This is a genomic window from Mesorhizobium sp. M2A.F.Ca.ET.043.05.1.1 (assembly GCF_003952445.1).
In the GTDB taxonomy this organism is placed as follows: Bacteria; Pseudomonadota; Alphaproteobacteria; order Rhizobiales; family Rhizobiaceae; genus Mesorhizobium.
In genome coordinates this window covers 6,417,820-6,471,993 of record NZ_CP034446.1, presented here as the reverse complement: position 1 = coordinate 6,471,993, position 54,174 = coordinate 6,417,820, and the positions used below count along the sequence as shown (strand labels likewise).

General features: G+C 64.4%; 63 protein-coding genes (2 of these 63 cut by a window edge). 39 read left to right on the top strand and 24 right to left on the bottom strand.

Translation table 11 applies throughout. The features are described from left to right. The 3 genes in view from kdpC to EJ069_RS31235 are tightly spaced (at most 51 nt apart) and all read left to right on the top strand, a layout consistent with a single transcriptional unit that may run on beyond the window. Positions 1-399, top strand: partial view of a potassium-transporting ATPase subunit KdpC gene (gene kdpC / locus EJ069_RS31245; protein WP_126064396.1) — the 3' portion only. Its footprint begins 165 nt before the window's first position; the window shows 399 of its 564 coding nt (coding positions 166-564); the start codon falls outside the window, past its left edge; it ends in the stop codon at positions 397-399. A gap of 51 nt (positions 400-450) precedes the next feature. Continuing rightward, positions 451-3,174: a sensor histidine kinase KdpD gene (locus tag EJ069_RS31240; RefSeq protein WP_126064929.1), complete on the top strand. Its 2,724-nt coding sequence runs from the start codon at positions 451-453 to the stop codon at positions 3,172-3,174. After that, a complete protein-coding gene (locus EJ069_RS31235) occupies positions 3,171-3,872 on the top strand; it encodes a response regulator transcription factor (RefSeq protein WP_126064395.1) in 702 nt (233 codons plus the stop codon). Before EJ069_RS31240 ends, EJ069_RS31235 begins: the two co-directional genes overlap by 4 nt. Before the next feature lie 48 nt (positions 3,873-3,920). Here the strand turns inward: EJ069_RS31235 and EJ069_RS31230 are convergent, their stop codons facing one another. Beyond that, complete coding sequence (locus EJ069_RS31230; protein WP_126064394.1) at positions 3,921-4,505, bottom strand: invasion associated locus B family protein; 585 nt, start codon at positions 4,503-4,505, stop codon at positions 3,921-3,923. Positions 4,506-4,620: 115 nt separating this feature from the next. On the opposite strand from EJ069_RS31230, the gene EJ069_RS31225 reads away from it, so the two are divergent. The 9 genes from EJ069_RS31225 (at position 4,621) to EJ069_RS31185 (ending at position 11,054) form a co-directional block, all read left to right on the top strand. Beyond that, positions 4,621-5,013, top strand: a complete 393-nt coding sequence (locus EJ069_RS31225; RefSeq protein ID WP_245456371.1) for a hypothetical protein — start codon at positions 4,621-4,623, stop codon at positions 5,011-5,013. A gap of 248 nt (positions 5,014-5,261) precedes the next feature. Beyond that, entirely contained in the window at positions 5,262-5,729 is a 468-nt protein-coding gene (locus EJ069_RS31220) for an NUDIX hydrolase (protein ID WP_126064927.1), read from the top strand. Positions 5,730-5,869: 140 nt separating this feature from the next. After that, positions 5,870-6,193: a metalloregulator ArsR/SmtB family transcription factor gene (locus EJ069_RS31215; protein ID WP_126064393.1), complete on the top strand. Its 324-nt coding sequence runs from the start codon at positions 5,870-5,872 to the stop codon at positions 6,191-6,193. Continuing rightward, on the top strand, positions 6,190-6,594 hold the full coding sequence (locus tag EJ069_RS31210) for an SRPBCC domain-containing protein (protein ID WP_126064392.1): 405 nt from the start codon (positions 6,190-6,192) through the stop codon (positions 6,592-6,594). The genes EJ069_RS31215 and EJ069_RS31210 overlap by 4 nt, the downstream gene beginning before the upstream one ends. An 87-nt stretch (positions 6,595-6,681) precedes the next feature. Then, positions 6,682-7,074 carry a VOC family protein gene (locus tag EJ069_RS31205; RefSeq protein WP_126064391.1) on the top strand — a complete coding sequence of 131 codons (393 nt, stop codon included), beginning with the start codon at positions 6,682-6,684 and terminating at the stop codon, positions 7,072-7,074. Positions 7,075-7,113: 39 nt separating this feature from the next. Further along, positions 7,114-7,347, top strand: a complete 234-nt coding sequence (locus EJ069_RS31200; RefSeq protein ID WP_126064390.1) for a hypothetical protein — start codon at positions 7,114-7,116, stop codon at positions 7,345-7,347. Beyond that, positions 7,347-7,790, top strand: coding sequence for a DUF1801 domain-containing protein (locus EJ069_RS31195; protein WP_126064389.1), 444 nt, complete (start codon positions 7,347-7,349; stop codon positions 7,788-7,790). The genes EJ069_RS31200 and EJ069_RS31195 overlap by 1 nt, the downstream gene beginning before the upstream one ends. Before the next feature lie 78 nt (positions 7,791-7,868). Further along, entirely contained in the window at positions 7,869-8,267 is a 399-nt protein-coding gene (locus EJ069_RS31190; RefSeq protein ID WP_126064388.1) for a DUF1801 domain-containing protein, read from the top strand. A 300-nt stretch (positions 8,268-8,567) separates the two neighbouring features. Continuing rightward, positions 8,568-11,054, top strand: a complete 2,487-nt coding sequence (locus EJ069_RS31185; protein WP_126064387.1) for an EAL domain-containing protein — start codon at positions 8,568-8,570, stop codon at positions 11,052-11,054. A gap of 1 nt (position 11,055) precedes the next feature. Here EJ069_RS31185 and EJ069_RS31180 read toward each other — a convergent pair whose 3' ends face one another. After that, positions 11,056-11,610 (bottom strand): GNAT family N-acetyltransferase, encoded by a 555-nt coding sequence (locus tag EJ069_RS31180; RefSeq protein ID WP_126064386.1) that lies wholly within the window; start codon positions 11,608-11,610, stop codon positions 11,056-11,058. A gap of 278 nt (positions 11,611-11,888) precedes the next feature. Here EJ069_RS31180 and EJ069_RS31175 point away from each other — a divergent pair, with 278 nt between their 5' ends. Then, a complete protein-coding gene (locus EJ069_RS31175) occupies positions 11,889-12,344 on the top strand; it encodes a DUF2214 family protein (RefSeq protein ID WP_126064385.1) in 456 nt (151 codons plus the stop codon). A 9-nt stretch (positions 12,345-12,353) separates the two neighbouring features. Here the strand turns inward: EJ069_RS31175 and nth are convergent, their stop codons facing one another. Further along, on the bottom strand, positions 12,354-13,160 hold the full coding sequence (nth, locus tag EJ069_RS31170; protein WP_126064384.1) for an endonuclease III: 807 nt from the start codon (positions 13,158-13,160) through the stop codon (positions 12,354-12,356). Positions 13,161-13,183: 23 nt separating this feature from the next. On the opposite strand from nth, the gene EJ069_RS31165 reads away from it, so the two are divergent. The 9 genes from EJ069_RS31165 to EJ069_RS31125 all read left to right on the top strand — a co-directional run bounded on the left by EJ069_RS31165 (position 13,184) and on the right by EJ069_RS31125 (position 20,197). Continuing rightward, positions 13,184-13,678, top strand: coding sequence for a DUF2244 domain-containing protein (locus tag EJ069_RS31165; protein ID WP_126064383.1), 495 nt, complete (start codon positions 13,184-13,186; stop codon positions 13,676-13,678). A 215-nt stretch (positions 13,679-13,893) separates the two neighbouring features. Then, positions 13,894-14,799: a methylated-DNA--[protein]-cysteine S-methyltransferase gene (locus EJ069_RS31160; protein ID WP_042641085.1), complete on the top strand. Its 906-nt coding sequence runs from the start codon at positions 13,894-13,896 to the stop codon at positions 14,797-14,799. 238 nt (positions 14,800-15,037) lie between these two features. Then, positions 15,038-15,508, top strand: a complete 471-nt coding sequence (locus EJ069_RS31155; protein ID WP_126064382.1) for a hypothetical protein — start codon at positions 15,038-15,040, stop codon at positions 15,506-15,508. A 32-nt stretch (positions 15,509-15,540) separates the two neighbouring features. Beyond that, positions 15,541-15,924: a hypothetical protein gene (locus EJ069_RS31150; RefSeq protein ID WP_245430037.1), complete on the top strand. Its 384-nt coding sequence runs from the start codon at positions 15,541-15,543 to the stop codon at positions 15,922-15,924. Continuing rightward, positions 15,891-16,475, top strand: a complete 585-nt coding sequence (locus EJ069_RS31145; RefSeq protein WP_126064381.1) for a hypothetical protein — start codon at positions 15,891-15,893, stop codon at positions 16,473-16,475. Before EJ069_RS31150 ends, EJ069_RS31145 begins: the two co-directional genes overlap by 34 nt. Further along, positions 16,450-16,932 (top strand): hypothetical protein, encoded by a 483-nt coding sequence (locus EJ069_RS31140; protein WP_189476063.1) that lies wholly within the window; start codon positions 16,450-16,452, stop codon positions 16,930-16,932. The genes EJ069_RS31145 and EJ069_RS31140 overlap by 26 nt, the downstream gene beginning before the upstream one ends. A 195-nt stretch (positions 16,933-17,127) precedes the next feature. Beyond that, positions 17,128-18,033, top strand: coding sequence for a ribokinase (locus EJ069_RS31135; protein WP_126064379.1), 906 nt, complete (start codon positions 17,128-17,130; stop codon positions 18,031-18,033). A 2-nt stretch (positions 18,034-18,035) separates the two neighbouring features. Further along, positions 18,036-19,487 (top strand): amidase, encoded by a 1,452-nt coding sequence (locus EJ069_RS31130; protein WP_126064378.1) that lies wholly within the window; start codon positions 18,036-18,038, stop codon positions 19,485-19,487. 95 nt (positions 19,488-19,582) lie between these two features. Further along, positions 19,583-20,197 carry a LysE family translocator gene (locus tag EJ069_RS31125; protein WP_126064377.1) on the top strand — a complete coding sequence of 205 codons (615 nt, stop codon included), beginning with the start codon at positions 19,583-19,585 and terminating at the stop codon, positions 20,195-20,197. A gap of 165 nt (positions 20,198-20,362) precedes the next feature. Here EJ069_RS31125 and EJ069_RS31120 read toward each other — a convergent pair whose 3' ends face one another. Then, positions 20,363-21,304 (bottom strand): nucleoside hydrolase, encoded by a 942-nt coding sequence (locus EJ069_RS31120; protein WP_126064376.1) that lies wholly within the window; start codon positions 21,302-21,304, stop codon positions 20,363-20,365. A 244-nt stretch (positions 21,305-21,548) separates the two neighbouring features. Here EJ069_RS31120 and EJ069_RS31115 point away from each other — a divergent pair, with 244 nt between their 5' ends. After that, positions 21,549-21,974 carry an Hsp20 family protein gene (locus tag EJ069_RS31115; protein WP_042641067.1) on the top strand — a complete coding sequence of 142 codons (426 nt, stop codon included), beginning with the start codon at positions 21,549-21,551 and terminating at the stop codon, positions 21,972-21,974. Positions 21,975-22,037: 63 nt separating this feature from the next. Further along, entirely contained in the window at positions 22,038-22,295 is a 258-nt protein-coding gene (locus EJ069_RS31110; RefSeq protein ID WP_036257920.1) for a DUF1150 family protein, read from the top strand. Between the two features lie 189 nt (positions 22,296-22,484). Here EJ069_RS31110 and ptsN read toward each other — a convergent pair whose 3' ends face one another. From ptsN to lptC, 6 genes are all read right to left on the bottom strand, one after another. Continuing rightward, complete coding sequence (gene ptsN, locus EJ069_RS31105; protein WP_042641064.1) at positions 22,485-22,949, bottom strand: PTS IIA-like nitrogen regulatory protein PtsN; 465 nt, start codon at positions 22,947-22,949, stop codon at positions 22,485-22,487. 61 nt (positions 22,950-23,010) lie between these two features. Beyond that, positions 23,011-23,598, bottom strand: coding sequence for a ribosome-associated translation inhibitor RaiA (gene raiA, locus EJ069_RS31100; protein WP_042641062.1), 588 nt, complete (start codon positions 23,596-23,598; stop codon positions 23,011-23,013). Between the two features lie 304 nt (positions 23,599-23,902). After that, positions 23,903-25,429 carry an RNA polymerase factor sigma-54 gene (gene rpoN, locus EJ069_RS31095; protein WP_126064375.1) on the bottom strand — a complete coding sequence of 509 codons (1,527 nt, stop codon included), beginning with the start codon at positions 25,427-25,429 and terminating at the stop codon, positions 23,903-23,905. A gap of 189 nt (positions 25,430-25,618) precedes the next feature. Continuing rightward, positions 25,619-26,437, bottom strand: a complete 819-nt coding sequence (gene lptB, locus EJ069_RS31090; RefSeq protein ID WP_042641058.1) for an LPS export ABC transporter ATP-binding protein — start codon at positions 26,435-26,437, stop codon at positions 25,619-25,621. Further along, a complete protein-coding gene (locus EJ069_RS31085; protein ID WP_126064374.1) occupies positions 26,437-27,033 on the bottom strand; it encodes an LptA/OstA family protein in 597 nt (198 codons plus the stop codon). The genes lptB and EJ069_RS31085 overlap by 1 nt, the downstream gene beginning before the upstream one ends. Further along, positions 27,020-27,697, bottom strand: coding sequence for an LPS export ABC transporter periplasmic protein LptC (gene lptC / locus EJ069_RS31080; RefSeq protein WP_245456370.1), 678 nt, complete (start codon positions 27,695-27,697; stop codon positions 27,020-27,022). Before lptC ends, EJ069_RS31085 begins: the two co-directional genes overlap by 14 nt. A gap of 330 nt (positions 27,698-28,027) precedes the next feature. Here lptC and sppA point away from each other — a divergent pair, with 330 nt between their 5' ends. The 4 genes from sppA to EJ069_RS31060 all read left to right on the top strand — a co-directional run bounded on the left by sppA (position 28,028) and on the right by EJ069_RS31060 (position 30,779). Further along, complete coding sequence (gene sppA / locus EJ069_RS31075; protein ID WP_126064372.1) at positions 28,028-28,984, top strand: signal peptide peptidase SppA; 957 nt, start codon at positions 28,028-28,030, stop codon at positions 28,982-28,984. 78 nt (positions 28,985-29,062) lie between these two features. Next, positions 29,063-29,347: an integration host factor subunit beta gene (locus EJ069_RS31070; RefSeq protein ID WP_027165368.1), complete on the top strand. Its 285-nt coding sequence runs from the start codon at positions 29,063-29,065 to the stop codon at positions 29,345-29,347. A gap of 118 nt (positions 29,348-29,465) precedes the next feature. Then, a complete protein-coding gene (locus EJ069_RS31065) occupies positions 29,466-29,798 on the top strand; it encodes a DUF1049 domain-containing protein (protein WP_095819479.1) in 333 nt (110 codons plus the stop codon). Between the two features lie 18 nt (positions 29,799-29,816). Next, a complete protein-coding gene (locus tag EJ069_RS31060) occupies positions 29,817-30,779 on the top strand; it encodes an ornithine cyclodeaminase family protein (protein WP_126064371.1) in 963 nt (320 codons plus the stop codon). Here the strand turns inward: EJ069_RS31060 and EJ069_RS31055 are convergent. The 3 genes from EJ069_RS31055 to EJ069_RS31045 all read right to left on the bottom strand — a co-directional run bounded on the left by EJ069_RS31055 (position 30,772) and on the right by EJ069_RS31045 (position 32,367). Next, positions 30,772-31,209: an EVE domain-containing protein gene (locus tag EJ069_RS31055; RefSeq protein ID WP_126064370.1), complete on the bottom strand. Its 438-nt coding sequence runs from the start codon at positions 31,207-31,209 to the stop codon at positions 30,772-30,774. The genes EJ069_RS31060 and EJ069_RS31055 overlap by 8 nt on opposite strands. Then, positions 31,206-31,586, bottom strand: a complete 381-nt coding sequence (locus EJ069_RS31050; RefSeq protein ID WP_126064369.1) for a VOC family protein — start codon at positions 31,584-31,586, stop codon at positions 31,206-31,208. The genes EJ069_RS31055 and EJ069_RS31050 overlap by 4 nt, the downstream gene beginning before the upstream one ends. A gap of 70 nt (positions 31,587-31,656) precedes the next feature. Continuing rightward, complete coding sequence (locus EJ069_RS31045) at positions 31,657-32,367, bottom strand: YafY family protein (RefSeq protein WP_126064368.1); 711 nt, start codon at positions 32,365-32,367, stop codon at positions 31,657-31,659. 101 nt (positions 32,368-32,468) lie between these two features. Between EJ069_RS31045 and EJ069_RS31040 the strand changes: the two genes are divergently transcribed. The 7 genes from EJ069_RS31040 to EJ069_RS31010 all read left to right on the top strand — a co-directional run bounded on the left by EJ069_RS31040 (position 32,469) and on the right by EJ069_RS31010 (position 39,985). Then, on the top strand, positions 32,469-32,954 hold the full coding sequence (locus EJ069_RS31040) for a DUF1772 domain-containing protein (protein WP_126064367.1): 486 nt from the start codon (positions 32,469-32,471) through the stop codon (positions 32,952-32,954). An 88-nt stretch (positions 32,955-33,042) separates the two neighbouring features. Then, a complete protein-coding gene (locus tag EJ069_RS31035) occupies positions 33,043-34,125 on the top strand; it encodes a class I SAM-dependent rRNA methyltransferase (RefSeq protein ID WP_126064366.1) in 1,083 nt (360 codons plus the stop codon). A 1-nt stretch (position 34,126) separates the two neighbouring features. After that, positions 34,127-34,984 carry an RNA methyltransferase gene (locus EJ069_RS31030; protein ID WP_126064365.1) on the top strand — a complete coding sequence of 286 codons (858 nt, stop codon included), beginning with the start codon at positions 34,127-34,129 and terminating at the stop codon, positions 34,982-34,984. A gap of 10 nt (positions 34,985-34,994) precedes the next feature. Further along, positions 34,995-35,483 carry a signal peptidase II gene (gene lspA / locus EJ069_RS31025; protein WP_126064364.1) on the top strand — a complete coding sequence of 163 codons (489 nt, stop codon included), beginning with the start codon at positions 34,995-34,997 and terminating at the stop codon, positions 35,481-35,483. A gap of 54 nt (positions 35,484-35,537) precedes the next feature. Next, entirely contained in the window at positions 35,538-36,527 is a 990-nt protein-coding gene (locus EJ069_RS31020) for an MDR family oxidoreductase (RefSeq protein WP_126064363.1), read from the top strand. Between the two features lie 113 nt (positions 36,528-36,640). Further along, positions 36,641-38,914 carry a PAS domain-containing hybrid sensor histidine kinase/response regulator gene (locus tag EJ069_RS31015; RefSeq protein ID WP_126064362.1) on the top strand — a complete coding sequence of 758 codons (2,274 nt, stop codon included), beginning with the start codon at positions 36,641-36,643 and terminating at the stop codon, positions 38,912-38,914. A gap of 195 nt (positions 38,915-39,109) precedes the next feature. Further along, complete coding sequence (locus EJ069_RS31010) at positions 39,110-39,985, top strand: GNAT family N-acetyltransferase (protein WP_042641035.1); 876 nt, start codon at positions 39,110-39,112, stop codon at positions 39,983-39,985. A gap of 98 nt (positions 39,986-40,083) precedes the next feature. Here EJ069_RS31010 and EJ069_RS31005 read toward each other — a convergent pair whose 3' ends face one another. Together EJ069_RS31005 and grpE are read right to left on the bottom strand one after the other, a co-directional pair. Then, a complete protein-coding gene (locus EJ069_RS31005) occupies positions 40,084-40,716 on the bottom strand; it encodes a trimeric intracellular cation channel family protein (protein WP_126064361.1) in 633 nt (210 codons plus the stop codon). A gap of 102 nt (positions 40,717-40,818) precedes the next feature. After that, positions 40,819-41,451: a nucleotide exchange factor GrpE gene (gene grpE, locus EJ069_RS31000; protein ID WP_126064360.1), complete on the bottom strand. Its 633-nt coding sequence runs from the start codon at positions 41,449-41,451 to the stop codon at positions 40,819-40,821. A gap of 218 nt (positions 41,452-41,669) precedes the next feature. On the opposite strand from grpE, the gene EJ069_RS30995 reads away from it, so the two are divergent. Beyond that, complete coding sequence (locus EJ069_RS30995) at positions 41,670-41,870, top strand: hypothetical protein (RefSeq protein ID WP_042641030.1); 201 nt, start codon at positions 41,670-41,672, stop codon at positions 41,868-41,870. 162 nt (positions 41,871-42,032) lie between these two features. Here the strand turns inward: EJ069_RS30995 and EJ069_RS30990 are convergent, their stop codons facing one another. The 7 genes from EJ069_RS30990 to cysG form a co-directional block, all read right to left on the bottom strand. Further along, the gene (locus EJ069_RS30990; RefSeq protein WP_126064359.1) at positions 42,033-42,653 is read right to left on the bottom strand and encodes a DJ-1/PfpI family protein; all 621 of its coding nucleotides are present in this window, start codon (positions 42,651-42,653) and stop codon (positions 42,033-42,035) included. 192 nt (positions 42,654-42,845) lie between these two features. Next, complete coding sequence (locus EJ069_RS30985) at positions 42,846-44,453, bottom strand: GMC family oxidoreductase N-terminal domain-containing protein (protein WP_126064358.1); 1,608 nt, start codon at positions 44,451-44,453, stop codon at positions 42,846-42,848. 78 nt (positions 44,454-44,531) lie between these two features. Beyond that, complete coding sequence (locus EJ069_RS30980) at positions 44,532-45,065, bottom strand: DUF934 domain-containing protein (RefSeq protein ID WP_126064357.1); 534 nt, start codon at positions 45,063-45,065, stop codon at positions 44,532-44,534. Positions 45,066-45,234: 169 nt separating this feature from the next. After that, on the bottom strand, positions 45,235-45,999 hold the full coding sequence (locus EJ069_RS30970; protein WP_126064356.1) for a phosphoadenylyl-sulfate reductase: 765 nt from the start codon (positions 45,997-45,999) through the stop codon (positions 45,235-45,237). Continuing rightward, positions 45,974-47,644 (bottom strand): nitrite/sulfite reductase, encoded by a 1,671-nt coding sequence (locus EJ069_RS30965; protein ID WP_126064355.1) that lies wholly within the window; start codon positions 47,642-47,644, stop codon positions 45,974-45,976. Before EJ069_RS30965 ends, EJ069_RS30970 begins: the two co-directional genes overlap by 26 nt. A 44-nt stretch (positions 47,645-47,688) precedes the next feature. Further along, positions 47,689-47,991: a DUF2849 domain-containing protein gene (locus EJ069_RS30960; protein ID WP_126064354.1), complete on the bottom strand. Its 303-nt coding sequence runs from the start codon at positions 47,989-47,991 to the stop codon at positions 47,689-47,691. Next, entirely contained in the window at positions 47,988-49,436 is a 1,449-nt protein-coding gene (cysG, locus tag EJ069_RS30955) for a siroheme synthase CysG (protein WP_126064353.1), read from the bottom strand. Before cysG ends, EJ069_RS30960 begins: the two co-directional genes overlap by 4 nt. 418 nt (positions 49,437-49,854) lie before the next feature. On the opposite strand from cysG, the gene EJ069_RS30950 reads away from it, so the two are divergent. Beyond that, positions 49,855-50,295 (top strand): host attachment family protein, encoded by a 441-nt coding sequence (locus tag EJ069_RS30950; protein WP_126064352.1) that lies wholly within the window; start codon positions 49,855-49,857, stop codon positions 50,293-50,295. Between the two features lie 215 nt (positions 50,296-50,510). Then, positions 50,511-52,310, top strand: coding sequence for a YbaL family putative K(+) efflux transporter (gene ybaL, locus EJ069_RS30945; protein ID WP_189476059.1), 1,800 nt, complete (start codon positions 50,511-50,513; stop codon positions 52,308-52,310). A 6-nt stretch (positions 52,311-52,316) separates the two neighbouring features. Here ybaL and EJ069_RS30940 read toward each other — a convergent pair whose 3' ends face one another. Continuing rightward, entirely contained in the window at positions 52,317-53,123 is an 807-nt protein-coding gene (locus tag EJ069_RS30940; protein ID WP_126064351.1) for a helix-turn-helix transcriptional regulator, read from the bottom strand. A gap of 122 nt (positions 53,124-53,245) precedes the next feature. Here EJ069_RS30940 and EJ069_RS30935 point away from each other — a divergent pair, with 122 nt between their 5' ends. Beyond that, positions 53,246-54,163, top strand: a complete 918-nt coding sequence (locus EJ069_RS30935; RefSeq protein ID WP_126064350.1) for a zinc-binding dehydrogenase — start codon at positions 53,246-53,248, stop codon at positions 54,161-54,163. Between the two features lie 10 nt (positions 54,164-54,173). Here EJ069_RS30935 and EJ069_RS30930 read toward each other — a convergent pair whose 3' ends face one another. Further along, position 54,174, bottom strand: partial view of an SDR family oxidoreductase gene (locus tag EJ069_RS30930; protein WP_126064349.1) — a 1-nt sliver only. It continues 749 nt past the right edge of the window; a 1-nt sliver of its 750-nt coding sequence is all that appears in the window; its start codon lies off the right edge, out of view; the stop codon is cut by the window's right edge — 1 of its three bases falls inside, at position 54,174.

The window sequence follows — 54,174 nt, the reverse complement described above, 5'->3', positions numbered from 1 at the left end:
ATCGGCCAGGCCTTCGCCAGCGACCGCTATTTCCACGGCCGGCCCTCGGCGGCCGGTGACGGTTACAACGCCGCCTCCTCCAGCGGCTCCAATCTCGGCCCGACCAATCCCAAGCTCATCGACCGCATCAAGGGCGACGCCGAGAAGCTGAAGGCCGAGAATCCGAACGCGCCGGTGCCGATGGACCTCGTCACGACCTCCGGCAGCGGCCTCGATCCCGACATCAGCCCAGAGGCCGCCTATTTCCAGGTGCCGCGCGTCGCCAAGGCCCGCGGCGTTGACGAGGCCAAGGTCAAGGCGCTCGTCGACGGCCATGTCGAAGCGCGCGAGCTTGGCGTCCTCGGCGAGCCGGTGGTCAATGTGCTGGCGCTGAACCTGGCGCTGGACGAGCTGAAGTGATCCACGCGCCGGGGATCGACACGGTTCCCGGCGCAATCCATGATTGGACTGATGCCCGACGACAGGACCGACTCCGAGAACCGCCCCTCCCCCGACGCGCTGCTGGAGCATGCCGAGCGCGAAGGCCGTGGCCGCCTGCGCATATTTCTCGGCGCGGCACCCGGCGTCGGCAAGACCTACGAGATGCTGATGGCGGGCCGCGCCCGCCGCGCCGACGGCGTCGACGTCGTCATCGGCATCGTCGAGACGCATGGCCGCAAGGAAACCCAGGCCCTGGTCGACGGCTATGAGGTGGTACCGCGCCGTCTGGTCGACTATCGCGGCCAGACGTTGGACGAGATGGACATCGACGCCATCCTGAAGCGCCGCCCCGACCTCGTCCTGGTCGACGAGCTTGCCCACACCAACGCGCCAGGCAGCCGTCATCCCAAGCGCTATCTCGATGTGCAGGAGATCCTGGCGCAAGGCATCGACGTCTACACCACGCTGAACATCCAGCATGTCGAGAGCCTGAACGACGTCGTCGCCCAGATCACCCGCGTCAGGGTGCGCGAGACGGTTCCCGACTCCATCATCGACGAGGCGGACGACATCGAGGTCATCGATCTCACCCCCAACGACCTCATCAAGCGGCTGCATGACGGCAAGGTCTATTTCCCCAACACCGCGCAGCGCGCCATCGAGAACTATTTCTCGCCGGGCAATCTGACGGCGCTGCGCGAGCTGGCGCTGCGCCGCACCGCCCAGCGCGTCGACGAACAGCTGCTCAACCACATGCAGTCGCACGCCATTCCCGGTCCCTGGGCGGCCGGCGAGCGCGTGCTCGTCTGCGTCGACTCGCAACCTGGCGGCGCGGCCCGCATCCGCTATGCGCGCCGGCTCGCCGACCGGCTGCGCGCGCCCTGGACGGCGCTTCACATCGACACGCCGCGTTTGGCCGGCATGTCCGAGGAAGACAAGGATCGCCTGGCCAGGAACCTGCGCCTTGCCGAGCAGCTCGGCGCCGATATCACCACCATTCCCGGCCAGAACGTCGCCCAGGACATCGTGCGCCATGCGACGACGAACAATTTTACCCATATCGTCATCGGCCGGCCTACCCGTTCGCGCTGGCGCGAGCTGATCGAGGGTTCGCTCACCTATGATCTGATCCGCAATGCCGGCGACATCAGCGTCCACGTCATTTCCGGCGCCGAGCGTGATACCGACACGCCCTCGGCGCGGCTCAAGGCCGCGACCGAGCAGAAGCCTTTCCAGATCTGGCCCTATCTGATCTCGACAGTCTACGTCGCCGGCGCGCTGGCCGTCAGCTCGATCCTCGACCAGTTCCTCGATGTCCGCAATCTCGCCAGCGTCCTGCTGCTGGCGGTGCTGACGTCGGCGGTCACCTTCGGGCTCTGGCCGGCGCTCTACGCCTGTTTCCTCTCCGCGCTTGCCTTCAACTTCTTCTTCCTCGAGCCGCGCTACACGCTGACGATCCGGGACCCGGAGAGCATCGTTGCCTTCGCCGTCTTCCTCGTCGTCGCCGTGATCGCCAGCAATCTGACGGCGCGCGTGCAGCGCCAGGCGGTCGCCGCGCGCTCGCGGGCGCGCGCGACCGAGGATATCTATTCCTTTTCCAGGAAGCTCGCCGGCGCCGGCACGCTCGACGACGTGCTGTGGGCCACCGCCTTCCAGATCGCCTCGATGCTGAAGGTCCGGGTCGTGCTGCTTCTGCCGGAAAACGGCACCATCACCGTCAAGGCCGGCTATCCGCCGGACGATACCCTGGCCGAGGCCGATATCGCGGCCGCGCGCTGGGCCTGGGAGCACAACCGCGCCGCCGGCCGCGGCGCCGACACCTTGCCCGGGGCAAAACGCCTCTATCTCCCCTTGCGGACGGGGCGGACCGCGATTGGCGTGGTCGGCCTCGACAACGACAAGCAGGGACCGCTGCTGACGCCCGAGCAGCAACGCCTGCTCGACGCCTTGGTCGACCAGGCAGCGGTGGCCATCGAGCGCGTCCAGCTCGTTGCCGATGTCGACCGCGCCCGGCTTGCGGCTGAAGCGGACCGGTTGCGCTCGGCGCTGCTCACCTCGATCTCGCACGACCTGAAGACGCCGCTCGCCGCGATCATGGGCGCGGCCGGCACGCTGAAGGAATTCGCGCCGGCGCTGCCGGAAATGGATCGCGCGGAGCTTCTGTCGACGGTCGTCAGCGAATCGGAGCGGCTGAACCGCTTCATCGCCAATCTGCTCGACATGACCAGGATCGAATCGGGCGCGATGGAGCCGAATTACGCGCTCCATTATGTCGGCGATGTCGTCGGCTCGGCGCTGAACCGGGCGCAGAAGATCACCGCCGAGCACACAATAGAGACCGACATTCCGGCCGACCTGCCGATGCTGCGGCTCGATCCCGTGCTGTTCGAGCAGGCGCTGTTCAACCTGCTCGACAATGCCGCCAAATACGCCGCGCCCGGCTCGATCATCCGGCTGCAGGCCTGGGTCGACAATGGCGCCATCATCCTGCAGGTGATGGATGAGGGGCCGGGCATCCCGCCGGGCGACCTGGAGCGGATATTCGATACCTTCTACCGCGTGCGCAAACGCGACCAGGTGCGTGCCGGCACGGGTCTCGGCCTGTCGATCAGCCGCGGTTTCATCGAGGCGATGGGCGGCACGATCGCGGCGGCCAACCGCACCGACCGTCCCGGCGCGATCTTCACCATCCGCATGCCGGTGCCGGCTGAGTTGCCGGCGCTCGGCGCGCCGCTTACGGATGATGCGGCATGACAAATCAGACCGTGTCCATATTGGTCGTCGACGACGAGCCGCCGATCCGCAAATTGCTGCGCGTTGGCTTGGGCAGCCAGGGCTATACGGTCTCCGAGGCGCCGAACGCCAAGGCGGCGATCGAGCTCCTGCAGACCGAACGGCCGGACCTGATCCTGCTCGATCTCGGCCTGCCCGGCATGACCGGCCTGGAGCTGCTCGGCAAATGGCGTGGCGAGGGTCTCGACATTCCGGTCGTGATCCTGTCCAGCCGCACCGACGAGGCCGGCATCGTCTCGGCGCTCGAGCTTGGCGCCGACGACTATGTGACCAAGCCCTTCGGCATGAACGAGCTGGTTGCCCGCATCCGCGTGGCGCTGCGCCACAAGTTCCAGCAGCAGGGCGAGAAGCCGGTGTTCCATACCGGCGATCTTTCGGTCGACCTGGTGAAGCGCATCGTCAAGGTCGAGGGCAAGGAAGTGAAGCTGTCGCCCAAGGAATACGACATCCTGCGCATGCTGGTGCAATATGCCGGCAAGGTGCTGACGCACCAGTTCCTGATGAAGCAGATCTGGAACGACTCGACCGACGTGCAATATCTGAGGGTCTATGTCCGCCAGCTGCGGCAGAAGATCGAGAAGACCCCGGACCAGCCGCGCTACATCATCACCGAGACGGGCGTCGGATATCGTTTGCGCGAGGTGGACGGAAACGAATAAGGCGACCGGCTTTCGCCATCGCCTCAAAATGAATCCCCTTGTTGTGGATCAATCCGCCGACAGATCCGCCGTCCGCGCCAGCGCGCTTCCAAAACCGTTGAGCGAGATGGTGAAGGAGATCGGCTGCATGGTGTCCGCCGCCGTGGCGTCGATCTTCAGTGTGGTGGCGCTCTGCAGCAGCGGCGTGGTGTCGGCATCGAACGTCACCGGCACCAGGCAACCCACCGCTTGGCAGGTGTTGAACTGCAGCGTGCCGTCAAGCTTCTTGTCGTCGATCTCGATCGCGACGCCGTTGGCGAGCGCAAGTCCGAAGGGCAGCGCCAGCGTGCCGCTGGCGTCCTGGCCGGTCTTGGTCGTCAATTCGATCGCCAGCAGCCGCTGGCCGCTCTGCTTGTTAAACTGCTGATGCGACAGGCTGCAGACCTTGTTGCTGCCGGTGACCTGGCAGTTCACCGTCCAGTCGCCATGCGTTTCCGAAAGCGCCGACGCGCCACCCGGCAGTTGCGGCTTGGCCGCCGCGCCGGCGGGCTGGGCGGCCACCTTGTCGCCCTTGTTCTGCGCGGCGAATGCCGGCGGACCGACGATGCCGGCGACGGCCAGCATCGCTATGGCAAACTTATACCTGATTTTCATCGAATCCCTCTTTGCCAACCGGCCAGTCGCGTGGACGGGCGGAGCCGCTGTTAGAGCCGCCAGCCGCCGCCGCCGTCAAGTGCAATGCTGAGGCACGGGCCGGATTTTCTTTGGCATGACAATCGATCAGCTGACCATGGCGCCGCCGGTCGAACACCCTATATTAGGTCCAGGTTCTGTTTTTCATGCGGACAAGGTAGCCATGTCGTTCCGCCGCCTATTGACGTTTCTGATTTCAGCTGTCCTGGCGGCCACCGGCTTGCTGGGCATGGCTTCCGGCGTATCGGCCCAGGTCGTCACCCCGACGAATCGCAACGCATTGGTGCAACAGAACCAGCTGCAACAGTTGCAGAACCAATTGCAGCGGCAGCAATACCAGCATCAGCAGCAGATCTATCGTGAGCTCGACCGGCCCACCGCGCGCCAGCCTCAGCCCAACGTGCCGGTATATGATCAGACATGTCGAATGGAAGCGGTCGGCAACACGATTTCGCGGGTTTGCCGCTGACATTTTGTTTTTTTCAGGTTATTAGCCGACTTACTTACCGGCAAAATACCGGATTGCAAGGGCGGTGGTTTTAGAGCAATTCCAGGAAAAGTGTGACACGGTTTTCCGTCAGGAATTGCGTAAAAACAGAAAGATAGAGCGGTTCGCCGTTTCCACGAAACGGTGAGACGCTCTAGGGTTTGCAGGGGGCCAGGTTTTTGCCGCGCCGATAGCGTATGGCAGGGAAGCTGCTCCTACCGGAATTTGGGATGGCAACAACCAAGAAGAAAGCAGTTCGCAAAGCCAAGAAAGGGCAACGGATCCGCCAGGTGGCGGCCATTCCGTTCCGGTTGCGGGAAGACGGTGGCCTCGAAGTGTTGCTCGTCACCTCACGCACCACGCGGCGCTTCATCGTGCCCAAGGGCTGGCCGATGAAAGGCAAGAGCGGACGCAGGGCGGCAACGATCGAAGCCCAGGAAGAGGCCGGTGTTCTCGGCAAGTCGCTGAAGCGGCCTGCCGGTACCTATTCCTATTGGAAACGCATGACCGACGGCTTCATTCGGGTGGACGTTTCGGTCTATCTCCTCCAGGTCACGGAGGAACTTGCCGATTGGCGGGAGGCCGCGAACCGGCAACGCGCTTGGCTGCCGCCGGCAGACGCTGCCCTGCTCATCGACGAGCCTGAGCTTTCGACGCTGCTCCGGGATCTGACCATTCCGGCCGCCGATCCGTCTTAGGCGGATACCTCTTCAGTATCGTTCGGCGCGATGGCGGCATGCCGGTGTGAATCCACCGCTGGGACCGTGCCCATTCGAAGCTTGACTCACACATATCCCGATGGTTATACATCAATCAATAGCCAATGGGTTATTGATTGATGACAACTGCCCATGACATGCTGTTCAGGACGCTTGCCGATCCGACGCGGCGCGCCATCTTCGAACGTCTCTGCCGCCAGGGCGAGCAGACGGTCGGAGCCCTCACCGCGCAGGCAGGCGTGTCGCAGCCGGCGGTGTCGAAGCATCTGGGCGTGCTCAAGGAGGCGGGACTGGTGCGCGACCGCCATGAAGGGCGCCAGACCCATTACAGCGCGCAGATCAAGGCGCTTGCGCCATTGATGGATTGGACGCGCGACATGGCGGGGTTTTGGGAAAGCCGGTTCGACGATCTCGAAGACCTGCTCAAAAGGATGGATCAATGAACGAAGCCGCAACGCGCTCCGTCATCGTCGAGCGCGAGATACCTTTTGCGCCGGAAAAGATTTGGCGTGCTCTCACCCAACCGCATCTCATCGAGGCGTGGCTGATGAAGAACGACTTCAAGCCGGTCCTGGACCATCGCTTCAATCTGAGCGCCGAATGGGGTGGCGTCGACTGCCAGGTGCGGACGGTCGAACCAAACCGGACGCTGTCCTACAGCTGGGACACCAAGGACCTCGAGAGCGTGGTCACCTGGACGCTGACTCCGACGGGCACGGGCACGCGTCTGCGTATGGAGCAGGTCGGCTTCCGCACGGATCAGGAGCCGTATTACCGCGGCGCCACCGTCGGCTGGAAGAGATATCTGGCGACCTTGGAGGAGGTCCTTTCGCGGCTCGACTGAAGGTCGCCGCCAATAGCAGGACTGCTCGGAACAACACACTGTTTGGCGGGGCGGCACACCGCAGGCGTAAGCCATGGAGATATCGAAATGAAGATCAAGTTGACCAGCATCTATGTCGACGACCAGGAGAAGGCCCTCGCCTTCTACACCGGCGTTCTGGGCTTCACCAGGAAGGCGGATTTCACCAACGGTCCATTCCGCTGGCTGACCGTCACCTCGCCCGACGATCCGGATGGCACCGAACTGCAGCTGGCACTCAATGACAATCCGGCGGCAAAGACCTATCAGCAGGCCATCTTCAAGCAGGGCCAGCCGGCGCTGATGCTGTTCAGCGACGACATCAAGGCCGACCACGATCGCATCAAGGCCAAGGGCGGCAGTTTTGCCATGGCGCCGACCGCGGTGACCGGCGCCACCATCGCGCAGCTCAACGACACCTGCGGCAACCTCGTCCAGCTTTCGCAGCTGGCGCGCTGGTAGGCGCCTCGATCCGTCTCGTCATTTGCAAGGGAGGTTAGATTGAACTGGAGCAAGTGGATCAGGCAGCTTCACCGCTGGCTGTCGATCATCTTCACCGTCACCGTCATTGCCAATTTCGCCGCCATGGCCATGGGCCCGCCGCCCGCCTGGATCGTCTATTCGCCGTTGATCCCGCTTTTCCTGCTTTTGTTCAGCGGGCTCTACATGTTCGTGCTGCCCTATGCCGCCAGATGGCGCGAAGAGCCAGCGGGCGAGCGCACGGAATCGGCCTGATGGCGAAGGCGAAATCGAAAGCCGACGCATCTCCGCACGAGAAACCGGTCCTGCTTTCAGGCGGCAATCCGCAGATCGCCAAGGGCCATGGCGACGCTCCCGTGCAGGCCTATATCGCGGCGATGCCGGGCTGGAAGAGCGAGGTCGGGCGCCGGCTCGACCAGCTCATCGTGCAAGCCGTTCCCAACGTGCAGAAGGCCGTCAAGTGGAACTCTCCATTCTACGGTATGGAGGGCGAAGGCTGGTTTCTCGGCATCCATTGCTTCGGCAGATACATCAAGGTGGCGTTCTTCCGCGGCCTGTCGCTGGATCCCGTGCCGCCGGCCGAATCCAAGAGCGGGGACACGCGCTATTTGCATATCCATGAGGACGATCGGCTCGACGAGGAGCAATTCGTCTCCTGGGTGAAACAGGCGAGCCAGCTGCCCGGCGAACGGATGTAAGCGCACGAAGGATCAAGCGCCGTCTCCCCGAAGGGCCACGGCGGCGATCTCATATCCAGCATCGAGGAGAAACCAGACATGCAAAAAGACGGCGAGCAGGACGGCAAGTCTGCGTCCGAGCTGATCGACGGAAGGATCAAGGAACTCGGCGACTGGCGCGGCGAGATGCTTGCCCGGCTCCGCGCCCTGATCCGGCAGGCCGCGCCGGAAGCCGTCGAGACATGGAAATGGCGCGGCGTGCCGGTCTGGGAGGATGCCGGCATCATCTGCACCGGCGAGACCTACAAGGCCGTCGTCAAGCTGACCTTCGCCAGAGGCGCGGCGCTGCCCGACCCCAAGAAGCTCTTCAACTCCAGCCTCGAAGGCAACACCAGGCGCGCAATCGATTTCAAGCAAGGCGACACGATCGACGCCGATGCCCTGAAGGCGCTCGTACGCGAAGCCGTGACCCTCAACAGATCGAAGGCCAAGCGCTGAGAGAGGACTGCGATGTAACGCTTCGGGTTGATGTTGCCGGCTTTTTCTTCCGCGCCCGGCAACGCGGATCGATACTATGCACCAAAATATCGCCATTACGCAGCGTAAGCGTCCTTCTGTTTCTGAGCAATAATTCATGAAACAAATACTGGACAAATTTATTGGCCGTTAAGCCAGGCGCGCTATCTGGATCGATGTCGCCGGCAACCGGGCGACATGCGGGGAAAAATATCGTCTCAACCGACGGATGAGCCAGTCGGACAGACGCCGGGGGAGCAGAACGAGCTCCATGGGAATGGGATGAAGTTCTCGTCGACCGATGCCGGTCCGCGTCTGATAGGGCTGGTCTGGCCCTTCGTCGCGGTAGTCCTGGTCCAGGCGCTGGTCGCAACCCTCAGCCTCCACACATTATCCGCGGTCCGCGCCTATGTCGGCGGCGAAAGTCAATGGTCGAAAGGCCAGAAGCACGCCATCTACTTCCTGAACCTCTATGCCGATACCGGCCAGCAGGAATATTTCAACGAATATCGTCAAGCCATCGCCGTGCCGCTCGCCGATCGCGCCGCGCGGCTGGCGCTCGAACAGGCCGAGCCCGACACGAATGCGGCCCGGCTTGGCTTTCTCGGCGGCAACAACCACCCCGACGATGTTGACGGCCTGATCTGGCTGTTCCGGAATTTCCGCCGCGTCAGCTATCTCGACACCGCGATCCGCCACTGGACGGATGCCGACGAGATGATCCTCGCCATCGAGGGACTTGGCGACGAGATGAATCGAAGGCTGGAAAAAGGGCCGGCAACGCCAGCCGAGATCGGCCTTTGGAAGGCGAAAATCCACCAGCTCGACCACCGGATCGGGCCGCTGGCCAAGGCTTTTTCCGACAGCCTCGGCGAGGGGTCGCGCTTCATCAAGATGGCGCTGACGGCGGCCAATCTCGCCACCGCCGCCCTGCTTATCCTGCTCGTCGTCTGGCGCACGCGCAAGCTGATGATACAGCGCCAGGCGTTTCAGAGCGCCCTCAACGCCGAGCGCGAGCGTGCCCAGATCACGCTGGCCTCGATCGGCCAGGCCGTCATCAGCACCGATGCCGAGGGGCGGCTTGACTATCTGAATGCCGGCGCGGAGCGGCTGCTTGCCTGCTCGCTGGCCGCAGCCAGGGGCAGGCCCATCGCCTCGTTGTTCCGGCTTGTCGACAAGGACAGCGGCGTCGAGGAGACCGATCTGATCGCGCGCCTGCTGGCAGGCGAGCCACGCCGCTCCAATGTGCGCCCGCAGCTCCTGGAGCGTCCCGACAGCTCGGTCGTGCCGGTGGCGCTGAATGGCGCGCCGCTGATCGTCTTGGGCCAGATCCTCGGCTGTGTCCTGGCCCTGCACGACATGACGCGCGAGCAGGATTATATCGAGCGCCTGTCGTGGCAGGCATCGCATGATGCGCTGACCGGTCTCGTCAACCGCCGCGACTTCGAGAACCGGCTGGCGGGCGCGATCTCCGAAGCGCCGGAAAGGTCGCGCAGGCATGCGCTGATGTATCTCGACCTCGACCAGTTCAAGCTGGTCAACGACACATGCGGCCATGCCGCCGGCGACCAGCTGCTGCGCCAGATTTCGGTGCTGCTCGCCAACGAGCTGCCGCCCGGCGACATCCTGGCCAGGCTGGGCGGCGACGAGTTCGGCGTGCTGCTCTTCGATTGCGATGCCGACTGTGCCGCCGCAACCGCCGAACGGCTGCGCGCCACGGTCCAGGACCTGCATTTCTCCTGGGACGGGCGTCCCTTCAACATCAGCGTCAGCATCGGCATGGTCGAGGTCGCCAATGTCGGCATGACGTTGGAGGAGGTGCTGCGCGCAGCCGACGTCGCCTGCTACATGGCGAAGGAAAAGGGCCGCAACCGCATCCATTTCCACAGCGAGGGCGACACCGCGCTGCGCGAGCGCTTCGGCGAGATGGCCTGGGTGCAGCGTCTGAATGCCGCGCTGGATCAGGACCGCTTCAGGCTGCATGCGCAGGAGATCGCGCCCCTGCGCGACGAGATCCCGGAGCAGGGCGCGCATATCGAAATCCTGCTCAGGCTGACCGACGAGGACGGCAGCTTCGTCACGCCGCAGAGCTTCATCCCGGCGGCGGAGCGCTACGGATTGATGCCGGCGATCGACCGATGGGTGGTGCGCAACACCTTCGCCACCTTGGCGGCCAGGCGCGCCGACCCGCACGCGACGCCGATATCCACCTGCGCGATCAATCTCTCCGGCGCCACCTTCGGCGACGAGACGTTCCTCGGCTTCATGCGCGAGCAGTTCGCCGCGCACGCCATCCTCCCCGAAACGATCTGTCTGGAGATCACCGAGACCAGCGCCATTGCCAATCTTTCCGAAGCCATGCGCTTCATCGCCGATCTGCGCGGGCTTGGCTGCCGCTTCGCGCTCGACGATTTCGGCTCCGGCATGTCGTCCTTCGCCTATCTGAAGCATTTGCCGGTCGACTACCTCAAGATCGACGGCAGCTTCGTCAAGGACATGCTCGACGACCGCATCGACCGCGCGATGGTCGAGATGATCCATCACATCGGCAAGGTGACGGGAAAACGCACCATCGCCGAATTCGTCGAAAGCGAAGGCATCATCGACGCCTTGAAAGCGATCGGCGTCGACTATGCGCAGGGCTATGCGATTGCGCGGCCCCAGCCATTCGACGCAACCACGGTGCTGCGCGGCAACCGCAGCGAGCGCGATGCAACGACGGATGGATGGGAGACTTTGGCGCGGACGCTGCGCCGCAAAGCGGGCTAATCTAGGCGACAATTCCTCCGGCCCGCCGTTCCAGCAGGATCGTCGGCTTCTCGTGATAGGTGGTCCGCAGAATCTCTCCATAACCGTTCTTTTCGGCGACCTTCAGCGAAGCGCCGTTTTCCGGATCGATGATGCAGACGGTTCTCGCTTGTCCCAACGCCTTGTCGCTCCAGGCGACGATCCGCCCGACAACCTCGCTCGCAAGCCCCCGGCCATGCGCCTCCGAAGCCAGGGCCCACCCGGCTTCCGGCACGCCTTCGATCGAAGGTTCGATCTCGCGCTTCAAGTCATGGAAGCCGGCCTCGCCGATGAAGCGCCCCGTCGCCTTGTCCTCGATCGCCCAGAAGCCGTAGCCGATCAGCGACCACAGGCCGGCATGGCGCAGGAAGCGCATCCAGCTTTCCTCGCGCGTGCGCGGCTTGCCGCCGATGAAACGGGTCACCGCAGGTTCCGCCCATATGGCGGCATACGTCTCGAAATCGCCCAGACGATGGGGCCGCAGGATAGTCCGCGCCGTCTCGAGGATCGGCACGCCAGCTTCCGTCTTGATGCTCATGGCACTCCTCTCGTTGAGACGGCAGCGCTTAGTGTGTTTCACCGTTTCGCGAGACGGTGAAACACACTAACTCTTTGTTTTCACGCAATTCCGGACGGAAAACCGCTCACACTTTTCCTGGAATTGCTCTAGCAAACCGGCGTCCCCCGGCAAGGGCCAGGATTGGCCAGCATCATCCTCCAGCGCAACGATTTCGCTGTCTGGGAATCCTGACCGATGATGCTACTGTTCGGACACAGCATCCAGCCGCGGCGCGGCCGCCAGGCGCAGGGAAGAACATGGACACTACTGACCTTGTATTGGCCATTCTCCATCACCTGCTGGTGTTCTCGCTGGCCGGCATCATCGGCGCCGAGTTCGTGCTGGTGCGCGGCGATCTGGGCGCGGCGGCGCTGAAGCGCCTTGCCGGCATCGACCGCCATTACGGCATCATCGCCGCGCTGATCGTCATCGTCGGCGTCTGCCGGGTGTTCTTCGGCCTGAAGGGTTGGGAGTTCTACGTTTACAATTGGGTGTTCTGGGCAAAGATGGCAGCCTTCGCCATCGTCGGCCTGCTGTCGATCGTGCCGACCATGCGCTTCCTCGCCTGGAATAGGCAGGCGAACGGCAATCCGTCTTTCGCCGTGCCGGCGGCAGAACTCGCCTCGGTGAAGAACTATGTCCGCGCCGAAGGCTTCATCTTCCTGCTCATTCCTGTCTTTGCCGCGGCCATGGCGCGCGGCTACGGCTATTAGAGCACGGCCCTAGGCCTCGGCCGGAAACGTCCCATCCAGCGGCGCGATCGGCACCAGTGGGGCGGGTATGTCGGTAGTCTTTTCCTTCGACTTGCAGATATCGGCGATGATGCAGACCGGGCAATCGGGCTTGCGCGCCTTGCAGACATAGCGGCCATGCAGGATCAGCCAGTGATGCGCGTGGCGCATATATTCGGCCGGGATGACCTTGAGCAGCCCCTGCTCGACCTGTTCCGGCGTCTTGCCGGGCGCCAGCCCGATCCGGTTGCCGATGCGGAAGATATGCGTGTCGACCGCCATCGTGTGCTGGCCGAAGGCGACGTTGAGCACGACATTGGCGGTCTTGCGCCCGACGCCCGGCAGCTTCACCAGCTCGTCGCGATCCTGCGGCACCTGGCCCGCATAGTTTTCGATCAGCGCCTTCGACAGCGCGATCACGTTCTTCGCTTTGTTCCGCCACAGGCCGATGGTGCGGATGTAGTCGCCGACCTTGGCCTCGCCCAGCGCCAGCATCCTGGCTGGCGTGTCGGCAGCCGCGAACAATGCCTTGGTCGCCTTGTTGACGCCTGCGTCAGTCGCCTGCGCCGACAGCACCACCGCGACCAGCAGGGTGAAGGCGTTGACATAGTCGAGCTCGCCTTTCGGCTCAGGCCGCTGCACGGAAAAGCGCCGGAAGATCTCATGCACCTCGGCGGCACTGTAGAGGGACCGGGAAGCGGCTTTTCGCGGCCGTGTACCAGTCGCCCGGCCGCCGCCGGCAGGGGCGGGTTGAGGCTTTTTGACAGCGATGGATTTTTTGGACTTGGGAGGCGCCATGTCCCTTCCTATAATATTCCGTCATGAGCGACACAAACGCGTCATTCGAAGCCGACCAGCCATTTTTCCAGGCCTTGCTGACGCCGCACCGCTCGCTCGGCCGCACCGGTTTCCTGATCCTGATGGGGGCGCTTGTCTTCGGCTGGGCGGTCACCGGCGCCTTTTTCCTGGCGCATGGCGCCTGGCCGGTGTTCGGCTTCTTCGGCCTCGATGTGATCGCCGTCTATATCGCTTTCCGCGCCAACTATCGCGCCGCGCGCGCCCGCGAGGAAATCACCGTGTCGCGCACCAGCCTCGACATCCGCAAGACAGCACCTTCCGGCCGCTCTGAAGCGCATCATTTCAACCCGTTCTGGACCCGGTTCTCGATCGCCCGCCACAGCGAAATCGGCATCACCAGGATGGCCGTCGAAGCGCAGGGCAAGAGCGTGGCGATCGGCGGCTTCCTCAATCCCGACGACCGCGAGAGCTTCGCCACCGCCTTTTCACGCGCGCTGGCAACCGCCAAGACGCGCTGACGCCCAGGCAAATCTGAACCGGTAGCGCAGCAACCTGCCGACCTTGCGCATGGCGGGGATAAGCCTCCAGAGGCCGACGAACAAGCGCGCGGACCAGCTAAGCCGCGCCCCTTGCTGCGGCTTGTAGGACGGTCCGGTACCGACGGCAGGAAGGCAAGTTTCGGGTGGTTGCAAAGCTCCGGAGGACCGATATTCGCGGCCAAGGAGATATTGCCATGAACGCGCAGATGACCATGAATACGCAGATGAAGCCGATCGCGATCCTTGAGAACGACATCACCCCGGAAGGCAGCGACTATGACGTCGTGCGCCGCGCCATCGAGAAGATCAGCCTCGATTATCGCGACCAGCCTTCGCTGGAGGTGCTGGCCGAGGAAGTCGGCGAGACGCCGACCGGCCTGCAGAAGCTGTTCACCCGCTGGGCCGGCCTGTCGCCGAAAGCCTTTCTGCAGGCGGTGACGCTGGACCACGCGCGCAGGCTGCTCGATTCCGGCATGCCGCTGCTGGAGACCTCGTTCGAGCTCGGCATGTCCGGCCCCGGCCGGCTGCACGACCTCTTCGTCACCCACGAGGCGATGTCGCCCGGCGACTACAAGACGCGGGGCGCGGGCCTCACCATCCGCTACGGTTATCACATCTCGCCTTTCGGCATCGCGCTGATCATGGTCACTGACCGCGGCCTCGCCGGCCTCGCCTTCTGCGATGCCGGCGGCGAGCGGGCTGCCTTCGCCGACATGTCCGGCCGCTGGCCGAACGCGACTTATGTCGAGGACATGTCGGCCACCCAGGCTTACGCCGCGCGGGTCTTCGACCCGACGAAGTGGCGCGCCGACCAGCCGCTGCGCGTGGTGATGATCGGCACCGATTTCCAGCTGCGGGTCTGGGAAGCCTTGCTGCGCATCCCGATGGGCAGGGCCTGCACCTATTCCTCGATCGCGGCTAGTATCGGCGCGCCAAGCGCCAGCCGGGCCGTCGGCGCGGCCGTGGGCGCCAACCCGATGTCCTTCGTGGTGCCCTGCCATCGGGCGCTGGGCAAGTCGGGCGCACTCACCGGCTATCACTGGGGTCTGACACGCAAACGCGCCATCCTCGGCTGGGAAGCGGGGCAAGTGGGCTCCTGAAACAATCGATTTTTTGGTGGACCGTTGCGAAAAACCGCATATCGTAATATAAATCGGTACATCCTAAATAAACCGATCGACATATTTGCAAAATACAACCGGTGACAACCTGCGGTTGGCGCCGGTTTTCCTTTAAGTTGCTTCCCGACGTTATTTCACTTAACGCTAAATTAACCACGATAAAGGGAAGATGACCCGACGTTGAGCCGGCACCATCCGGCTCGAAGGAGGGGTCCCAATGAAATTCGCTCGCGCCGCAATGGCAGCAGGCCTGCTGGCCGCCTGCGCCGGCCAGACGGCATCGGCCGCCACCGGAAACGTGCTTTTCAACGGCACGATCACCGCGACCTGCACCATCACGATCAACTCCAACGGCACGATGACCGTGAGCAGCAATCTTCAGTCGCTGAGCTCACACAATGCCGGCGGCTCGGCAGGCAGCGCTCAGGTCGACACGACGGGCGGCGTCTCGCTCAGCGTGGACCCGGTAACCACGACCACCGTGCCGGCATCCGACACGACGGCGACGACATGGACTCCGACCTTCGCCACTTCAGGCGCGCAGACGATTGCCGAAACCGGCACCGCGACCGCGCTGACGGTGCCCGGCACATCGACGGTGGCGGTCAATCTCGCCGGCACCAAGAGCGGCACGAACCGGTTCTCCGCCGGCAATTACCAGGCAACGGTGACGTTGCGCTGCGAATAGCTCTCACGCGAAAGGAGCGGTCCTTGAGAAGAATTGCAATCCTGGCGGCGGGCCTGATCGCCGCGCTGTCTCCCGTAGCGGCGACCGGCCAGTCGATGACGCCGATGCGGGGCGAGGTGCGGTCCTTCACCGATGCCTTTGCCGTCCGCGTCTTTCCGGGCAACCCGTATAACCAGCGCATCCGGGTCGAGGTCCATGTCTACGACCAGGATTTCCAGCCCGTCGCGGCCAGGATCACGCCGAGCGCCTTCCTTCTGGCCGGCCAGGCGTCGCGCCCTGTCCTGGTGGTCGTCCCGTTCGACGGCGCGAACGAGCGTAAAGTGCGTATCTGTACCGAGAGTATCCCCTTTCCAAGCGAGCAGACCCAGATAAGGGCACAGATATGCGGAAAGTTCTTCGGGCATCGCAGGTTCTGACCTTTTCCTTGCTGCCCGCCCTGGCTGTCGTCAGTCGGGGACTTGCCGAGGATATCCTGAACCTGAATCAGAACCAGACCGGTTTCAGCCTGCCCGGCGTCACCTTGCCCCAGGGGCAGGACGAGGTTCATGCCAGCGACGGCACGACCTGCCGCTCGGCCGTTTCCGGCAGCGGCGCCTATCTCGACCTCGGCGTCATCCACGGCAACAACTCCAGTAACCAGGCTAACAGCGACCTCGCTACATATGGCCGCGTGGTGATTCCGATCGGGCGGACGCCTAAACGCGTCGATTGCAGCCGCCTCTACGAGCTGGAAGTCGAGCGCCTGCAGCTTGAACTGAAGCTGCTCAAAATGGGCCTCGGCGCCGACGGCCAGACGACGGGAAGTGTGCCCGCCTCGCCACCCCAGGGCGCTGCGCCCCAGGCCAGCGCGACGCAAGCCAACGAGGGCCAAGCCAACGTGGCTCAAGTCAAATCAGTGGGATGGGCCAATGAAGGCTGGACCATCAGAGGCACGACCGGCAATGCGAAGAAAAAGAAGCGGAAATAGAAGCGCGCTGTTAGCGCTGGCGGCGCTTGCCGGTCTCTGCCTTCCGGCGCAGGCGGCGATCATCGGCACCTGCACGATCATGATCGGCGCCTCGGGGACGATGAAATCGAACCCCGCCATCAACATCTTAGGCTCCAAGCAGGCAGGCGGGTCGAGCGCCGGCGCCACCATCACGGCGAACTCGACGCTGTGTTCCATCCTAAACCTGCTGGACTGCTATACCGTTTCCGCGCCGGCGCCGATCGCCTTCACCTCGGCACCGAGCGGCGGCGACACCAATGTCACCTTCGCCACCGTCTTCCGCCTCGACGGCTCAGGCGTGGACATACCGGGCAGCTCGCCGCAGCGGGTGACCAACGGCACCCACACCATCCAGGTCGATCTCACCGCTACCAAGTCGCCCGGCATCTTCCCGGCAGGCAACTATCAGGGCACGGTCACAGTGCGCTGCGAATGATGACTGTGGGCCAAGAGCCCGCGCAACCGACATGATCTGGCAACCGGCGGGCTTTGCGGCTAGCTTCGCGCCCAGCTCGCAATTCCAGGACTAGCGCTTCGCCGCCCATTTCGCCAGGAATTGCGAAAAGCAGAATCTTGGAGCAGGTCCGCCTTTCAAGCACGGGCCGGGCCGCTTCAACGGGAGGCAGTTTTTGTGATTATCATTGTCGGCTCGATCAACCTCGATCTCATTGCCAATGTCGACCGCCTGCCGGAACCCGGCGAGACGGTGCGCGGCTCGAGCTTCGCCACCGCCCCCGGCGGCAAGGGCGCCAACCAGGCACTGGCCGCGGCGCGCGCGGGTGCCCAGGTACGCATGGTGGGCGCGGTCGGCAAGGATAGTTTCGCCGCCGACGCGCTCGCCCTTCTCAAGGCCGGCAATGTCGATCTCTCCGGTGTCGGCCAAAGCTTCGCCTCGACCGGCACCGCCTTGATCCTGGTCGGCGCCGACGGCGAAAACGTCATCGCCGTCGTGCCGGGCGCCAATGATTCGGTGGTGCCGGGCGATGTCGCCAAGGCCTATCTCAAAAAGGGCGATGTCGTGCTCCTGCAGCACGAGATCCCGCTGCAGACGGTCGAGGCCGCGCTCGACGCGGCGCGCGCGGCGGGCGCCGTCAGCGTGCTCAACACCGCCCCCTTCCGTGCCGAAGCAGCCGGTTTCCTCGGCAGGGCGGACTATGCGGTCGCCAACGAGACCGAATTCGATCTCTACGGCGAGGCGCTGTCGCTTTCCGGGCGCGACCGCCCTGCCCGCATGCGCGACTATGCCCAAAAAACCGGCCGCGCCATCGTCGTCACGCTCGGCGGCGACGGCGTGCTGGCCGCCACGCCCGATGATTTCCTCACCGTTCCGGCGCTCAAGATCACGCCGGTCGACACGGTCGGCGCCGGCGACACCTTCTGCGGCTATTTCGGCGCCGGCCTGTCGTCCGGCCTGTCGCTCGAACAGGCGCTTACTCGCGCCGCCGCGGCCGGCTCGCTCGCCTGCCTGAAGCCCGGCGCGCAGCCGGCGATCCCGCTCGGCAAGGATGTCGACGCTGCCTTGGCGGGAACGCGTTAAGCATGCGTCCCGTCACCAAGCACGCCCTGCCGCCGGCCGGCGATATCTGCCGTCTCTCCGCCGTCGAGCTCGCCGACAGGATCAGGCAACGGCAATTGTCGGTGTGTGAAGTCGTCAGCGCTTTCCTTGACCGCATCGAGGCCGTCAACCCGCTGGTCAATGCGATCGTCTCGCCGCGCGAGCGCGCCGACATCCTGGCCGAGGCCGACAACGCCGATGCTCATCTGGCCCGCGGCGGCGAGGCCGGATCGCTGTTCGGCCTGCCGATCGCCATCAAAGACCTCGCCCTGACCAAGGGGCTCAGAACCACGTTCGGCTCGCCGATCTTCGCCGATTTCATCCCTGACACGGACGACTTCTTCGTCGAGCGCATCCGAAAGACCGGCGCCATCATCATCGGCAAGACCAATGTTCCGGAATTCGGCCTTGGCTCCAACACCTACAATCCGGTCTTCGGGCCGACGCTCAACGCCTTCGACCCGGCGCTGACCGCCGGCGGCTCGAGCGGCGGCACGGCGGTGGCACTGGCGCTCGACATGCTGCCGGTCGCCGACGGCAGCGACTTCGGCGGCTCGCTGCGCAATCCGGCCGCCTACAACAATGTCTACGGCTTCCGTCCCTCGCAGGGGCTTGTGCCCGCCGGCCCCGACATCGACGTCTTCTATTCGCAAATGGGCGTCGAGGGACCGATGGGCCGCAGCGTGCGCGACATCGCGCTGCTGCTCGACGAACAGGCGGGCTACCATCCGCAGGCACCCTTGTCCTATGCCAAGGAGGGCTCGTTCCTCGACGGCTTAGGGACGAAAGCCTCCGGCGGCCGCGTCGCCTGGCTGGGCGATCTCGGCGGCCATCTGCCGACGGAACCGGGCGTGCTCGACCTCTGCGAGACCGCGCTTGCCCGCTTTGCGGACGCGTCGTTCCCCAGCGAAGCGCTGGTGCCGGATGTCGATTTCGAGGCGTTGTGGCAGGCTTTCGTCACCCTGCGCCAGGCAAACAGCGGCTGCGGGCTGAAAGCGCATTACGATGACCCGGAAAAGCGCAGGCTTCTGAAGCCTGAGGCCGTCTGGGAAGTGGAACAGGCGATACGCCTTACCGCGCCGCAGATCCACGCCGCCAGCGTCCAGCGCACCGCGTGGCATCGCACGCTGCTTTCGCTGTTCGAGCGCTTCGACCTCATCGCGCTCCCGACCGCGCAGGTCTTCCCGTTCGACGTAACCACCCACTGGCCGCGCGAGGTCGCGGGGCGGACCATGGACAGCTATCATCGGTGGATGCAGGTCTCCGCCTTTGCAACGCTGGGCGGCTGCCCGGCGCTCAACGTGCCGGCCGGCTTCGACGCAAAGGGCCGGCCGATGGGCATGCAATTGATCGGTCGCCCGCGCGGCGACCTCGCCGTGCTCAAGGCCGGCGCCGCCTACGAGGCGACGCTGCCCTGGCCGGTGGGGGCCGCGTGACGGGCCGCCCTGCCCGGTCAGCTTGCGCCAACGCCAATCCCGTGCATTGATCGCGCTCCGCCCAAATCGGCGCCGTCCTGTTCGAGGCAAGAATCATGTCGCTGGAACTCTACGCAACCTATGTCGTCGCCTGCATCGTCATCATCCTGGTGCCGGGCCCGACCGTCACACTGATCATCGCCAACAGCATCCGCCACGGCTCGCGCGCGGGCTTGGCCAATGTCGCCGGCACGCAGGCCGGGCTCGCCATCATGATCGCGATCGTCGGCATCGGCCTCAATACGCTGATCGCCGGCATGGGCCACTGGTTCGAATGGGTGCGGCTGATCGGCGCCGCCTACCTGATCTGGATGGGCATCCAGATGTTTCGCGCAAAAGGCGCGCTGAACCCGGACGGGTCGGCGAAGAAGCCGCGCGGCGGCTTTTTCCTGCAAGGCTTTCTCGTGGCGGTCAGCAATCCGAAGACCTTGGTGTTCTTCGGCGCCTTCTTCCCGCAGTTCATCGCGCCGCAGGGCAATTACACGCTGCAGATCGTGGTCATGGGCCTGACGGCGATGATCTTCGCCGCCATGTCGGACTCGACCTACGCCCTTGCCGCCGGCCGCGCAGGACGCCTGCTGTCGGCCAGCCGCGTCAGGCTGATGTCACGCATCAGCGGCAGTTTTCTCGTTGGCGGTGGCCTCTGGCTGGCGTTTTCGAAGGCGAAGTAACAGTCTTCCCCTTCTCCCCTTGTGGGAGAAGGTGGATCGGCGCGCAGCGCCGAGACGGATGAGGGGTGTTCCAGCGGAGTGAGGCGTGGGCTTTCCCTGGAGCACCCCTCATCCGACCTCGCTTCGCGAGGCCACCTTCCCCCACAAGGGGGGAAGGAAGAGGTGCTACAACCGCCCCAGCCGCTCCACCAACAGCGCGAAGAAGCCGTCATGATCGATGTCGCGCATCACGGTGGCATTCTTTTCCCGCTTGGTGACACCCCACCAGTCGATCACCGTCATGCCCATGGTGAGTTCCGACGCGGTCTCCACGCTGACATTGCAGCGGCGGCCTTTGAACAGTTCCGGCTTCAGGAGATAGGCGATCACGCACGGATCGTGCAGCGGCCCGCCATCGGTGCCGTATTTCTCCTCGTCATAGCGTTCGAAGAACTCCAGCATCTCGGCGGTCGCGGTGCCGACCTTGGTGCCGAGCTGGCGGAAAGCCTGTATGCGCTTTGACGAGGTCAGCGCCTTGTGGGTGACGTCGAGCGGCATCATCACGATCGGGATGCCTGATTTGAACACCAGATCGGCGGCCTGCGGGTCCACATAGATGTTGAATTCGGCGGCCGGGGTGACATTGCCGCCCTCGAAGAAGCCACCGCCCATCAGGACGATTTCCTTGATGCGGGGCGCGATCCTGGGCTCGCGGATCAGCGCCAGCGCGATGTTGGTGAGCGGTCCGAGCGGGCACAGCGTGATCGTGCCGCTTTCCTCGCGCATCAGCGTCTCGACGATGAAATCGACGGCGTACTGTTCCTGCAACGGCATGGTGGGCTCAGGCAGCTGCGGGCCATTGAGGCCCGTTTTGCCATGCACTTCCTCGGCGGTGACCAACTCGCGCGTCAGCGGGCGGATGGCGCCGGCATAGACCTTGATGTCGGGTCGGCCGGCCAATTCGCAGATCTTGCGGGCATTGTTCTGGGTCAGCTTTAGCGGCACGTTGCCGGCAACGGCGGTGATGCCGACGATCTCCAGCTCGGAGCTGCCGAGCGCCAGCAATATGGCGACGGCATCGTCCTGGCCGGGATCCGTGTCGATGATGATCTTTCTGGACTGGGGCATTTCAATTCCTTTTTGGGGAGTCTTTTTGGGCGGGGTTTCGAGCATGATCCCGAAAAAGTGGGAACCGGTCTTCGGACGAGATCATGCTCCAACGAACAGCTGAAACAGGATGGCGGTTCAACGAAACGTCATCCTGATTTCAGTGGCTTGAACTTGATCGCGCGGCGGACCATATCAAGACCATCGGGAAAAATGCCATCCGGGTTTTTCCAGTTTGTGTCGCTCTTCAGAGGACAGTGTAACAATGAGTCGAATGACGCCCTTCTCCAGCCCGCTTCTTCTGGGCTTCGATGCCATGGAAAAGACGCTGGAGCGTCTGGCGAAGACCGGCGACAGCTATCCGCCGTACAACATCGAACGCCTCAGCGCCGCTGACGGCAAGGCCGAAAGGCTGCGCATCACATTGGCCGTTGCCGGTTTCGCCGAGAGCGATCTCGATGTCACCACGGAGGAAAACCAGCTGATCGTGCGCGGTCGCCAGACCGACGACACCGAGCGCGAATTCCTGCACCGCGGCATCGCCGCGCGCCAGTTCCAGCGCTGTTTCGTGCTGGCCGACGGCATGCGGGTGATAGCGGCCGAGTTGAAGAACGGCCTGCTGTCGATCGATCTCGATCGGCCGGAGGCCGAGCGGCTGGTACGGAAAATAAACATATCGGTGAAAGACTGACCTTCGCCGATGGCTCTATGCGAGGCGGCCAATCCTGGCGTCCTCGCGCCAAGGAGGCTTGAAATGACCAGAACTGACGAAACGATCACCATGACCAGCGGCGAACTCGCCCATCTCGGCGAAGGCTCTGTCGCTTATCTGCGGAAAGTGTCGAGCGACGACCTGCGCGGCCGCTTCCCCGGCCTCGGCGAAATCGCCCCCGGCCTGGAGCTGTGGGCGCTGTTTGCCGCCAACGGCCAGCCGATCCTGCTTTCCGATGCCCGTGACCGGGCGCTGGCGGGTGCGTTGGAGAACGACCTGACCACTGTCGCCATCCACTAACGCATGTCTCCCGAAAGTGGGGACCGGTTTCGGGATAAAGACATGCGTAAAATCAAAACCTAAAGCGCATGGAGTGAATCTGAAAGATCGCGACGCGCTTTAGGGCGATTGCTGGCAGTCCGAAATGGAAAGGGCCGCTCTCGGCGGCCCCTCTAGGGTTTAATCCCAAAACTAGATCTATCCCAAACTTCAGGCCGCGTGCGAAGCCTGCGTGTCGGACAGCAGGGCGTGGATCGCCACTGCGTCGCGCGTACCCCTGATCTTGGCCACCGTGTCGGCATCGCGCAGCACGCGCGCGATGCGCGACAGCGCCTTGAGATGGTCGGCGCCGGCGCCTTCGGGCGCCAGCAGCAGAAAGACGAGGTCGACCGGCTGGTCGTCCAATGCCTCGAAATCGACCGGCGTTTCCAGCCGCGCGAAGACGCCGGCGATCCGCTTCACGCCGGCGAGCTTGCCGTGCGGAATGGCGATGCCGTTGCCGACGCCGGTCGATCCCAGCCGCTCGCGCTGCAGGATGGTGTCGAACACCTCCCGTTCCGGGATTCCCGAAATCGCCGCCGCCCTCTCCGACAGCAATTGCAGAAGCTGCTTTTTGGAATTCGCCTTCAACGCCGGCATGATCGCCGGGACGCTGATGAGATCGCTGAGATCCATGCTTGAAAAATCCCTTGCTCGCCTGCCGCGCCAGTCGTCGCCCCCTCGCGCGGCCGGCTTTTTATGCCTGTGCGACTTTGGTCGTCGACGGATCGATCCAGCCGATATTGCCATCCGGCCGGCGGTAGACGATGTTGAGATGGTCGGTCCCGGCATTGCGGAACAGGAATACCGGGCTGTCGCTGTTGTCGAGCTCGATGACAGCCGACGCCACCGACATGGTCCGCAGCGTCATGCTTGATTCGGCGACGATGGCCGGAGCGAAGTCCTCCGGAATGTCTTCCTCATCATCTGTGAGGGGAGCCATCACCGTGTAGGCGATGTCGGTCGGCTCTTCGCCATTGCCGTTCCCCGTATTGCGCGATTTCAGCCGGCGCTTGTAGCGGCGCAGCCGCGTCTCCAGGCGATCGGCCGCCGCCTCGAAGGCAAGCGTCGGGTCTTGGGCATCGCCGGTCGCCTGCAGCGAGGCGCCGGAATCGAGCCGGACCATGCAGTCGGCGGAGAAACGCGACCCCGATTTGATGACCGTGACATGTCCTGAAAAACCCCGATCGAAATATTTCTCGATCGCCTCGCCGACCCGGTCGTTGATGCGCGTGCGGAACGCATCGCCGATGTCCATGTGTTTTCCCGAAATGCGTAGATTCATCTGAAAACTGACCTTCCTTGCCCAGGCTTCAAACTGGTCCCGAGTTTATACCCGTGGTGCGCGCGCACAAGCTTCGCAGCGGCATGCGCGCCGATTTTAGACCCGAACTTTCCGGTTGATCACAAGTCGCCTTCTTGGCCGTCCATGGCCTTGTCTGACGGACCCATTTGCAAGCTGGCATTACCGCCCTGCTCATGCGGGCGGGCTTCTAGACACTTCATTGCGGCTTGTCAATCAAGCTTGGGGATTGCCGGAAATCATCGGGCTTCGGGGTCGGGCCGGCATCGCGCGAATACCGGCGGGCCTACCGGCCGGCGTTCGCGAGCGCCCGCTTCTCCCGCCGCCTTTGCACAGACGACGGGATATTCATGCCTTCGCGGTATTTCGCAACGGTGCGGCGCGCGATATCGACACCACTTTCCTTGAGCATGTCGACGATGGCGTCGTCGGAAAGCACGTCGGCAGGCTTTTCCTCGTCGATCATCTGCTTGATGCGGTCGCGCACGGCCTCGGACGAGTGCGCTTCGCCGCCTTCGGCCGAGGCGATCGACGCTGTGAAGAAATAGCGCAGCTCGAAAACCCCGCGCGGCGTCAGCATGTATTTGTTGGCGGTGACGCGACTGACGGTCGATTCATGCATGCCGATGGCGTCGGCTACCGTGCGCAGGTTGAGCGGCTTGAGGTGGCGCACGCCATGGACGAGGAAGGCGTCCTGCTGCCGCACGATCTCCGAGGCCACCTTGAGAATGGTCTTGGCCCGCTGGTCGAGGCTGCGCGTCAGCCAGTTGGCGTTCTGCAGGCATTCGGCGAGAAAATCCTTTTCCGCCTGGTCCTTGGCGTGGCTCGAGACACGGGCGAAGTAGACATTGTCCACCAGCACGCGCGGCAGCGTGTCGGCATTGAGCTCGACTGCCCAGCTGCCGTCATTGGCCGCGCGGACCTCGACATCGGCGACGATCGCGTCGCTTGCGCCGCCCGAAAACGCCAGGCCGGGGCGCGGATCGAGCGCGCGGATCTCGGCAAGCATGTCGAGGAGATCCTCCTCGTCGACGCCGCAGATGCGTTTCAGCGTCTGGAAATCGCGCCGCGCCAGAAGCTCGAGATTGGCGATCAGCGCTTTCATTGCCGGATCGAGCCTGTCGCGCGCCTGAAGCTGCAGCGACAGGCACTCGGCAAGGTCGCGCGCGAAGAGCCCTGGCGGCTCGAAGCTCTGGCAGACGCCAAGCACACGCGCCACCGCCGCTTCATCCGTGCCGACCCGGACCGCGATCTCCATCAGGTCCGTGCGCAGATAACCGGCCTCGTCGAGCCCGTCGGCAAGCTCGCCCGCGATGAGACGGTCGCCGGGGCTCAGCGAAGCAAGCGCGATCTGCTCGCCGACATGTTCGCGCAATGTGACCGCGGCCGCGGCCATGTCGCCGACGTCGAAGCCCTCGGATGAGGCCGTGCCGGCGCTGCCCGCGGCCGACTTCCACTGCGCCGTGAGATCCGGCCCCAGCCGCTCGCTGGTGCCGGGATCGTCGGGAAACAGATTCTCCAGGGAGGAGTCGAGCTTTTGCGAGATCGCTTCCGCGCTCCACTCCGTCTCGCCCTCGAACCAGTCGCCGGCGCTATCCCGCTCCGGCGCGGCCTCGCTTTTCTGGGCCTGGTCGCTGGCGGCGTCGTCCTGCGGTTCGGCCCGCTCCAGGAGAGGGTTGCGCTCGATCTCATCGTCGATGAAGCGTTCGAGCTCGACATGGGTGAGCTGCAGCAGTCGGATCGACTGCATCAGCTGCGGCGTCATCACCAGCGACTGGGATTGTCTGAGCTGCAGTTTGGCTGCCAGCGCCATGGTGGGATTCAAACGCCTCGTCTACGCGTCGCACTCTTGCTTTCCGGTCGGGCATAGAAACTGGCCCGGCTTTTGCTTGTCAAGGAAAACGCTAGCAGGATCGGCTTACCGGAGCGTTATTGGGCCGAAAAATCGCGACAGACCAGTCGAAATTCGCTCAAATTCACTCTGGAGAAAGGTATTTCACGCTCAGAGCGTGAAACCCTCGCCGAGATAGAGACGCCGCACATCGGCGTTGGCGACGATTTCGTCGGCCCGGCCATGCGTCAGCACCTGGCCGGCATGGATGATATAGGCGCGATCGATCAGGCCGAGCGTCTCGCGCACATTGTGGTCGGTGATCAAGACGCCGATGCCGCGCGCCGTGAGGTGACGCACGAGCTGCTGAATGTCGGCGACGGCAATCGGGTCGATGCCGGCGAAGGGCTCGTCGAGCAGCATATAGGCAGGCCGCGTCGCCAGGGCCCGCGCGATTTCAAGGCGACGCCGTTCGCCGCCCGACAGCGACATCGAGGGCGCCTTGCGCAGATGGCTGATGTGGAATTCCTCGAGCAGCTCGTCGAGGTTGCGTTCGCGCACCTTGCGATCTTTTTCGACCACTTCCAGCACGGCGCGGATATTCTGCTCGACGTTCAGCCCGCGGAAGATCGACGCTTCCTGCGGCAGATAGCCGATACCAAGGCGGGCGCGCCGGTACATCGGCATCGACGTGACATCGAAGCCGTCGATCTCGATGGAGCCCTCATCGACGGGGACAAGGCCGGTGACCATGTAGAAACAGGTGGTCTTGCCGGCGCCGTTGGGGCCAAGCAGGCCGACGGCCTCGCCCGCGCGCACACCCAGCGTCACACCGCTCACCACCTTGCGGCCCTTGTAGCTTTTGGTCAGGCCCTTGGCGATCAGGGTGCCCTTGAACTTCGCCTTGTCGGTGCCGACCGTCGCCGGAGCAGCCGGCTTTGCGGCCGCCCGTCCCGGAAGACGGGCAAGCAGCGAGGATACGCCGGCCATTACTTGCTCGACGCTCCCTGCTGGGCCGTGCCCTGCTTCTGGGGCGTGAACGACATCATCACGCGGCCACCGCAGCCGTCGACATTGGCAAGGCCGCTCTTCATCTGCACGGTGAGCTTGCAGCCCTTGAGGACGTTGTCGCCCTGCGACAGCACCACTTCCTTGCCCTTGAGCGTGAGCACCTGCGTCTTCATGTCGAACGTGCCGCTGTCGCCGGTGGCGACCTGATCGTTCGATTTGACGTAGACCTTGTTCTCGACCTCCAGGTGGTCGATGTTGGCGGCACCCGTCATCGCCGACGCGCCGGCCGCGGCGCTTTTGCCGGCATTGGCATCCTTAACATAGTAGACCGTCATCTTGCCGGCCTTGAGCAGCGTCGGCCCCTGATTGACGGTGACATTGCCGCTGAATATGGCCATGCTCTCGGCCTGCCGGACCTCCAGCTTGTCGCTTTCGATCTGGATCGGCTGGTCGCCGGACAGCTTGAGCCCGGACATCTGGCTGGTCGCGCTCGACTGCGCGAAGGAATGCGCCGTCCCCAGAAACAGCAATGCGGAGGCAGCGCCCAGAGCCCACGCGGATTTACTGCGACGCATTCTGTTCTCCACTGTTTACCCCTGCCGCCTTCAGTGCAGTCGGATCGATGTTGACGCGAACCCGGTTCTCGAAGACCACGAGCCTGCCATTGTCCTCGACCGACATCGAGTCCGCGGTGATGCGCGACCCGCCGCGGCTGACGTCGACCGGATTGCTCGTCTTCATAGAGCCTTTGCCCATGTCTAGGAAGATCGATTTGAATTTCGCCGCAAGACCGTCCGTCGTCGTCACGCTGACGTCACTGGTGAGATCCATCGTATTGGCGTCGCGATTGTAGATACCGTGCTCGGCATCGACCGACACGATATTGTCGGTGGCGACGGGCAGCTTGGCGTTGATGCCTTCGAGATCGATCACGGCCTGCTGGCCGACATCCTGCGTCGCCCTAGTCGCCGTCAGTGAATAGGGCAGCTTCTGCTTGGTGAAGCCGTTGAGCTTCGGATTGGCCATCACCAGCTTGCCGTTCGAAAACGCCGTGCCGTCGGCCTGCACGGAAATGGAGATTGGCGCTTTGAGGTAGGAATAGACCGGAAAGGCGATCGCAATGGCGGCCGCGAGCAGCGGCACCGCGAATTTCAGCACGCGCACGCGGCGCGAGTGCCGTTGCGCGCGGTTGAACGCCTCGCCGCGCGTGCCGTCTTGGATCGCGGGAGCCGGTGCCACAGCGGCATCGCTCGTTTCGTCAGATCGCGCCAACATGACTTTTCTAATGGACCTTTGTCCGCCCAAACATCCGCCTATAGGTGGTATGCCGGCACCTACACGCAAGCACAAGGGGACGAAAACTGCAAAAATGTGACGGCTGCCGCCCACAAAACTGGGAGGAGTTCGGGGAGACGGCCCGCACTTCATAGCAGATACAGAAGGGGACTGGGTTAATTTTTCGTGAGGTCGCCATCAACGCCGAGCTCGAAGCCGGCGTTCAGGAAACGGTAGCCGTGTGCCGAGGCTTGCTTTAAAAGCTTGCTTTCCCACCGACCCATGAGGCTGACGATGGCAATGAGAGCCGACGACCTGATCGACCGCCGCCGCTTGCGCCGCAAGCTGACTTTCTGGCGCGTGGCCGCTTTTGTGGTTCTGGCGGCAGCGGTGATCGCCTTCTCGGCATGGGTCTATGACGACAATTTCACCGGCCAGGCGGTCCCCCATATCGCCAAGGTGAAGATCGAAGGCACCATCACCGAGGACGAGGAACTGCTCAAAAGGCTGGAAGCGATCCGCAAGTCTGCGGAGGTGAAGGGCGTCATCCTGTCGATCGATTCGCCCGGAGGCACCACGGTCGGCGGCGAGTCGACATTCGAAGCCGTGCGCAAGCTTGCCGGCGACAAGCCCGTGGTGGCCGAGGTCGGCACGCTGGCGGCATCGGCCGGCTATATGATCGCAAGTGCAGCCGACCACATCGTTGCCCGCAAGACCTCGATTGTCGGCTCGATCGGCGTGCTGATCCAATATCCTGACGTCAGCGGTCTCATGGACAAGCTCGGCATCAAGCTGGAGGAAGTGAAATCCTCACCGCTCAAGGCTTCGCCCTCGCCCTTCAAGCCGACCAATGATGATGAGCGCGCTATGGTGCGCAAGCTGATCCTCGACAGTTATGACTGGTTCGTCGGCATCGTCGCGGACCGCCGCAAGATGACGCATGAGCAAGCACTGGCGCTGGCCGACGGTTCGATCTTCACCGGCCGCCAGGCCTTGGCCAACCATCTGGTCGACGCCGTCGGCGGCGAGCAGGAGGCGATCGACTGGCTGGCGACGAAAGGCGTGGATGCCAAGCTCAAGGTCGTCGAGTGGAAGGACAAGGACAGGCGTGGCGGCTTCCTATTCTCGCAGTCGATGGCGAAACTGGCCGCGAAGGCGCTTGGCCTGCCGGATGCCGGCGGTGATATCATTCACGAGCTCGGCGCCGACCGCTTGTTTCTTGACGGTCTCGTTTCGGTCTGGCACCCTTGACATGCCGTTGGCGCGAGCCAAAAAAGCAATAAAAATCATCCTGATAATCGTCTGCAGTGGTTTTACGGGGAACGTTCCATGATCAAATCCGAGCTTGTGCAGATCATTGCTGCACGCAACCCGCACCTTTTCCTGCGCGACGTCGAAAACATCGTCGGTGCGATCTTTGACGAAATCACCGACGCGCTTGCCGAGGGCAACCGGGTCGAATTGCGCGGTTTCGGCGCCTTTTCGGTGAAAAACCGTCCCGCCCGCACCGGCCGCAACCCGCGCACCGGCGAGTCCGTCGAGGTCGAGGAAAAGTGGGTGCCGTTCTTCAAGACCGGCAAGGAGTTGCGCGAAAGGCTGAACGGCGGCAAATAGTCGCCGCGCCGGCGGGTCGAGACGGCATCTTGGCGCTTAAAGCATGTCTCCCGAAAGTGGAGGCCGGTTTCGGGGCAAAGACATGCGCGCTTAGGAAGCTTCTCTATACGGAGATCTGATGTTCAATCGCTTCATCCTCGTCGTGGTCTTCGTGCCGCTGGCCATCATCCTGATCGCGCTCGCCGTCGCCAATCGCGGCGCCGTCGCCTTCACGCTCGATCCGTTCCATCCCGGCAATCCCGCGCTGACGCTGAACCTGCCGCTTTTCATCTTCCTGTTCCTGGCCCTGGCCATCGGCATGGTCGTCGGCAGCATGGCGACCTGGGTGAAGCAGGGCCGCTACCGCAAGCTCGCGCGCCAGCGCGGCCTGGAGGCTGAAAACCTACGCCAGGCGGTGAGCCGCGCGCCGGCCGCGCCGAATGGACCGGCGCTGCCCAAGCCGACCAATTAAAGCAATCCGGAGCCTTCGATGCTGACCATTTCGGCCGCCGAGGTCGACCGCGCGCTGACCTTTCCCGGCCTGGTCGAGACATTGCGCACCGCTTTCCGCGAGGGCGCCGTGCAGCCGGTTCGTCACCATCATGGCGTCGAGCGGCCGGATGGTGCGGCCTCGACCCTGCTGTTGATGCCGGCCTGGACCGACTTCAACGCCGCAGGCACCTCGGCGGGAGGTCATATCGGCGTCAAGATCGTCACCGTTTCGCCGGACAACAACGCAAAAGGCAAGCCGGCGGTGATGGGCCTCTATCTTTTGCTCGACGGCGTCACCGGCGAGCCGCAGGCGATGATCGACGGCCAGCGGCTGACGCAGTGGCGCACGACCTGCGCCTCCGCGCTCGCCGCTTCCTATCTCGCCCGCAAGGATGCCTCGCGGCTCCTGGTCATCGGCGCCGGCGCGCTGTCGCCGTTCCTAGCCAAGGCGCATTCGGCGGTCAGGCCGATCACCTCAATCCGCATCTGGAACCGCACGCCGGCCAATGCCGAAAAGGTGGCCTCGGCCTTGCGCGCCGAAGGCCTTCCAGCAAATGCGGCCGGCGATCTCGACGCGGAGCTTGCCGAGGCCGACATCGTCGCATCGGCGACCATCTCCAACACGCCGCTGGTCAAGGGCGCGCTGCTGAAGCCGGGCGCCCATGTCGATCTGGTCGGCGGCTTCACGCCCGACATGCGCGAGGCCGACGACGATGCCATTTCGCGCGCCCGCGTCTATGTCGACACCCGCGCCGGCGCCACCAAGGAGGCCGGGGACATCGTCCAGCCTCTGGCCTCGGGCGTGCTGAAACCGGAAGCGATCATCGCCGATCTGCATGATCTCGCACGCGGCGAGAAACAGGGCCGGCAAACCGACAGCGAGATCACGCTGTTCAAGTCGGTCGGCGCGGCCCTTGAAGACCTCGCCGCCGGCATCGCCGTCTACAAGGCGCTCAAGTAGCAGCGCTCTCCAGCCTGGCTCCCATCGCTTCGCCGATCAACCGGAAATCACGCTCGCCGATCTCGAACAGGCCGAAGCGCAGCTGGTAGCCCCAGTTCGGCTTGCCCGCGGTGAAGTCGAGCCTGGCCAGCAGCGGCTTGATCGGCGCTTCCTCCGCATCGCACCAGTCGACATCGCGCCGCGCTGGCGTGAAACCACCGCCCATGACGCCCTCATAGACGTCCCCTTGCCGCACGGTGCCGATCGCCGTGAAGGATTGCAGTCCATCCTTCTCGCCGAGCACAGTGCTCGGCGAGTAGTAGACGATGCCGTCACCCGGCTTGACGCGGCGCAGTGGCGCCGCCTTGCCGTGGTTGACCTGCATGAAGCCATCCTTGCGACCGATCCGCACATGCTCGGCCGATGCGACGGCGATCCAGAAGGCGCTCATCCTTGCGCTCCCTCGAACGGCCAGTAGACGCGCAGGCGATGATTGTCTGGATCGAGCGCGACGAAGGTGCGGCCGAAGTCCAGATCGGTCGGCGCCTGCAGGATGTTCAGTCCGCGACCCGACCAATCGATATGCGTGGCATCGACCGCAGCAGCGCTCTCGACCGCCAGCACCAGTTCACCGCCACCGCCCGCAACCGCCGTCGCAGGCTCGACTGTGTGGCGCGACCAGAGGCCGAGCTTGAAACCCTTGTCGAGCACGAACATCACGAAGGTCGGCGAGGACTCGACCGGCTCGCACCCGAGCAGCGAAGCGTAGAACGCACCGCTCTTTTCCGGGCTGTCGACATAGAGGATGACGAAATTAGGCGTGGTCATATCTGATCTCCAAAGTGTCTGGACCTTCGGGACCATATGCGGACCTACTGTCAGATTCTGGCAGCAGCGATCAGGCGGAATCGTCCTTCCTGGCGTTTGAGCGGGGCGCGTCCAGCGTCGCCCGCCACTCCTTCAGCATCGCCTGGCGGCGGCGTGGGTAACGGATGCCGGTCGCAGTCAGGTCGGACATCCGGTCGGCGCGGAAATGGCGGAAATCCTGGCGCGTTTCGCACCACGCCGCCATCACTCGCACCTTGTCGAAGAATGCGAGCGCGAAGGGCCAGACCAGCCGCTCGGAGGCCGCACCCTCGGCGTCGCGATAGAGGAAGCCCAGCTTGCGTTCCTCGCGGATCGCCTGCCGCACAACGCCGAGGTCGATCGCTTCGAGGTTGTCCGAGCGCGGCCCGACAAGCAGCGTCGTGGCATCGAGATCCTCGCGCAGATCATCCGGCAGCACCGCCGCGATCTTGGCCAGCGCATCGGTCGCGGCGGCGGCCAGCCTCTTGTCCGGCTGCTTCGCCACCCAGCGCGAGCCGAGCACGATCGCCTCGATCTCCTCGTCTGAGAACATCAGCGGCGGCAGCATGAAGCCTGGCTTCAGCACATAGCCAAGCCCCGCCTCGCCTTTGATCGGCGCGCCCTGCCCCTGCAGCGTCACGATATCGCGATAGAGCGTGCGGATCGACACGCCCATCTCGTCCGCAAGCGTGCGGCCGCTCACCGGCCGGCGGTGGCGGCGCAGGATCTGGATAAGGTCGAGCAGGCGTTCAGAACGGGACATGACTGGCTAACCGATGCGCCGGACAATAGGGCTGGCCCCGACATCACGGCAAGCCGGCCCCTCCAAGGGAACGCCTGCCGGCCGCGGCCGTTGTGCCGATCATGGAGATGCGCGGGTTCCTGTTGTTCTGGTCTGTGCTGACCGCTTTCGTCGCGGCTCTCAGCCTCGGGCCGTCCTTTGCCCATGTGCTGGAATCGCTGCCCCGGCTGACGAAATGGTCGCCGGCGCTTTGGCGCGAGGCGACGGTCTTCAACGGCCAATTCGTGCTTTTTGCCGTCATCGGAGCACCGCTCGATATCGCCGCGATCCTCTGCCCGGCGCTCCTCGCCTGGATGCTGCGCGGCCAGGCGGGCGCGTTCTGGTTCGTGGTTGCCGCCACTCTGCTCTACGCCGTTTCGCTGGCGCTCTGGTTCGGTCTCGTCAAGCCGGCCAACGACGTTCTCGCGACCTGGGCGCCCGGACCGATCCCGGAAAATTTCGAGTCCGTCCGGCTGCGTTGGGAAACCGGCCACATGGCAGTCACCGCGGCGAAGGCCCTTGGCTTCATTTCGCTTTGTTTCGGCCTGCTCCGCGTACGGCATGGTTGATGGTCTCACCAATGGATGAGCCAGGCTTTGTTGCGCCGGGGGGCTTAGCTGTGGCAGAAGCGGGCCGAACCGCCGGAGATGATCCTACTTGAAATCTTTTCGCGACAAACGCCGCGATAACCGACCGCAGCACGCGAGGCCGGAACAGGTCCGTCCGCGCGACGCGTTTGCGGCTGGACGGCAGCAGGCCGCACCCGCCGAGCGCCGAGAAACGAGACCGGCTGACCGGCAAGAAGCCAAACCGGCGCCGCGCGTGCTTGCGCGCCGCGAGGGCTCCTTGCCCGCCGAGCGCCTGCCGCTGATCCTCGAAGTCGCGCCCAACGCCGACTACGCGCTGCTGGACAGCGGCGCGGGCGAAAAGCTCGAGCAATATGGCCCCTATCGCATCGTGCGGCCTGAGGGTCAGGCGATCTGGCAGCGAGCCCTTTCGGCGAAGGAATGGGAGCGCGCCGACGCCATCTTCACCGGCGACACCGATGAGGAAGGCATCGGCCGCTGGCGCTTTCCGAAGACGCCACTCGGCGAGACCTGGCCGATGAAGCATGACGGCATCGACTATCTCGGCCGCTTCACCTCGTTTCGCCATGTCGGCGTCTTTCCGGAACAGGCTTCGCATTGGGACCATATGGCGGGGCTGATCGCGGCGGCGAAGCGGCCGGTCAAGGTACTGAACCTCTTCGGCTATACGGGGCTTGCCTCGCTGGTGGCCGCCCGCGCGGGTGCCGAGGTCACTCATGTCGACGCCTCGAAGAAGGCGATCGGCTGGGCGCGCGAGAACCAGGAGATGGCCGGGCTTGGCGACAAGCCGATCCGCTGGATCGTCGAGGACGCAGTGAAATTCGCCGAGCGCGAGGAGCGCCGCGGCAGCCGCTACGACATCGTGCTGTTCGACCCGCCCGCCTATGGCCGCGGCCCCAAGGGCGAGGTCTGGCAATTGTTCGAGGACCTCCCGGGCCTTACCGACCTCTGCCGCTCGATCCTGACGCCGAAGCCGCTGGCCGTCGTCCTCACCGCCTATTCGATCCGCGCCTCCTTTTTCGCCATCCATGCGCTGATGCGCGATACCTTCGCCGGCATGGGCGGCACGGTCGAATCCGGCGAATTGATCATTCGCGAGAAATCCGCCGGCCGCGCGCTGTCGACCTCGCTGTTCTCGCGCTGGGTGGCTTGAAATGAACGCACATGACGGCGCTCGCCCTGTCGGGCAGGTCAAGGAAGTCACCAGCCTTGCCAATCCGCTGGTCAAGGACATCAAGGCGCTGGCGCTGAAGAAGTTCCGCGATCAGCAGAACGCCTTCATGGCCGAGGGCCTGAAGCTGGTCATCGACGCCCTCGACCTCGGCTGGTCGATAAGGACCCTGGTCTTCGCCAAGGCCGGACGGGGCAACGCCGCCGTCGAAAAGGTCGCCGCGCGGACCGTCGCCGCCGGCGGCACGGTGCTGGAGGTTTCCGAAAAGGTGCTTGCGGCCATCACCCGGCGTGAAAATCCGCAAATGGCGGTCGGCGTCTTCGCCCAGCAGACCGTGCCGCTGAAGGATATCCGCGCCAGGGACGGCGATGTCTGGGTGGCGCTCGACCGTGTCCGCGACCCCGGTAATCTCGGCACCGTGATCCGCACCATCGACGCCGTCGGCGCCAAGGGCGTCATCCTGGTCGGCGACACCACCGATCCGTTCTCGCTGGAGACGGTGCGCGCCACCATGGGCTCGATCTTTGCCGTGCCGGTCGCGAGAGCAACCGAGCAGGCTTTCCTCGCCTGGCGACGCGATTTTTCGGGACTGGTCGTTGGAACGCACCTCAAGGGCGCCGTCGACTATCGGTCCGTCGATTTTTCCAGAGGGCCGGTTCTGCTGCTGATGGGCAACGAGCAGCAGGGGCTGCCCGACAGCCTCGCCGAGAGCTGCGACCGGCTGCTCCGGATCCCCCAGGCCGGCCGCGCCGATTCGCTCAACCTGGCGGTCGCCACGGGGGTGATGCTGTTCGAGATAAGGCGCGGCGCGTTGAAGCTCGACACGACCGAGACGCGATGAGGACTGATAAGTGAGATCCTGGTCCCCTTATGCCCTGCTGGTCGTCATCGCCATTGCGCTCGACCAGTGGATCAAGCAGTTGGTCGAGAACGGTCTCGCCTTTCAGGAGAAGGTCGATCTCCTGCCCTTCCTGGCGCTGTTCCGCACCTACAATACCGGCATCGCCTTCTCGATGTTCCAGTCCTTCGGCGATACCGGCCTTGTGGTGATCGCCGTGCTGGTCGTCGCCTTCGTGCTCTATCTCGCCACGCGCACCCCGGCCGGCCATGTCGTCGCCCGCATCGGCTTTGCGCTCATCATCGGCGGCGCGCTCGGCAACCTCATCGATCGCGCTGTTTTCGGGCACGTCATCGACTACATCCTGTTCCACACGCCCGTCTGGTCCTTCGCGGTGTTCAATCTCGCCGACGCCTTCATTTCGGTCGGCGCGGCGCTGGTGGTCTTCGACGAGCTGATCGGCTGGGGCCGCGAAGCCAAGCCGCAGGACCCCGGCAATTGACCTCGCGCGGTTGAAGCCGCAGAGTTCTAGCCAGCCAGAACCGAGGAGAAAACCGTGACCGACACCTTCAAAGCCATCCTCGTTTCGCGCGATGCCGAGAAGAAGCAGTCCGTCGATGTCGTCGATCTTACCGAGGCCGACCTGATGGAAGGCGACGTCACCGTGGCCGTCGAGGCGACGACGGTGAACTACAAGGACGGGCTCGCCATCACCGGCAAGGCGCCGGTTGTGCGCCGCTGGCCGCTGGTTCCGGGCATCGATTTCGCCGGCACGGTGCTCTCCTCCACCCATGCCGACTGGCGCAAGGGCGACAAGGTGATCCTGAACGGCTGGGGCGTCGGCGAGACGCATTACGGCGCCTATGCCGGCCGGGCCCGCGTCAAGGGCGACTGGCTGGTGCCGCTGCCCGAGGGCATGAGCGCACATGACGCGATGGCCGTCGGCACGGCCGGCTACACGGCCATGCTCTCCGTCATGGCGCTGGAGCGGCATGGCATCGTGCCGGACCGCGGTCCGGTGGTGGTGACGGGCGCGGCCGGCGGCGTCGGCTCGGTCGCCATCTCGATCCTTTCCAGTCTGGGCTACCATGTCATCGCTTCGACCGGCCGCAGCGCCGAAAGCCCCTATCTGATCGACCTCGGCGCGGCCGAGGTGATCTCGCGCGAGGAGCTCAGCCAGCCGGCGAAGCCGCTCGCCAAGGAGCGCTGGGCGGGCGGCGTCGATTCGGTCGGCAGCCATACCTTGGCCAATGTCCTGTCGATGACCTCCTATGGCGGCGCGATCGCCGCCTGCGGCCTGGCCGGCGGCATGGACCTGCCGGGAAGCGTCGCGCCCTTCATCCTGCGCGGCGTCTCGCTGCTGGGCATCGATTCTGTGATGGCGCCGAAGCCGGTACGCCTGGAGGCATGGCGCCGCATCGGCGCCGACCTTGACTTGAAGAAGCTGTCGACATTGTCGCGCACCATCGGTTTCGACGGCATTGTCGCCGCCGCGCGCGACATCGTCGAAGGCAAGATCAGGGGCCGCGTCGTCGTGGACATGTAGCCGGAGGTCACGGTTCCGCACTGCGCCAGCAGCGCGGCCGGAATCCGTGCAATCGCTAAAATTCGAACGATCCGCCCCAATCTTCCATAATTTCTGTCTGGCATGGTCCGCGCATGGTCGCGGACTCCCACATCAGGCAGGACAGCAAAGCCGCGGGCGCTGACAGGCCCGACGCGCCGAAGCGGCAGGTGCTCGTCGCGCCGCCGCTGGCTCCCGACTTGCCTGCCGCCAGCCACGAAGGCCTGCCCTTCCTGACGATCGTCGCCATCGTCGTCCTGGCCGGGCTGGCGCATCTCACCGGGGCGCCGATCATCGTCACCGTCGGACTCGCCGCCGTGGCCTTCGCCGGACTTGCCATGCATCTGCGCAACCGCCGCGACGAGCGGCGCACCGCGGCGCTTCTCGACGAGACCGCAGCCCGCAGCCGCGCCGAGATCGAGACCCTCGCCGATCGCATGTGGGAGATGCAGGAGAGCGAGGAGCGCTTCCGCGGCCTGATCGACGCGCTCGGCGACCTCGTCGTCCATCGCGATCGCGACGGCCATATCGTCTATGCCAACAGCGTCTTTGCCTCGCTTGTCGAGGTCGACCCTCGCAATCTCGCCGGCAAGACCCTGTCGGAGCTTGGCATCGACGTCGGCATCGTTCCCGACGCCGCCTTCTCCGACCATGAATGCCTGAGCTCCACCGATGTCGCGATCCGCACGCCGAATGGGCCGCGCTGGTTCTCCTGGATCGAATTGTCGGTGCGCGACAAGGATACCGGCGCCGTCTCGCACCGGGCGATCGCGCGCGACATCACCGCCCGCAAGCGCGCCGAATCCTCGCTGATCACCGCGCGCGAGCGGGCCGAATATGCGAGCCAGGCCAAGTCGCGCTTCCTCGCCACCGTCAGCCACGAGATCCGCACGCCGATGAACGGTATCATGGGCATGGCGAAGCTGCTTGCCGACACCGACCTGTCGCCGGAACAGCGCACGTATGTCGGCGCTGTTTCGACCTCGGCCAGCGCGTTGCTCGCGCTTATCGAGGACCTGCTCGACTATTCCAAGATCGAGGCTGGCCGCTTCGAGCCCGAGCCCCAGCCGACTTCGCTGCGCGAAATTGCCGACAACATCATCGAGCTTCTGGCCGCGAAGGCCTTCGCCAAGAATATCGGCCTCGGCTGCCATGTCGAACCCGATGTACCGCAGATGATCACCGCAGACCCCGGCCGCCTGCGCCAGGTGCTGCTCAACCTCATCGGCAATGCGGTGAAGTTCACCGACACGGGCGGCGTGCTGCTCACCGTGGCGCGCGCCCGCACCGAAACCAGCGACTGCATCTGCTTCACCATTGCCGACACGGGCCCCGGACTGCGTGAAGAGGACATGGAGCGCATCTTCGAAGAGTTCGAGCAATCCGACGGCACCTCGACCAGGGTGCATGGCGGCGCCGGCCTTGGCCTTGCCATCTCGAAGCGGCTGGTGACGGCGATGGGCGGCACGATCTCCGTTTCGAGCCGGCTCGGCGAAGGCTCGGAATTCATCCTCGAGATCCCGGCCGTCGCCGCGACCGAGCCGCCGCCGCACCGGCACAACATCCTCGCCGACCGGCGGGCGGTGATCGTTTCGAAGAACGCCATCGAGGCCGATGCCATCGCCCGCGCCATCAGGGCCTATGGCGGCATCGTCGAGGTTGCGGCGACGCCAGGCCAGGCCGCTCCATTCGCTGCCGGCTGCAACGTGCTGCTGGTCGACGCCGCGCTCGAGAACAGCGACGGCAGGTTGCTCAAGCGGTTGCGCGACTCAGGCTTCGCCGATTGTGAAGCCATCACCCTGATCGCGCCGACGGACCGGGGCATGCTCGGCGAATTCCGCGCCAGCGGCTACGCCACCTTCCTCGCGAGGCCCGTGCGCGGCGAGACCCTTTTGCGGGTGCTGTTGACCAGCCATGGCTCCGCGCTCACCCAGCCGCGGCCGGCGCCGCGCGGCGCCGCCTCGGTGCGCAAGCGCGACCAGGGCCTGTCTGTGCTGATCGCCGAGGACAATGACATCAACGCCATGCTCGCCCGCGCCACGCTGCTCAAGGCAGGGCATCGCGTCAAGGTTGTTGGCAACGGCAAGGCCGCGGTCGATGCCGTCACCGACGCCGGCCTCAAGTTCCGCTTCGATGTGGTGCTGATGGACCTGCACATGCCTGTCATGGACGGCCTGGATGCGATCGCCGCCATCCGCCGCCATGAAGAGTCGCTCGCCATGCCGCCGATCCCGATCATGGTGCTTTCGGCCGACAGCCAGGAAAAGACCCGGCATGCCGTGCTTGCCCATGGCGCCAGCGGCTTCGTTACCAAGCCGCTCGACCCGGACGCGCTCGTCCGGGCGGTTGAGGGCCAGGTCGCCGCCTGACGAAATTTTGAACCCTTGAAAGCCATGCATCGCCTGGCTTTCGCGACCGTAAGATAGCCGGTTGAGGGTATTGTCCAGCCGACAAAGTATTGCCCGCTACGTCGTATCACGGTAGTGTCACAATCCTGTTGCACCTACACCGTATCCCCGTGCCAAGAGGGATGGCTCGAAGGAGAATCACTCGTGCATACAGTCATGCCTGAATGTGACACTCGGCCGAATGCCGGCGGCGCCCTGCTCGCTGCCCGCACTGCCGACGCCGTCGCAAGCGGCGCTCCGCTGGGCCGGATCGGCAACCTCGAGGTGCGGCTCGCCCGCAACGAGGCTGAGATCGCCGCCGCCCAGGAAGTCCGCTATCGGGTATTTTATGACGAGCTTGGCGCGAGGAAGGACCTGTTCCAGGCGCAGGACCGGCGCGATGCCGACCGTTTCGACCCGCTCTGCGATCACCTTCTCGTGTTGGACACGTCCCTTCCCGGCCCCGAGCACCGCCGCATCGTCGGCACCTATCGCCTGTTGCGGCAGGAGATCGCCGCGACCGCCGGCGGGTTCTATTCCGAGGGCGAGTTCGAGCTCACCAAGCTGATCGCGCGCCACCCCGGCCAGCGCTTCCTCGAGCTCGGCCGCTCCTGCGTTCTCCCCGAATACCGCTCCAAGCGCACCATCGAGGCGCTGTGGCAAGGCATCTGGGCTTACATCAACCATTACGGCATCGGCGTGATGACCGGCTGCGCCTCCTTCCACGGCATCGTGCCGGCGGCGCATGCCGAGGCGCTGACCTATCTTGCCCATCATTGCCGCACCAACTCCGCCTGGGATGTCCGCGCGGTACCGGGGCGCTACTGCTCGATGGACCTGATGCCGATCGAGGCGGTGAACACCAAGGCGGCGATCGCCGCCATGCCGCCGCTGGTCAAGGGTTATCTGCGCGTCGGTGCCCGCATCGGCGACGGCTGCGTGATCGACCACGAATTCTCGACCGTCGACGTCTTCGTCGTCATGCCGGTCAAGGAGATCGGCGCCCGCTATGTCAACTATTATGGCGGCGAAGGGCAGCGCTTCGCGGCATAGCGAATAGCGAATAGCGAATAGCGAATAGCGAATAGCGAATAGCGAATAGAACGCTATCTCGGGTAATCTCTACTCGCTACTCCCTATTCGCTACTCCCTCACGGAATGTCTTCCGGCCTTCGCCCCGGCCGACTCCGATAGGCCGCAAACGACCAGCCGAATTTAAGCGCCCCGCCGCGCACCACGAACGCGCCGGCGAAGCCGAGCAGGCTGGACGCCAGCGCCGGCAGGCCGGCAAGATCGCCAAGGGTGAAGATGGCGGCGCCGGCCAGGGCAGCCGTGACATAGATTTCAGGCCTCAGCAGCACCGAAGGCTCGCCGGCCAGCAGGTCGCGCAAGATGCCGCCGGAGGTTGCCGTCAGCACGCCCGTGATGACCGACACGACAGGCGAACCGGTGATCGCCAGCCCCTTGGCTGCGCCCATCACCGAGAACGCGGCAAGCCCGATGGCATCGAGCCAGAGCAGCAGCTTGTAGCGGGATTCGAAGCGGTGGGCGCTGAAGAAGACCAGCACCGCGACGACCGCGCAGATCAGCACATAGCCGCTGTTGGCGACCCAGAATACGGGCAGGTTGAGGATGACGTCGCGCAGCGTGCCGCCGCCGATGCCAGTGATGCTGGCCAGGAACAGGAAGCCGATGATGTCGAGCTGCTTGCGCGATGCGGCAAGCGCGCCCGTCGCCGCGAAGACGGCGACGCCGGCATAGTCGAGCAAGGCGATGGGGTTCATGAGTGAGCGAGTAGTGAGTAGCGAATAGTGAGTAGGGAAATAGCACGAAGCCTCAGACGATTATCAGTCCCCTACTCACTACTCCCTATTCGCTACTGGCTATCAAGCATCCTTCTCGGCCTGCTCGTTCACCGGGCCGGGCTCGACCTTTGCCTCGGCGGCCGTCTTCGGGCCACCCTTGGCGACGCCGACCATCGCCGGCCGCAACACGCGCTCGCCGATCGAATAGCCGGGCTGCACCACCTGGACGACGGTGCCGGCCGGGACCTCCGGATTGGGCACTTCGAACATCGCCTGGTGGAAGTTCGGATCGAACTTCTCGCCTTCGGGGGCGAGTTTCTTCACGCCGTGGCGCTCCAGCGCCGAAAGCATGGCGCGTTCGGTGAGGTCGACACCCTCGATAAGCGCCTTGAAGCCGGCATCGCCGGAGGCCTTGGCCTCAGCCGGAATGGCATCGAGCGCGCGGCGCAGATTGTCCGATACAGACAGCATGTCGCGCGCGAAATTGGCCACCGCGTAAGTGCGCGCGTCATGCACGTCGCGCGCGGTGCGCCGCCGCAAATTCTCCATTTCGGCCGCGACGCGCAACGCGCGGTCCTTCAGTTCCTCGTTTTCCTTCAGCAGCCGCACGAGCGCTTCATAGTCGCCGTCGACGCCACCTTCCGCACGCTCGCCGGAAGCCTGGGTGGCTTCCATATCTTCGGGCGTGCGTTCGTCTTTTGCCTGGTCGCTCATCGCCGTTTCCCGTCATTCGGATTGGTCTGGATTTGCGCCCGATATCGAGGTTTGGAGGCCAAAAATCAAGGGGTAAGCGCTCGCGGCGGATGTCGAGCCATCATTCCAAATTAATTCAAATTTTACCGTATCACGCGGCTTTGCTTGCCCTCGAATGCCGTTGCGGGAACCATAAACGGGCTGGAGGAGTTTCGAAGCCGACACAGGATTTTGGGACGATGAACGGCAACAACGGCAACCGGCGCGCCGAATTGGCCAACGATATCAGGCGGCAGGCAGGCAGCGAAGCGACAAAGCGCTTTCTGCGCACCTTGCCGGCATTTCGCCTGGAAAAAGAGGTGCCTCGGCGGCTGAGCGACCTGCTTGACCGCCTGGACGCCGCGGATGCCAGGAAAGCCGGCGGCGAGCGGCGTCGATAGCCGCGCGCCGCGGTTAGAGCAATTCCGGGGAAAGTGTGTAGCGGTTTTCCGTCCGGAATTGCGCAAACATGTCTCCCGAAAGTGGGAATCGGTTTCGGGACAAAGACATGCATAAAATCGACCTAAAGCGTATGGAGCGAATCTGAAAGATCGCGACGCGCTTTAGGCCGCCTTTCGGTCGTCGCGCGTCAGCGCTTCGCCGTGGCGGATCTCGGTGCCGAGCACCTTCAGGCATTCCCGCATGAAAGCGGCAAGGCCCGGCCAGCCTTTCGCTGACACCAGATTGCCGTCGACATGCGCGCCGGTCGGCGCGACGTCGACATAGATGCCGCCGGCTAGCGTCACTTCCGGCTCGCAATACTGCAGCGCCGCCACTTTCTTGCCGCGCACCACGCCGTCGACCGCGATCAGGATCTGCACGCCGTGGCAGATGGTGAAGATCGGCTTGCCGGTCTCATGGAAATGCCTGACCAGCGCCTGCACGCGCTTGTCGATGCGGATATATTCCGGTCCGCGCCCGCCTGCGGCGTAAACCGCGTCATAGTCGGCCGGATTCACCTCGGCGAAGGTCTTGTTGAGGATGTAGTCGTGGCCGAGCTTTTCGGTATAGGTCTGGTGGCCTTCGAAGTCGTGCAACGAGGTCTTGAGCACGTCGCCCGCCTTCTTGTCCGGGCACACGACATGGACGGTGTGACCGACCGCATGCATGGCCTGTTCAAAGACGAAAATCTCGTATTCCTCGCTGAACTCGCCAACGAGCATCAATATCTTCTTGCCGGCCATGCCGTTCCTCCCTTAGCTGGCTATTTATTTCGGGGTGCAAAATAATAACCCTATCCTAAGGTGAGGACGGCAAAAGGGGAAGTGCAAATCGCCGAATTGGTCTGACCAGATGGATTCGATCCTATCGGCAGGCATACCAAGGCGACATCGCCGCAACAGAACCGAAGACGTTGGTCCGACCAAGACCGACGATCAGACCGCAGCCCGGATCATATCCGCGGCCTTCTCGGCAATCATGATCGTCGGCGCATTGGTATTGCCGCCGATCAGGGTCGGCATCACCGAGGCATCGACGACGCGCAACCCTTCCAGCCCGCGCACCTTGAGCTGCGGGTCGACCACGGCCATGTCGTCGACGCCCATCTTGCAGGTGCCGGCCGGGTGGTAGATCGTGTCGGCGCGCGCCCTGATATGCGCCATGAGCTCGGCGTCGCTGGACGCGCCGGCGGTGTAGATTTCCCTGGCGCGATATTTTGCCAGCGCCGGCGCCTCCAATATGGCGCGCATCATTCGCACGCCCTTGAGCAGAAGCTCGCCGTCGCGCTCGTCCTCGAGGAAACGCGGATCGATGCGCGGCGGCGCCAGCGGATCGGCGCTGTTCAAACCCACCTCGCCGCGCGAATGCGGCCGAAGCACACAGACATGGCAGGAAAACCCATAACCCATATGCAGCTTGCGGCCGTGGTCGTCGACGATGGCGATACAGAAATGCAATTGCAGGTCGGGCCGCTCGATCGCCGGGTCTGATTTCAGGAAAGCGCCGCCTTCGGCATAAGGCGTGGCGATCATGCCGGTTCCGTCCTTGCGCCAGCGCAGCATGTGCTTGATCAGGCCCGGCATGCCGCTGAGGCCGATGCCCATCAAATCGGTCTGTCTGGACTTCCAGGCGAGGATGAAATCGAGATGATCCTGCAGGTTCCTGCCGACGCCCGGCAATTCGTGGACAAGCGGAATGCCGTGCGCCGCGAGCTCGACCGCTGGTCCGATGCCCGAGAGCAGGAGCAGCTGCGGCGAACCGAACGCCCCGCCGCAAAGAATGACTTCGCGTCTGGCTTCCGCCACGGCCTCGCTCTTGCCGCTGCGGTAGCGCACGCCAGTGGCGCGCCTGCCGTTGAGCACCACGCCCGTCGCATGCGCGCCGGTGACCACGGTGAGGTTCGGCCGGTTCATCGCCGGATGCAGATAGGCCGCCGCCGCCGAGCAGCGCTCGCCATTGCGGCGCTCGCCCCAGAACTGCGTCACCTGATAGAGGCCGGCCCCTTCCTGCTCCGGCCCGTTGAAATCGTCGTTCAGCCTGATCTGGTTCTCGCCGCAGGCCTCGACGAAGGCCCTGGAGATCGCGCGCGGCTCCTGCTGCTCGCAGACCCTCAGCGGCCCGTCGCCGCCATGCAGCGCGTCAGCCCCGCGCTGGTTGCCTTCGGCGCGCCGGAAATAGGGCAGCACCTCGTCCCACGACCAGCCGTCGCAACCAAGCTCGGCCCATTCGTCATAGTCACGGCGATTGCCCCGCGTGTAGAGCATGGCGTTGATGGCGCTCGAGCCACCCAGGCCCTTCCCGCGCGGCTGATAGCCCCTTCGGCCGTTGAGACCTTCCTGCGGTACTGTCTGGAAGGCCCAGTTGTTGATCTTCGGCCTGCCGGGCAGCAGAGCGATGATGCCGGCCGGCGCGCGGATCAAGAGGTCCTTGCCCGCGCCTCCCGCCTCGAGCAGGCAGACCGTCTTCGATGGGTCCTCGGAAAGTCTCGCGGCCAGCGTCGAGCCGGCGGAGCCGCCGCCGGCAATCACATAGTCGTAGCGCATGGTTCCCTCCCGGCGGATCTTTCCGTCCGTTCCCTTGAGAGAATGCCTGCTGAAGCGCCTTGTAAAGATGCCGCTGCGTTAGCTGGGACGCTTGCGCCGCCAGGAATATTTCGGGCCCTTGGGCTCAGGCTCCACGGCCGGCTGATAATAGACTGGCAGGCCGCCGGTCCGTCCTTCCTCCAGCCGCTTCAGCAGCACCGGGTTGGAGACCTCGAACTCGTCGAAGCCGAGCCGCAGCATATGCGGCAGCTGGTCGACCAGCACCTGGCCAGTGGCGCGCACCGCGCCCGTGAAATGATGCCGCGCGCGCAGCAACTCGCCCTTGGAAAAGGAGCGGCCGTCATTGAAGGCCGGGAAGGCGAGCGCCACCAGTGACAGCTGATCCAGCAGGCCGGTTATCTTGTCGAGTTCGTCGCCGGGCTGCAGCAGCACGCCGAGGCGTTCCTTGGCTGACTTGCGGATTTCTTCATCGAGTTCGAGAAAAGCCTGCAGCGGCAGGATGAAGCGGCCATTGCCGGCCAGCGCTTCGGCGCTTTCGGCGTGCGTCCACTCGTCCTCGCGAAAACCGTTCGGGGTCCAGAGGCGGGTCCCCGCCGTCGTCGATCCAGTCATCAAAAATCCTAAAGTCCCAAAGATTCGAAGGATATGTCGAGATTCAGGTCAGGCCGAGCCGAAAATGGTGGCTTCCGAGAACCAGAGCGGAGCGTACTTGAAGTACGTGAGCACCGGAAGCGCAGGAAGTTGCCATTTGCAGGCCGGCCTCACCTGAATATCGCGTATCCTAAAGAGAGGCGTCGGTCAGCGACTTCTCCAGTCCGGAGAGGTGGATACCGCACTCGGTCTTGGCGTGCCCGGCCCAGCGGCCGCTGCGTGCGTCCTCGCCGGGCTGCACTGGCTGTGTGCACGGGAAGCAGCCGATCGAGAGATAGCCATAGGCGACCAACGGATTTTCGCGCAGCGCATGCGCGCGCATATAGTCGGCCTGATCCGACGTCGTCCAATGCGCGAGCGGATTGATGCGGATGCGCGAGCCGACCGCCTCGAAGACGGGCAACGCCGCCCGCGTGGAGGCCTGGAAGCGCTTGCGCCCGGTGAACCAGGCCCGGAACGGCTCGACGCCGCGCGCCAGCGGCTCCACCTTGCGCACATTGCAGCAGGCGTCCGTGTCGGTCTCGTTGAGCTGGCCGGTCGCATCGACGCGTTCGAGCGCCGCCTCGTCCGGCTTGATCACCCTTACATCCGTCAGGCCGAAATCGGCGACCAGCGCGTCGCGATAGCCGAGCGTCTCCTCGAAATGCTTGCCGGTGTCGAGGAAGATCACCGGCAGCGTGCGGTCGATCTCCGAGATCATGTGCAGCAGCACCGCCGAATCCGCGCCGAAGGACGAGACCGCCGCGACCTCGCCGCGGAAGGATTCGCGCGCCGCGCGCTCGATGATCTCGATCGGCTTCAGATGGCCGAGCAGCGCGTCGAGCCCGGCCGCTTCGGCGGCGATGCCGGCCTCGACGTCGACAATACGGTCAAGCGGCCTTGGTTTCGCCAGCATAGAGCGCCTCCTTGAACGGCGCGGGACCGACTCGGCGGTAGGCGTCGATAAAACGTTCATCGGGACTGAGCCGAAGGCCGAGATAGGTGTCGACGATCTGCTCGATGGCATCGGTGATCTCTTCCGATGAGAAGCCGCGGCCGATGATCTCGCCCACGGAGGTGTTCTCGTCGGCCGAGCCGCCGAGCGTCACCTGGTAGAGCTCGGAGCCTTTCTTCTCGACGCCGAGGATGCCGATATGGCCGACATGGTGGTGGCCGCAGGCATTGATGCAGCCGGAGATCTTCAGCTTCAATTCGCCGATCTCGCGCTGCCGCTCCAGAGAGGCGAAGCGCTGCGAGATTTCCTGCGCGATCGGGATCGAGCGCGCCGTGGCCAGCGCGCAATAATCCAGGCCCGGGCAGGAGATGATGTCGCTGATCAGGTTGGAATTGGCGGTCGCGAGACCGATCTCGACCAGCGCATCATAGACCGCCTTGAGGTCGGCGCGTGCCACATGCGGCAGGATCAGGTTCTGCTCGTGGCTGACGCGCAACTCGTCGAAGGCATATTTCTCGGCAATGTCGGCCACCGCCTCCATCTGGCTGTCGCTGGCGTCGCCGGGCACCTCGCCGATGCCCTTGAGCGAGATGGTGACCGCCGCATAGTCGGGATGGCGATGCGTCACGACATTCTGGTCGAGCCATTCCGAGAAGCTCTTGGAATCAAGCCGCGCCTGCTTCACCGCATCGTCGCCCTCAGGCCGGGCGGTCAGCGCCGGCGGCGCGAAATAGGCGTTGATGGCCTGAATGTCGGCCTCCGGCAGCTTCAGCTCGGCGTCCTTGAGCTCCTGCCATTCTGCTTCGATCTGGCGGGTGATCTCCTCCACGCCGGTTTCGTGCACCAAGATCTTGATGCGCGCCTTGTACTTGTTGTCGCGGCGGCCGTAGAGGTTGTAAACGCGCAGGATCGCCGTGCAGTAGGACAGAAGATCGGCTTCCGGCAGGAAATCGCGGATCTTCTTAGCCACCATCGGCGTGCGGCCCTGGCCGCCTCCGACATAGACCGCGAACCCAAGCTCGCCGGCCGCGTTCTTCTTCAAATGCAGGCCGATGTCATGCGTCTGGATGGCAGCGCGGTCGCGCTCCGCACCCGTCACCGCAATTTTGAACTTGCGCGGCAGGAACGAGAATTCCGGATGCACCGAGGACCATTGGCGCAGGATTTCCGCATAGGGACGCGGATCGGCCACCTCGTCGGCGGCGGCGCCCGCGAAATGATCGGCGGTGACGTTGCGGATGCAATTGCCGCTTGTCTGGATCGCATGCATCTCGACGCTCGCGAGATCAGCCAGGATCGCCGGGATATCCGACAGGGCCGGCCAGTTGAACTGGATGTTCTGGCGCGTGGTGAAGTGGCCGTAGCCCTTGTCGTATTTGCGCGCAATATGGCCGAGCATGCGCAACTGCTTGCTGTTCAGCGTGCCATAGGGCACGGCGATGCGCAGCATATAGGCGTGCAGCTGCAGATAGACGCCGTTCATCAGCCTGAGCGGCCGGAACTGGTCCTCAGTGATCTCGCCGGCAAGCCGGCGCTGCACCTGGTCGCTGAACTCGGCAACACGGGCATGAACAAAATCCTGGTCGAACTCGTCGTAACGGTACATGCTTCGTCTTTCCGGGCGCGTCCGCCCGCTGCTTTCTAAAAAACCTAGGCCCCGATGGCTTCCGGGGCCGCCTGCTTGCCGAGATCGGTGCGGATGGTCGGGCCAGCGGCGCGGATCTTTTCGCGCAGCCGCACCGGCTCGGCCAAACCGTCGATGACTTCGACGTCGATCAGATTGACGTCGACCACCTCATTGTTGGCGGCGGCCGAGGCGCCGATCGCTTCCAGCCGGTCCTCCGCCGCCTTGTCATGCGCGATATCCGCATGGCCGACCGTCTCCGCCCAGCCGCCATCGGCGTACCAGACGGCGATGCCGTCGGAGAGCCTGTTCGCGGTTAGAACCTTCATGGCTGAACTCCTTCGGCGACGGCTGAAGCCGCGCCCTCATGTCTATGTGCCGCGAGCGGCTCTGATCGTTCGAAATTGGCGCCGGCGACCGCATCGCCGATGATCGTCATGACCGGACCGGTGAGGTCGGCGCGCTCTTCCAGCGACGGCAGGTCGGCGAGCGTGCCGTGAAAGCGGCGCCGGGTGCCGAGGCTGGCATTCTCGACCACCGCGACGGCCGTGTCCGGCGACAGCCCCGCCTCGATCAGCCGTCCAGCGACTTCCGCCGCGACCGAACGGCCCATATAGACGGCGACGGTCGCGCCGGAGATGGCGAGCTTGGCCCAGTCCGGCAGCGAGTTGCCCTTGAGGTCGTGGCCGGTGGTGAACACCATCGAGGATGAAACACCGCGCAAGGTCAGCGGCAGTTCGAAATCGGCGGCGGCGGCAAAGGCGGCGGTAACGCCCGGAACCACCTCATAGGCAATGCCGGCATCACGCAGCGCAGCCATCTCTTCCCCGGCACGGCCGAACACCAGCGGATCGCCGGACTTCAGCCGCACCACGCGCTTGCCGGCACGGCCTAGTTCGATGAGCAGCGCGTTGATCTCTTCCTGGCTCTTGGAGTGGCACCCCTTGCGCTTGCCGACCGGCAGGCGCTCGGCATCGCGGCGCCCCATCGCGACGATCGCCTCCGGCACCAGCGCATCATAGACGATGGCATCGGCTTCCATCAGCAGGCGGTGGGCACGCAAAGTCAAAAGGTCCTCCGCGCCCGGACCGGCGCCGACCAGCGCGATATGGCCCGCGGCCGATGCATCCGCGCTCAGAAGTTCGAGCGCCGCGCCATGCGCTTGGGCGTGGTCACCGGCTTCGATGGCCTTGGCCGGCACGCCGGCGAAGAAATCGCTCCAGAAGCGGCGACGGCGATTGCCCTTCGGTAGTTTCTCCGCGGCGGCGCGGAACGACGCGGCAAGCGCCGCCAGCCGGCCGAGCGAAGGCGACAGCATGCGGTCGATGCGGACACGCAGCATCTGGGCCAGAACCGGTCCGGCGCCCTCGGTGCCGATGGCAATCGCAACCGGCGCGCGGTTGACCAGCGCCGGAGTGAAGAAATCGCACACGTCCGGCTGGTCTACCGCATTGACCGGAATGCCCAACCGGCGCGCATCCTCGGCGACGCGGCGGTCGAGCGCCTTGTCGCCACTGGCTGCGAACACCAAGACGGCATCCTGAAGATGCGCGGCCTCATAGGCGGCATCGACGTGAACGGCACCGGAAGCCGCGATAAAGGCAAGCAGGTCGGGATCGGCGTCGTCGGCAATGATGCACAGCGCCGCGCTCGACTGGGCGAGCAGCCGGGCCTTGGCAAGCGCCTCCTCGCGATTGCCGATTATGGCCACGGCTTCGCCGTCGATCCGCATGAAGACCGGGAAGGCATTGAGTTTGACGTTGGCTGGCGACATGGCGACGAGCAATATTGAAACAGTTTGGCAGTTTTACGCGGGCTGGCCGAAAATCAGAAGGCAAGCACTCGCGCGTCGCCGAACGGCAGGCAATCGCTTTTTCGCAGCCGCAAAAGGCCGGAGAAAAAAATTCTACTTTTTAGTGGAGGCGGGCAGATCGCCTCAAGAGAGCGCCTTGATACGCCGTAACTTTTAGCGCCGGACCTGGAAAGTGGCAAAACAGTTTTTTCTAAATTCTACTAAGTTAGTAGATTAAAGCCGACCTCACCGGACCGGCGCTCAGCCCCAATCTGAGGCGAACGATCGAGGCATCGCCATCAAGCGGAACAATCCTGCTTCGCGGCTCGTTTGGCTAGCAATCCATTCTGTCGATCCTGGGCTCGACCGGTCGGCAACCCGCAAGCAACGGAGGAACGCCATGAACATCAAGCTGAAGCACGGATTGTGGGTCGTCGTGGCCGATGGTGAAAAGGCGCTTTTCCTGCGCAACCAGGGCGACAACAAGTTCCCGAACCTGGAGGTGGTGCAGGAGATGGAGCAGGAGAACCCCGCGACGCGTGAGCAGGGTACGGACAAGCCGGGCCGCCAGAGCAACGAGGGCCCCCGCAGCGCCGTCGAGGAAACCGATTGGCACCGCCTCGGCAAGGAACGTTTCGCTGTCGAGATTGCCGACCGGCTCTACAAGCTCGCGCATAGCGGCGCGTTCGACGCGGTCGTGCTGATCGCGCCGCCGCAGGTGCTTGGCGAGATGCGCCAGAAACTGCACAAGGAAGTTAGCGAGAAGGTGCAGGCGGAAATCCCAAAGACGCTCACCAATCACACCATTCCCGAGATCGAGACCCTGCTGCAGGCGGCATAAAGCGGCGGAAGGAAAGCAGCTTCGGGCCGAATTGGGTCTCGAGGCCGCCCCTTTGGCAGCGCGGGCTGATTTTACGCGGCGCGCCCTTCTTCAGCGTCGATTTCTGCGCGACGGCGGTTGCATCACCGCCGCTCCGTCCACCATATTGTCGAAGGCGACGGCCTCGGCGGGCGCCCATCCGAAATCGTGAATTTTCGAAAGGCGCGCAAAAGACAATGCCGCATGACACGCCCCTTATCGCCACCATCGTTGCCGGTCTGGGGCTGGCTTTCGTCTTCGGGGCTTTAGCCAACCGTTTCCGCATCCCGCCGCTTGTCGGTTATCTTGTCGCCGGCGTCCTTGTCGGGCCGAACACGCCCGGCTTTGTCGCCGACGCAAGCCTTGCCAACGAGCTCGCGGAAATCGGCGTCATCCTTTTGATGTTCGGCGTCGGCCTGCATTTTTCGCTGAAGGACCTTCTGTCCGTCCGCGCCATCGCCGTGCCGGGCGCGATCGTGCAGATCGGTTTTGCAACCCTGCTTGGCGTCGGGCTTGCCTGGTTGCTCGGCTGGCCGCTGGGCGCCGGCCTGGTCTTCGGACTGGCGCTTTCGGTCGCCTCGACTGTGGTGCTCTTGCGCGCCTTACAGGAACGGCGATTGATCGGGACCGAACGCGGCCGCATCGCGGTCGGCTGGCTGATCGTCGAGGATCTCGCCATGGTGCTGGCGCTGGTGCTGTTGCCCGCGCTCGCCGGCGTGCTCGGCGGCCAGGCGCAGGTCGATGATCATACGAGCCTGCTCTCGCTGCCCGCCAGCTACGGCATATGGGGCGTTGTCGGCATCACGCTCGCCAAGGTCGCCGCCTTCGTCGTCGTCATGCTGGTGGTCGGCCGCAGGGTGATCCCCTGGATCCTGCATTATGTCGCCCACACTGGCTCGCGCGAATTGTTCCGGCTTTCGGTGCTGGCTATCGCGCTCGGCGTCGCCTTCGGTGCGGCGAAGCTGTTCGGCGTCTCGCTGGCGCTCGGCGCTTTCTTCGCCGGCATGATCATGAGCGAGTCCGAGCTCAGTCATCGCGCGGCGGAAGAATCATTGCCGCTGCGCGATGCCTTCTCGGTGCTGTTCTTCGTCTCGGTCGGCATGCTGTTCGACCCGCTCAGCCTGATCAGCAACGGCCTGCCGATCCTCGCCACCTTGGCCATCATCGTCGTCGGCAAGTCGATTGCCGCTTTCGTCATCGTCATCGCCTTCCGCTATCCGATCGCCACCGCGCTGATGATCTCGGCGAGCCTTGCCCAGATCGGCGAGTTCTCCTTCATCCTGGCCGAACTCGGCGTCGGCCTGAAACTGCTGCCCGAGCAGGGCCGCGACCTGATCCTGGCAGGCGCGATCCTCTCGATCCTGCTCAATCCGCTGATGTTCCTGGTCGTCGACTGGATGAAGCCGTGGCTGGAAAAGCGCGCCGGCAAGGCCGCACCGGTCGAAGAGCAACGGCCGATCGGCCCGGCCACCGAGCTCGGCCAGGTCGCGTCGGTGTCAGCGGCCCCAGGCAAGGAAGACGGCCCGCCGCCCAAAACCGCGCTTGCCGGCCATTCCATTCTGATCGGTTACGGCCGCGTCGGCAGCCTCGTCGGCGTAGCGCTGAAGGAAGCCGCCCTGCCCTTCCTGGTGATCGAGGATGCCGACAAGACGCTGGCCAAGCTGCGTGACGACGGCATCGAGACGGTGGCCGGCAATGCCGCCAATGCGGATGTCTTCGCGGCCGCCAATCCGGAAGGCGCGAAGCGGCTGATCCTCGCCATCCCCAATGCCTTCGAGTCCGGCCAGATCGTGCTTCGAGCCCGCGCCGCCAATCCTGCGATCAATATCATCGCCCGCGCGCACTCCGACGCAGAGGTTGAGCATCTGAAAGGCCTCGGCGCCGATACCGTGATCATGGGCGAGCGTGAGATCGCGCGCGGCATCGTCGAGGTGGTGGCCGGCAAGGCCGCCGATCCAGCCGGGCCCGCCATGGCGATCAATCCGCAGCCCGCTTGATGGGCATCAAATTGTGAACGCGGAACCGCCATTCTGCGCGATATCGCTGAGATATTTCGCCGGCGGCTTGCCCAGCGCCTTCTTGAACATGGTGATGAAGGCGGTGACGGATTCATAGCCGAGATCGCCTGACACCCGCTGCACGCTGGCGCCGGCGGACAGTTCCCTGAGCGCCACGATCAGATGCAACTGCTGGCGCCAGCGGCCGAAACTCAGGCCCGTCTCCTTGACGACGAGGCGCGCCAGGCTGCTTTCGCTGAGCGCCACACGGTCGGCCCATTGCGCCAGGGTGCTGCGGTCGGCGGGATCGTCGGCCAGCGCCTTCGCGATCCGTGTTAACCGCGGCTCGGCCGAGATCGGCAGGTGCAATTGCTGCACGGGCATGCGTGGCAAGTCGGCTAGCAGGACCTTTCCCAGGAAATCGCAGCGAGGATCGTCCGGCGCGCACTCCGACAGCTCGATGATCACCTCGCGCAGCAGCGGCGAGATCGAAAGCGTGCAGCACCGATCCGGCAGGTCGGCGGCGCCCGGCTCGATATAGACGAAGAAAATCCGCGCGTTGGCGGTCGCGATGTTGCTGTGTTCCATGCGGCTCGGCACCCACACGCCGCAATGCGGCGGCACCATCCAAAGCCCGCCCGGAACGCGGCAGGTGACGGCGCCGCCAAGCGCGAAGACGAGCTGCCCCTTGCGATGCCAATGCTCGCGCACCTCGGCCCTGGTCTCGGTGACATCGACGCCAACGGCGATCGCCGGCGCGGCCACGTCGTCGACATCGAAATCCAGCCAGGGCCAGCGGAGTGGCTGTCTCATGATTGAAGGTTTTTAGCGATCATTTGGCTTTATCTCTAGATTCCTCAATCGTGAAAGTCGATAGGTTCGCCCCGATATCGTCGCAATCGATCGCGTCTCAGACGCCAATTCAAAGGTGGGCCATGCTCGCTCTCGCCATTTCTTCCGACAGCCCCAGCCGGCTGAACCTCACCGAGGCCGACGAGCCAAGCTGCAATGCGAATGAAGCATTGGTGGCAGTTCATGCAACATCGTTGAACCGTGGCGAGTTGCGCCTGCTCGGCATTCGTCCCGACGGCTGGATACCGGGCCAGGACATCGTCGGCATCGTCGAACGCGCGCCAGCCGACGGCTCAGGCCCGGCCGCGGGCACGCGCGTCGCGGCCTTGGTCGACCAGGCCGGCTGGGCCGAACATGTCGCCGTTCCGACCGACCGCCTCGCCGTCATACCTGACGAGGTCAGCTTCGCCTCCGCCGCCACGCTTCCGGTCGCGGGCACGACCGCGCTGAGGACTTTGCGCCATGGTGGCGATCTCGGCGGCCAGCGGATCCTGATCACTGGCGCAAGCGGCGCGGTCGGCCGTTTCCAGATCCAGATCGCCCGCGAGCAAGGCGCTTCGGTGACGGCGATCGCCTCGGCCCCGCATCACGATGACCTTCGCAATCTGGGCGCCGGGCAGGTCGTCGAGTCGATCGAACTGGCCGAGGGGCCGTTTTCGCTGATCACCGAGTCGGTCGGCGGCAAGAGCCTCGCCGCCGCGATCGAACGTGTCGCCCCGGGTGGAACGATCGTCATGTTCGGCTCGAGCAGCGGCGAGCTCACGCCTGTCGGGTTCCGTCAGTTCGTTCCGGGCCACGAAGGCGCGCGGCTGCAGAGCTTCGCCTACTACACGTCCGGTTCGGCGATCGGCGCCGACATCGCCGCGCTGCTCGATCTGGTCGCCGCCGACAGGCTCGAAACCCGCGTGGCCATGACCGTGCCGTGGACGGAAATCGGCCAGGCCCTGGAGGCGCTCAGGCAGCGCAGCTTTAGCGGCAAGGTCGTTCTCACCATGGCTTGAAATCAGCCAAT

Bases quoted from the DNA above. Each gene is read 5' to 3' on its own strand.
- EJ069_RS31190 (WP_126064388.1), top strand. From the start codon at position 7,869: ATGCAAAAAGACGGCGAGCAGGACGGCAAGTCTGCGTCCGAGCTGATC.
- EJ069_RS31005 (WP_126064361.1), bottom strand. From the start codon at position 40,716: ATGAACCCCATCGCCTTGCTCGACTATGCCGGCGTCGCCGTCTTCGCG.
- EJ069_RS31030 (WP_126064365.1), top strand. From the start codon at position 34,127: ATGAACGCACATGACGGCGCTCGCCCTGTCGGGCAGGTCAAGGAAGTC.
- EJ069_RS31230 (WP_126064394.1), bottom strand. From the start codon at position 4,505: ATGAAAATCAGGTATAAGTTTGCCATAGCGATGCTGGCCGTCGCCGGC.
- EJ069_RS31210 (WP_126064392.1), top strand. From the start codon at position 6,190: ATGAACGAAGCCGCAACGCGCTCCGTCATCGTCGAGCGCGAGATACCT.
- EJ069_RS31010 (WP_042641035.1), top strand. From the start codon at position 39,110: ATGCCTGAATGTGACACTCGGCCGAATGCCGGCGGCGCCCTGCTCGCT.
- raiA (WP_042641062.1), bottom strand. From the start codon at position 23,598: ATGAATCTACGCATTTCGGGAAAACACATGGACATCGGCGATGCGTTC.
- EJ069_RS31110 (WP_036257920.1), top strand. From the start codon at position 22,038: ATGACCAGAACTGACGAAACGATCACCATGACCAGCGGCGAACTCGCC.
- EJ069_RS31205 (WP_126064391.1), top strand. From the start codon at position 6,682: ATGAAGATCAAGTTGACCAGCATCTATGTCGACGACCAGGAGAAGGCC.
- EJ069_RS31220 (WP_126064927.1), top strand. From the start codon at position 5,262: ATGGCAACAACCAAGAAGAAAGCAGTTCGCAAAGCCAAGAAAGGGCAA.
- rpoN (WP_126064375.1), bottom strand. From the start codon at position 25,429: ATGGCGCTGGCAGCCAAACTGCAGCTCAGACAATCCCAGTCGCTGGTG.
- EJ069_RS31235 (WP_126064395.1), top strand. From the start codon at position 3,171: ATGACAAATCAGACCGTGTCCATATTGGTCGTCGACGACGAGCCGCCG.
- EJ069_RS31180 (WP_126064386.1), bottom strand. From the start codon at position 11,610: ATGAGCATCAAGACGGAAGCTGGCGTGCCGATCCTCGAGACGGCGCGG.
- EJ069_RS30995 (WP_042641030.1), top strand. From the start codon at position 41,670: ATGAACGGCAACAACGGCAACCGGCGCGCCGAATTGGCCAACGATATC.
- EJ069_RS31165 (WP_126064383.1), top strand. From the start codon at position 13,184: ATGAGCGACACAAACGCGTCATTCGAAGCCGACCAGCCATTTTTCCAG.
- EJ069_RS31115 (WP_042641067.1), top strand. From the start codon at position 21,549: ATGAGTCGAATGACGCCCTTCTCCAGCCCGCTTCTTCTGGGCTTCGAT.
- EJ069_RS31070 (WP_027165368.1), top strand. From the start codon at position 29,063: ATGATCAAATCCGAGCTTGTGCAGATCATTGCTGCACGCAACCCGCAC.
- EJ069_RS31160 (WP_042641085.1), top strand. From the start codon at position 13,894: ATGAACGCGCAGATGACCATGAATACGCAGATGAAGCCGATCGCGATC.
- EJ069_RS30965 (WP_126064355.1), bottom strand. From the start codon at position 47,644: ATGTACCGTTACGACGAGTTCGACCAGGATTTTGTTCATGCCCGTGTT.
- ptsN (WP_042641064.1), bottom strand. From the start codon at position 22,949: ATGGATCTCAGCGATCTCATCAGCGTCCCGGCGATCATGCCGGCGTTG.
- EJ069_RS31125 (WP_126064377.1), top strand. From the start codon at position 19,583: ATGTCGCTGGAACTCTACGCAACCTATGTCGTCGCCTGCATCGTCATC.
- EJ069_RS30935 (WP_126064350.1), top strand. From the start codon at position 53,246: ATGCTCGCTCTCGCCATTTCTTCCGACAGCCCCAGCCGGCTGAACCTC.
- EJ069_RS31155 (WP_126064382.1), top strand. From the start codon at position 15,038: ATGAAATTCGCTCGCGCCGCAATGGCAGCAGGCCTGCTGGCCGCCTGC.
- EJ069_RS30970 (WP_126064356.1), bottom strand. From the start codon at position 45,999: ATGCTGGCGAAACCAAGGCCGCTTGACCGTATTGTCGACGTCGAGGCC.
- EJ069_RS31045 (WP_126064368.1), bottom strand. From the start codon at position 32,367: ATGTCCCGTTCTGAACGCCTGCTCGACCTTATCCAGATCCTGCGCCGC.
- EJ069_RS31055 (WP_126064370.1), bottom strand. From the start codon at position 31,209: ATGAGCGCCTTCTGGATCGCCGTCGCATCGGCCGAGCATGTGCGGATC.
- EJ069_RS31085 (WP_126064374.1), bottom strand. From the start codon at position 27,033: ATGCGTCGCAGTAAATCCGCGTGGGCTCTGGGCGCTGCCTCCGCATTG.
- EJ069_RS31185 (WP_126064387.1), top strand. From the start codon at position 8,568: ATGAAGTTCTCGTCGACCGATGCCGGTCCGCGTCTGATAGGGCTGGTC.
- EJ069_RS31240 (WP_126064929.1), top strand. From the start codon at position 451: ATGCCCGACGACAGGACCGACTCCGAGAACCGCCCCTCCCCCGACGCG.
- EJ069_RS30940 (WP_126064351.1), bottom strand. From the start codon at position 53,123: ATGAGACAGCCACTCCGCTGGCCCTGGCTGGATTTCGATGTCGACGAC.
- EJ069_RS31050 (WP_126064369.1), bottom strand. From the start codon at position 31,586: ATGACCACGCCTAATTTCGTCATCCTCTATGTCGACAGCCCGGAAAAG.
- EJ069_RS31040 (WP_126064367.1), top strand. From the start codon at position 32,469: ATGGAGATGCGCGGGTTCCTGTTGTTCTGGTCTGTGCTGACCGCTTTC.
- EJ069_RS30950 (WP_126064352.1), top strand. From the start codon at position 49,855: ATGAACATCAAGCTGAAGCACGGATTGTGGGTCGTCGTGGCCGATGGT.
- EJ069_RS31225 (WP_245456371.1), top strand. From the start codon at position 4,621: ATGACAATCGATCAGCTGACCATGGCGCCGCCGGTCGAACACCCTATA.
- lptB (WP_042641058.1), bottom strand. From the start codon at position 26,437: ATGGCCGGCGTATCCTCGCTGCTTGCCCGTCTTCCGGGACGGGCGGCC.
- EJ069_RS31175 (WP_126064385.1), top strand. From the start codon at position 11,889: ATGGACACTACTGACCTTGTATTGGCCATTCTCCATCACCTGCTGGTG.
- EJ069_RS31145 (WP_126064381.1), top strand. From the start codon at position 15,891: ATGCGGAAAGTTCTTCGGGCATCGCAGGTTCTGACCTTTTCCTTGCTG.
- EJ069_RS31140 (WP_189476063.1), top strand. From the start codon at position 16,450: ATGCGAAGAAAAAGAAGCGGAAATAGAAGCGCGCTGTTAGCGCTGGCG.
- EJ069_RS31015 (WP_126064362.1), top strand. From the start codon at position 36,641: ATGGTCGCGGACTCCCACATCAGGCAGGACAGCAAAGCCGCGGGCGCT.
- grpE (WP_126064360.1), bottom strand. From the start codon at position 41,451: ATGAGCGACCAGGCAAAAGACGAACGCACGCCCGAAGATATGGAAGCC.
- EJ069_RS31065 (WP_095819479.1), top strand. From the start codon at position 29,466: ATGTTCAATCGCTTCATCCTCGTCGTGGTCTTCGTGCCGCTGGCCATC.
- EJ069_RS31195 (WP_126064389.1), top strand. From the start codon at position 7,347: ATGGCGAAGGCGAAATCGAAAGCCGACGCATCTCCGCACGAGAAACCG.
- cysG (WP_126064353.1), bottom strand. From the start codon at position 49,436: ATGTCGCCAGCCAACGTCAAACTCAATGCCTTCCCGGTCTTCATGCGG.
- EJ069_RS31215 (WP_126064393.1), top strand. From the start codon at position 5,870: ATGACAACTGCCCATGACATGCTGTTCAGGACGCTTGCCGATCCGACG.
- EJ069_RS30990 (WP_126064359.1), bottom strand. From the start codon at position 42,653: ATGGCCGGCAAGAAGATATTGATGCTCGTTGGCGAGTTCAGCGAGGAA.
- sppA (WP_126064372.1), top strand. From the start codon at position 28,028: ATGGCAATGAGAGCCGACGACCTGATCGACCGCCGCCGCTTGCGCCGC.
- EJ069_RS30980 (WP_126064357.1), bottom strand. From the start codon at position 45,065: ATGACTGGATCGACGACGGCGGGGACCCGCCTCTGGACCCCGAACGGT.
- EJ069_RS31060 (WP_126064371.1), top strand. From the start codon at position 29,817: ATGCTGACCATTTCGGCCGCCGAGGTCGACCGCGCGCTGACCTTTCCC.
- EJ069_RS31120 (WP_126064376.1), bottom strand. From the start codon at position 21,304: ATGCCCCAGTCCAGAAAGATCATCATCGACACGGATCCCGGCCAGGAC.
- EJ069_RS31130 (WP_126064378.1), top strand. From the start codon at position 18,036: ATGCGTCCCGTCACCAAGCACGCCCTGCCGCCGGCCGGCGATATCTGC.
- EJ069_RS30985 (WP_126064358.1), bottom strand. From the start codon at position 44,453: ATGCGCTACGACTATGTGATTGCCGGCGGCGGCTCCGCCGGCTCGACG.
- EJ069_RS30960 (WP_126064354.1), bottom strand. From the start codon at position 47,991: ATGAAGGTTCTAACCGCGAACAGGCTCTCCGACGGCATCGCCGTCTGG.
- ybaL (WP_189476059.1), top strand. From the start codon at position 50,511: ATGCCGCATGACACGCCCCTTATCGCCACCATCGTTGCCGGTCTGGGG.
- nth (WP_126064384.1), bottom strand. From the start codon at position 13,160: ATGGCGCCTCCCAAGTCCAAAAAATCCATCGCTGTCAAAAAGCCTCAA.